We start from the raw sequence: 53,676 nt of genomic DNA, 5'->3' as shown, positions 1-53,676 counted from the left end.
TTGAGCCGGGCGTCGTAGAGGTCGCGCAGGCAGGCGGCGTCGGGCCCGCAGGCGCGGCGCTCCTTTAGCCACGCCTCCTGGTCCTCCTGCATCTTGGTGCGCCCGCCCATCGGCAGCACCTCCTTCAGGATCTCGAAGCGCGTCGCCATCTCGACGTCGCGGTCGTTGAGCGGGAGGGTCTTGCAGATCGCCGTCTCGTCGGGCGTCTCGGCCTTGTCGCAAGGAAAGCTCGCGGCGGCGGCCGGGAGGGGACTCGCCAGCAAGGCGAGGAGCGGCAGGGTGCGGATCAGGTTGGACATGCGCGACAACGGGGAGGGCGCACGAAGGCTCCCGCCCCCCGCGGACAGATTTAGCGAGGCCCGGATCCCCCGATCACAGGATCCGGGCCGTTCTCATACCCTCACGACGCGATGAACTTCAGCCGGTGGTCGCGGTAGAGGTCGAGGATCGCGGCGGCCGTCTCCTCGATGGAGCGGCGGGTGACGTCGATGGTCGGCCAGCGGTTGCGGGTGAAGAGCCGGCGCGAGGCCGTGATCTCGTCGGCCACCGAGACCCGGTCCACGTAGGTGGTCGACTCGTCCGCCTGCAGGCTGAGGATCCGGTTCTGGCGGATCTGCACGATGCGCTCGGGGCTCGCGAACAGGCCGACGATCAGGGGGCGCTTCACCCGCTCCAGCTCCGGTGGCAGGGGCACGCCGGGGACGAGGGGCAGGTTCGTGGTCTTCAGGCCGCGGTTGGCGAGGTAGATCGAGGTCGGCGTCTTCGAGGTGCGGCTGACCCCGAGCAGGATCACGTCCGCCTCCTCGAGATCGTGCGGCAGGTTGCCGTCGTCGTGCGCCAGCGTGAAGTTCATCGCGTCGATGCGCTTGAAGTACTCCGCGTTCAGCATGTGCTGGGCGCCCGGCCGCGCGGCCACCGGCGCGCCGAGATAGGATTGCAGCAGCGCGTGCACCGGCTGCAGCACCGAGAGGCAGGGGGAGCCGCTCTCGCGGCAGGCGCCCTCCAGGCGCTCGCCGAGGTCGCCGCCGACCAGGGTGTAGAGCACGAGGCCCGGCGCCGCCTTGATCTCCGAGATCACCCGCTCGAGCTGCGAGCCGGAGCGCACCAGCGGGTAGACGTGCTCGATCGCCGAGACGCCCTCGTACTGGGCGGCGGCCGCCCGGCCGACGTTGATCAGGGTCTCGCCGGTGGAATCCGAGACGAGGTGGAGATGGAAGTAGCTGCGGCTCATCCGGTCGCCTCAGGGCCCGGCTGGGAGCTTCTCACGGAACGCCCGGCCGGCGGGGGTGCTATGAGAGGCTCTTATCCACCGGGAGCCGTCAGGGGAGTCGATAGATGTGGATAGGATGCCCCGGCGGCCGGGTCCAGCGCCGACCCTGTCCCGGCCATCGACTCCGCGCTCAACAGGCGTGCCGGCCGGCGGCCCGGAATCCGGGCGCGTGGGAGAATCCGGGACGCGGGCGCGCCTCTCGGGCGGTCGTCGCGTGCAAGGCCTTCTGGGGCCGAGCCTATCCCGGACATTAGAGCGAACCTGTTAAAGCCCTCTTAACGCCGTGGCGGCGGGGACGGCCTGTGGACACGGTTGCGGTCCCGCCATCCAGCCTCCAATAGAAAAAACAGAGTCCTAGAATCTCTCTTCTCTTAGATAGGGCCGGGATGGGGACGGAGCCGTCGCGCCCTTCCGGCAGACGGCCCGAGGGCCTTCGAGAGACGCCGCCCCTCGGGGAGCGAGAAGTTTTCGGAAAGACGGCGCCGGTTCGGGCGCCACGATCGGGGAGCGGAATGGCAGAGGCTCAAGGGACGAACCGCAAGCTCATGCGGGTGCTGTCGGGCGAGGCAGTCTCGCCCCCGCCCGCCTGGATGATGCGGCAGGCCGGGCGCTACCTGCCGGAGTACCGGGCGACGCGCGCCGAGGCCGGCTCCTTCCTCGACCTCTGCTACAGCCCCGATTTCGCCGTCGAGGTGACGCTGCAGCCGATCCGCCGCTTCGGCTTCGACGCGGCGATCCTGTTCTCGGACATCCTCGTGGTGCCGCACGCGCTCGGCCAGGACGTGCGCTTCGTGGAGGGGGAGGGCCCCCGCCTCGACCCGATGACCGGCCGGGCCGCGTTCGAGCGCCTGAAGCGGGCCGACGACCCTGCGGTGCTCGCCCATCTGGCGCCGGTCTTCGAGACGGTCGGGCGCCTGCGGGCGGAACTGCCGGCCGAGACCACGCTGCTGGGCTTCTGCGGCGCGCCCTGGACGGTGGCGAGCTACATGATCGGCGGGCGCGGCACGCCGGACCTCGCCCCGGCCCGGGCGCTCGCCGAGGGCGACACGGCGCTGGTCGACGCGCTGATCGACCGGCTGGTCGCGGTGCAGACCGCCTATCTCATCCGCCAGCTCCGGGCCGGCGCCGACGCGGTGCAGATCTTCGAGTCGCATGCCGGCACCCTGCCGCGGGCTCTACCGCGTCCCGGCGACGCGACCGATCCGGTCGAGCCGGTCGGCGACGTCACCGAGAGCGCGCTGCCCGCGGAGGCATCCGAGGACGCCCCCGAGGACGCGCTGACGCGCTGGTCGCTCCGCCCGATCGCCCGGATGATCGCGGGCGTCCGCGCCGAGGTGCCGGACGCGCGCATCATCGTCTTCGCCCGCGGCTCGGGGCTCGACGGCCATGCCCGCGTGGTGCCGGAGACGGGCGCCGACGCGGTGGGCGTCGATTGGGGCGTCGATCTCGCGGCCTTGCGCGCCCGCGTGCCGGCCTCGACCGTGACCCAGGGCAACCTGCATCCCGAGACGCTGATCGCGGGCGGCGACGCGCTGGACGCGGAGGTGGACGCGATCCTGCGGGCGACGGTGGCTGTGCCCCACATCTTCAACCTCGGCCACGGCATCACCCCGCAGACGCCGGTGGCGCATGTGGAGCGGATGCTGGCGCGGCTCAGGGGCTGATCCCGGTGCTCTACGACTGGATCAAGGCGCTCCACGTCATCGCGCTGATCGCCTGGATGGCGGCGATGCTCTACCTGCCGCGGCTCTTCGTCTACCACGCCGCCCTGCCGCCGGGCTCGGAGGCGCAGTCGGCGACCTTCAAGGTGATGGAGCGGCGCCTGCTCAAGGCGATCATGACGCCCGCCATGATCGCCACCTGGGTCTTCGGCCTGACGCTGGCCTGGATGAGCGGCTACTACGCGAGCCTCTGGCTCCAGCTGAAGTTCGTGCTGGTTCTGGCGATGAGCGGCGCGCACGGCTTCCTCGCCCGCGCGGTGAAGGACTTCGCCGCCGACCGGAACACGCGGGGACACAAATTCTACCGGGTGATCAACGAGGTGCCGACGCTCCTGATGATCGGCATCGTCATCCTGGCGGTGGTGAAGCCGGGGTTCTGAGCTCGGGCCGTTCGGCGCGCGGCACTCCCTCCCCCGCAGAGCAGGGCGATCGCATATGGCGGGGGTCGTCTCCTCGATCGCCACTGGAACCGCGCCGCGCCCCCTCTCCCATAGGGAGAGGGTTGGGGTGAGGGGTATGACCTTTCAGATCTGAGCACGCCATCGACGCGCGTTCAGCACCGCGTTTATCCGGAAGCCTCATACCCCTCACCCTGTCCCTCTCCCTATGGGAGAGGGGACTCGCGCCTGACCGGGGCTAGGTTCGCTCGGCATATGCGATCGCCCTGCCCGCAGAGGGGGAGGGGGAGCGCGCGGGTGTCCCGCATCCCTTGGGACGACCTCCATCCACCCCCGTTGACCTTTGGCTAACCCCGTCCTGGCACCTTCGCCTCGGGGGCCACGTCGCGTACCGGCTCCCCGTCAGCCTCGCCGCCCCCTCCCTCCTCGGGGCGGCGGGGTTCGCGGGGCGCATGCGCCCCCGCCGCTTGCGGTGCACCCGCGAACCGTGACACTGGGCCGATGACCCAGCCCTCGCCCTGGCTCGGCCCCGGGCCGCTCCTCCTCGCCTCCACGAGCCAGACCCGCCGCGCCCTGCTGGAGGGCGCGGGGCTGCCCGTCGAGACCGAGGCACCGGAGGTGGACGAGCGCGCGGTCGAGGCCGCGAGCGCCGGCCTGCCGCCCGCCGACCTCGCCCGCAGGCTCGCCGAGGCCAAAGTGCTGGCGGTGGCCCGCCGCCGTCCGGACCGGCTCGTGCTCGGCGCCGACCAGGTTCTGGCCCTGGACGGGACCGTCTTCCACAAGCCCGCCGACGCGGCGGCCGCCCGCGACCAGATCGCCCGGCTCGCGGGCCGGACCCACCAACTCCACGCCGCCTTCGCGCTGGCGCACGGGGGCGCGCTCGTTGCAGCCGGCGTCGAGACGGCGAGCCTCACGGTCCGCCCCCTCGATGAGCGCCAGATCGCGGCCTATGTGGCCTGTGCCGGCGAGGCCCGGGTGTGCGCGAGCGTCGGCGGCTACCAGCTCGAAGGGCTCGGCATCCACCTGTTCGAGGCGGTGGCGGGCGAGCACAGCACGATCCTCGGCCTGCCGCTGCTGCCGCTGCTGGCGCATCTGCGCGCCGACGGCTGGCTGCGCTTCTGAGGAGCGGCCCGCTTGCACGATCACCACGATCACGGCGCGCACGACCACGCGGATCACGGCGCCGGCCACGAGGCGCCCGCCCGCCGGCACAGCCATGGTCATGGACACGGGCATGGGCACAGCCACGGCGGCGCAGGGCAGGGGCATGGGCATGGGCATGGACACGTCCACGCCCCGGCGAGCTTCGGCACCGCCTTCGCGCTCGGCATCGGGCTGAACACCGCCTTCGTGCTGATCGAGGCCGGCTACGGCTGGGCCAGCAATTCCATGTCGCTCGTGGCCGATGCCGGCCACAACCTCTCGGACGTGCTCGGCCTCGCGGTCGCCTGGACGGCCTCGGTGCTGGTGCGGCGGCGCCCGAGCGCGCGCTTCACCTACGGCCTGCGCGGCTCCTCGATCCTGGCCGCCCTGTTCAACGGGGTGTTCCTGCTGGTCGCGGTCGGGGCCATCCTCTGGGAGGCGGCTTGGCGCCTCGTCCATCCCGAGCCCGTGGCCGGCGTGACCGTGATGGTGGTGGCGGGCATCGGCATCCTGATCAACGGCTTCACCGCCTGGCTCTTCGCGGCGGGCGCGAAGGGCGACATCAACATCCGCGGCGCCTTCCTGCACATGGCGGCCGACGCCGCGGTCTCGGCCGGCGTCGTGCTGGCGGGCCTCGCGATCTGGCTCACGGGCCGGACCTGGATCGACCCCGCCGTCAGCCTCGTCATCGGCGGGCTGATCGTCTGGGCGAGCTGGGGCCTGCTGCGCGACAGCGTGACCATGTCGCTCGCCGCGGTGCCGCCCGGCATCGACCCGGAGGCGGTCGAGGGCTGGCTGCGCGCGCGGCCGGGGGTCGCCGCCCTGCACGACCTCCACATCTGGCCGATGAGCACCACCGAGACGGCGCTGACCGCCCATCTGGTGATGGCGGGCGGGCATCCGGGCAACGCCTTCCTGGTCGAGGCGGCCGAGTCCCTGCGCACCCGCTTCGGCATCCACCACGCCACCCTGCAGATCGAGGAGGCCGGCGGCCCCGCCTGCCGGCTTGATGCGGGCTGCCACCCCTGACCGGATTCTTCCGATGAAACGCGCCTTCGTCGTCGGCCACCCGATCGCCCACTCGCGCTCGCCGCTGATCCACGGGCACTGGCTCGCCCTCCACGGCCTCGCGGGCCGCTACGAGCGCGTGGACGTGGCGCCCGAGGCCTTCGCGGGTTTCGTGCGCGGCCTGGCCGCCGCGGGCTATGCCGGCGGCAACGTGACGATCCCGCACAAGGAGGCCGCGCACGCGCTCAGCGACGCGCTGACGCCGCGGGCCGAGCGGATCGGGGCCGTCAACACGCTGGTCGTGCGGCCGGACGGCAGCGTCCTCGGCGACAACACCGACGCGCCGGGCTTCGTCGCCCATCTCGACCAGAGCCTCGGGCCCGACTGGCCGGCGCGCACCGGGAACACCGCCCTCGTGCTCGGCGCGGGCGGGGCGGCCCGCGCGATCGTGGTCGGTCTCGCCGAGCGCGGGCTGGCGCGCATCCGCGTCGCCAACCGCAGCCCGGAGCGGGCCGAGGCGGTGGCCGCGCTCGCCCCCGGCATCGCCGAGGCGCTGCCCTGGGCCGGGATCCCGGCGGCGCTCGGCGGGACGGGTCTCCTCGTGAACACCACCGCGCTCGGCATGGCGGGGCAGCCGCCCCTCGACATCGACCTCGCGCCGCTCCCGCCGCGGGCGGCGGTGGCCGACATCGTCTACGCGCCGCTGGAGACCCCGCTGCTCGAAGCCGCCCGCGCCCGCGGCCTCGCGGCGGTCGACGGGCTCGGCATGCTGCTGCACCAGGCGGTGCCGGGCTTCGAGGCCTGGTTCGGGCTCCGGCCCGCCGTGACGCCGGCGCTCCGCGCCGCGATCGTGGCGGATCTCGCGGCCCGATGAGCGCGGCGAAGCGCCCCTTCGTGCTCGGGCTGACCGGCTCGATCGGCATGGGCAAGTCGGCGACCGCCGCGATGTTCGCCGCGCGCGGCGTGCCGGTCCACGACGCGGACGCCGCCGTGCACCGCCTCTACGGGCCGGGCGGGGCGGCCGCCGCGGCCATCGGGCAGGCCTTCCCCGGCACCCTGGCGCCGGACGGGTCCGTGGACCGGGGCGCCCTGCGCGCGGCCGTGCTCGACGATCCCGGGCGCCTGGCCGCGCTGGAGCGCATCGTGCATCCCCTGGTCGGTGAGGTGGCGCAGGCCTTCCTCGCCCGCCACGCCGCGGCGCCCCTGGTGCTCCTCGACATCCCGCTCCTCTACGAGACCGGCGGCGCGGGCCGCTGCGACGCGGTGCTCGTCGTCACCGCGCCCCCGGCGGTCCAGCGCGCCCGGGTGCTCGCCCGCCCCGGCATGAGCGAGGCCGCCCTCGACGCAATCCTCGCCAAGCAGTTGCCGGACGCCGAGAAGCGCGCCCGGGCCGATTTCGTGATCGACACGAGCCGGGGCTTCGCCGCGGCCGAGGCCGAGGTGGACCGGGTGATCGCCGCGGTCGGCGGCGCGGCATCCTCGTCACAGGCCTGAACCGCGACGTCCTCCCTCCCCCCTCCGCGGGGGAGGGGAGCGGGGTGGGTCTCCGCAGGCGTTGTGTGAATCTGGTAGCCCTGCAGGCAGAGCGATGGCCTATGCCGAGCGAGCCCCAACACGGATCGGGCGCGGGTCCCCTCTCCCGTGCGGGAGAGGTCTGCTTTCGCAGAAAGCCGGGTGAGGGTCCCGGAGCTTTACGGACGAGGCTCAGCGGTTCCGCGGCGATGGCCAGCCCCTTCCGTAGCGTTCTCATCCCTCACCCCAACCCTCTCCCGCACGGGAGAGGGGGCGCGGTGCGGTTCAGGCGCGAGCCGAGGCAGGGTGTCTCGCCATATGCGATCACCCTGCCCTGAAGGAGTGGGGACCCGCGCTTCGTCGTGAGACGTTGCGTCAGACCGAACTCTTCGACCAGAATCGATATGAGAGCCGTCCCGTGAGCGAACGCGTCTACCCGGTCGTGATCGCCCCCCTCACCGTCGAGGACGGCGGCGGCTTCGCGGCCACGGTGCCGGACCTGCCCGGATGCAGGTCCGACGGCGCGAGCCCGCAGGAGGCGCTCCGCAACGTGCAGGACGCGATCGAGGCCTGGATCGCGCTGGCCCACGACCTCGGACACGCGGTCCCCCCGCCCTCGCGCCATCCCGAGCGCGCACTCGGTTAACCCCGCCCGGTCTATCGGTTAGGCTCGGCCGGGCCACGGGTGCTGGATGATGCTGCGCGAGATCGTTCTCGATACCGAGACCACCGGCACGGACGCCAAGAACGGCGACCGCCTGATCGAGGTCGGCTGCGTCGAGCTCGTCAACCACGTGCAGACCGGGCGCACCTTCCACCGCTACGTCAACCCGCAGCGGGCGGTGCATCCCGACGCCTTCGCGGTGCACGGGCTGTCCGACGCCTTCCTCGCCGACAAGCCGCTCTTTGCCGACATCGTGGCCGACTTCGTGGCCTTCTGCGGGGACGCCCCGCTGGTGATCCACAACGCGCCCTTCGACGTCGGCTTCCTCAACATGGAGTACGGGCGGCTCGGGGCCGGTGCCCCGCCCGCGATCCGGCTAGAGGACGTGGTCGACACGCTGATCCTCGCCCGAAAGAAGCACCCGGGCGCCGGCAACAGCCTCGACATGCTGTGCAACCGCTACGGCATCGACCGCAGCCGCCGCACCAAGCACGGCGCGCTCCTCGACGCGCAGATCCTGGCCGAGGTCTATATCGAGCTGCTCGGCGGCAAGCAGACCGGCCTCGCCCTCGGAGGGGCGGTGGAGGCGCGGGCGGTGGAGACGGCGGCGGGCGAGGCCCGGCCGGTCGATCGCGGGCCCCGCCCGCTGCGCCAGCGCCTCACCGCGGAGGAGCGCGCCCGGCACGACGCCTTCCGGGCGAGCCTGGGCGCCGGCGCGATCTGGGCCGAGTATATCGGGGCCGACGAGCCGGCCTGACCGCGCCGGTTTGCTGCGTCGCGTCATCGGCTATTGCGCTGCACAACGAACATCCCATATCCATCCCCGTGGATGGTGTGGAGATGGTTCGATGCTCGACCTGCAGCCCGACAGGACGGTCAGCCCATCCGGGCCGCGTCCGCCGGCCCGGCCCGGCGACAGCGAGAAGATCACGATCAATCTCGGCCCGATCGATCTCGGCCACCTCGACCTGCTGGTCGCCGAGGGGGTCTACGCCAACCGCAGCGATTTCATCCGCACGGCGATCCGCAACCAGATCGAGCGCCACGCCGAGGTGACGCGCCAGTCCGTGGCGCGGCGCAGCGTCGAGCTCGGCCTGCGCCGGATCGACCGCGCCGACCTCGAGGCGGCGCTCGCCGAGGGCCGCCGCCTCGACATCCGCGTGCTGGGCCTTGCCAGCATCGCGCCCGACGTCGGCCCCGACCTCGCCCGCGCGGCGATCGCGTCCCTGGAGGTGCTGGGCAGCCTGCAGGCGAGCCCGGCGGTCCGGGCGGCGCTGGCCGACCGGCTGCGCTGAGATCCGCGCCGTCCGATCCCTTCCCCCGAGCCGTGAGGCACCCATGACCGATTCCGACGACCGGAGGCATGCTCCTCTCGATGCCATGTTCGAGGCGACCCGCCTGACGGGCCTCGGCCGCCTGGAGGAATCGACGGCGCTGATCCAGCGCACGCTGTTCGGCCGCGGCGCCCACCCGTCGCGCGCGCCCGCACCGGCCGGCACCCCCGCCCTGCCGCCCCCATCGCCGCAGGGCGACGCGCCGTCCGAGAGGACGACCGCCGAACCGCTCCAGTCCGTGCTGTCGCCGGAGCGGGTGCGCGCGGCCGTCGAGGGCGTCGTGCGGGGTCTCGGGCGCGGCGTGGCGCCGGTGCTGAAGGGGATGGAGGGCTTCGGCCTCGACAGCCTGGCCGGCGGCCGCGCCCGCGGGCCGGCCGGGATGCCGGGCGAGGTCCCGGGCCAAGTCCCCGGCGAATCCCCCGGCGAATCCTCTGGCGGCAGCTTCACGGACGGGCACTTCGCCTGCGCGGCGGGCGGGCGCGACTACAAGCTCTTCGTCCCGAGCCGGCCGCGCGCGCCCGCGCCGCTCGTGGTGATGCTGCACGGCTGCACCCAGACGCCGGAGGACTTCGCCGCCGGCACCGCGATGAACGCGCTGGCCGAGCGGGACGGGCTCTACGTCGTCTATCCGGGCCAGTCGCGCCGCGCCAACGGGCAGCGCTGCTGGAACTGGTTCGAGCCGCGCGACCAGGGCCGCGAGGCCGGCGAGTCCGCGATCATCGCCGACATGACCCGCGCGCTCGTGGCCGAGCACGGGCTCGACCCAGCCCGGGTCTACATCGCGGGCCTCTCGGCGGGGGGCGCGGCGGCCGTGAACGTCGCCCGGGCCTATCCGGACCTCTACGCGGCGGTCGGCATCCATTCGGGCCTCGCGGCCGGCTGCGCCTGGGACCTCACCTCGGCCCTGATGGCGATGCGCGCGGGCGCGGGGGGGGCGGAGATCGCGGGCCCGGGCTCGTCCGGGGCCGTGCGCGTGCCCACCATCGTGTTCCACGGCGACGAGGACGGCACCGTGAGCGCCCGCAACGCCGACCTCGTGCTGGCCCAGGCCGGCGCGGCCGAGCTCGACGCCGCGCCCGAGCGCTTCGCGGGGGAGGGCCATCCCTACACCCGCACCCGCTACCGCGACCGGAGCGGGCGGGTGCTGGTGGAGGATTGGCGCGTGCGCGGCGCCGGCCACGCCTGGTCCGGCGGCAGCCCGCGCGGCAGCTACACCGATCCGCGCGGGCCCGACGCCTCCCGGGCGATGCTGGACTTCTTCGCCCTGCACCGGATTCCGCGGACCTGATCCGCGGGCTCGCTCAGAACATCCCGTTCGGGTTGGCCGACGTCTCCGGCAGAACCTGCAGCACGTCCCAGTGCTCGACGATCTTCCCGTCGGCGTCGAGCCGGAAGATGTCGATGGCGGCGTAGTCGTGGTCGCCCGGCCAGTGCTGGAGGCAGTGCAGGACGACGAGATCGCCCTCGGCGATCGCCCGCTTGACCTCGACCCGCTTACCCGGCCAGTCGCGGGCCATGCGCTCGAAATAGGCGACGAAGCCGTCCCGGCCGGTCGCCACGTGCGGGTTGTGCTGGATGTACTCGGCGCCGGCGTAGCGCGCGAGGGCCTCGCGCGGCCGGCAGGCGTTGAACATCAGCTCGTAGAAGGCGATCACGTTGGCCTTGTTCCGCGCAAGGTCGGTCATGCCGTCTCCCTCCCGGGGGCCCGTCCGCGTCGCGAGGGCCCGGACGATCTCAGGTCCGGCCGCGTCCCAGCGCGTAGAATTCCGGGTTGGCGCGCAGGCTCGTGAAGTTCGCCAGGCGGTTCGACAGGCCGAAGAAGGCCGCGATCGCCGCGATGTCCCAGATGTCGTCGTCGTCGAAGCCGTGCTCGCGCAGCACCGCGCTGTCCGCCTCGCCGACCTCCTGGGCCCGTTGGGCGATCGCCAGGGCGAAATCGAGCATCGCCCGCTGGCGCGGCGTGATGTCGGCCTTGCGGTAGTTCGCCGCCACCTGGTCGGCGATCAGCGGGTCCTTGGCCCGGATGCGCAGGATCGCGCCGTGGGCGACGACGCAGTACTGGCACTGGTTGGCCGCCGAGGTCGCCACCACGATCATCTCGCGCTCGGCCTGGGTCAGCCCGCCCGGCTTGTCCATCAGCGCATCGTGGTAGGCCATGAAGGCGCGGAACTCGTCCGGCCGGTAGGCCAGCATCAGGAAGACGTTGGGGATGAACCCGGACTTCTCCTGCACCCGCAGGATGCGCGCGCGGATGTCCTCCGGCATCGCGTCGAGCGCGGGGACCGGGTAGCGGCTGACCGGGACGTCCGTGGTGTCGGGCATGGAACGATCTCCGGGAGCGGCCGCTAGACCGGCAGGTTGTCGATGAGGCGCGTCCGGCCGAGATAGGCCGCCGCCAGCACCCGGGCCGGGCCCGCGACGCGGGCGACCGGCGCCAGCGTGTCGGCGTCGCAGACGGCCAGATACTGCACCCGGAAGCCCGCCCGCTCCAGGTCGCCGGTGCCGGCCTCGCAGGCGCCGGCCGTCTCGGCGCCCGCGCGCGCGGCCTCGGCGACCCGGGCGAGCACCGCGTGCAACCGGGGCGCGGCGGCCCGCTCCTCCGGCGTGAGGTAGCGGTTGCGCGAGGACAGGGCGAGGCCGTCCGCCTCGCGGATCGTGGGCACGCCGCGGACCTCCACGCCTAGGTCGAGGTCGGCCGCCGCGCGGCGGATCACCTGCAGCTGCTGGAAATCCTTCTCGCCGAACAGGGCGATGTCGGGCCGCACCTGGTTGAGGAGCTTCGTCACCACCGTGGCGACGCCCGAGAAGTGGCCGGGCCGGAAGGCCCCGCACAGCCCCTCCGTCAGCCCCGCGACCTCGATGCGGGTGGCAAATCCCGGCGGGTACATGGTGGCGACCTCAGGGGTCCAGGCGGCGTCCGCACCCGCTTCGGCGAGGCGGGCCAGGTCGGCCTCCACGTCCCGCGGATAGCGCGAGAAATCCTCGCTCGGGCCGAACTGGGTCGGGTTCACGAAGATGCTGACGACCGCCCGGCCCGCGCGCCTGGCCTCGGCCACCAGCGCGAGGTGGCCGACATGCAGCGCGCCCATGGTCGGCACCAGCACGACCCGCTCGCCGGCCGCACGCCAGGCTGCGACCTGCGCCCGCAGGGCGGCAAGGTCGGAGAAGCGCTGCGGCGGCAGGTGGAGGCTCGACACGGGACAGGGCTCCGGCTCGGACGGTGACGGTGACTTAATCCGCGCGCCCGCGCCGCACCAGCCCGCTGCCCCGTGGGGGCACCCCGTCAGGGGCACCCCGTCAGGGGCAGTAGGGCAGCACTGCCCGGTCGAACGGGTCGTCCCAGCCGAGCGGGGGGGTGAAGCCGTAGTAGCTCGGCTTGCCCAGCCCGTAGGCCGAGCCGGCATAGCTCGGGTCGTCGGGCGCGTCCGTCGGCACGGGCGCGCGCCGCGGCACGCAGCCGGCCGGCACCGGCACGGGGGCGACGCAGCGCGACACGGTCTCCTCGCCGTCGCCGCGGGGAAAGTAGCGCGGGGCGCAGCGCGGACCGGCTCCGGGCGGCGGAGGCGGCCGGTCGAGCAGGTCGGCCGCGCCGAGGGCGGCGGTTCCGAGCAGCAGGATCCCGAGGGCCAGGCTCGCGCGCATCCTCACCCGCACCCTGCTCCTCCGGCCTCGCTCGCGCCGACCGTGCGGCGGCCAGGGTAAACGAGCGGTTAAACCCTCAGGTCAGCGTCGCCGTCCGCGCGCCGAGCGCCCGCAGGAGGTCGTCCGGCCGGATCCGGATCTGCAGCCCACGCCCGCCGCCGTTCACGTGAATCTCCGCGTCCGTGGCCAGGGAGCCGGCATCGATCGCCGTCGGCACGGCCCGCTTCTGCCCGAGCGGGCTGATGCCGCCGACGTGGTAGCCGGTCAGCCGCTCGGCGTCGGGCACCTTCAGCATCGCGGCGGCCTTGCCGCCGAAGGCCGCCGCGACCCGCTTCATGCTGACCTCCTTGTCGGAGGCGACGAGCAGGCAGACAGGCTTCCCGTCGACAGCGGCCATCAGGGTCTTGAGCACCCGGTCCGGGCCGACGCCCAGCGCCTCGGCCGCCTGGAGGCCGATGCGGGGCGCCTCCGGGTCGTACGCGTAGGCGTGCAGGCTATAGGGGATGCCCATCCTGTCGAGCGCGCGGGTGGCGGGGGTGGCCTTGGCCATCGGGTCAGGATCCTGCGACGCGCGCCGCGACGATGCGGCCGACCTCGGCATGGGGGGCGTCGCGCGCCTCGGCCGGCCCCGCCGTCCCGGTGATGTAGACCGCCGCGACGAGCGGCGCACGCCCGGGCGGGCGCAGCAGGGCGACGGTGTTGGCGGTGCCGTTGTCGCCCGTGCCGGTGCGGTCGCCGACCACCCAGTCGGCGGGCAGGCCGGCGCGCAGGCGCTTCAGCCCGGTCCGGCAGCCGACCATCCAGCCCTCCAGCCGCGCCCGGGAGGCCGGGGCGAGGGCGGGGCCCAGCAGCAGCCGGTCGAGGGTCGCGGCCATCGCGGCGGGGGTGGTGGTGTCGCGTGGGTCGCCTGGCAGCGCGCTGTTGAGTTCCGGCTCCCGGCGATCGAGCCGGGTGGTCGCGTCGCCCTGCGCCCGCAGGAAGGCGGTGAGCGCCTCCGGGCCGCCGAGCGCGTCGAGCAGGAGGTTCGCGGCCGTGTTGTCGCTCCAGACCAGCGCCGCCGCGCAGGCCTCCTCCAGGCTCATCGTGGTCCCGGCCCCCGCCGCCTCGACCTTCGCGCGGGCGACGGGGGCGTAGCTCTGCAGGTCGTCGGGCCCGAGCGGCAGCGCGCGCTCCAGGCGCTCGGCGCCCCGCTCCACCCGTGCCAGGATCGCGGCGGCGGCGAGCACCTTGAAGGTGCTGCAGAGCGGGAAGCGCTCCTGCGCGCCGAGCGCCAGCAGGGTCTCGCCGCCGCTCTCGCGCAGCACGACGCCGACGCGGCCGCCGACCCGCGCGGCGAGCGCCGCCAGCCGCGCGGCCGGCGCCTCCCCACCCGTCGCCTCTCCGTCTGCCGCCTCTCCGCCCGCCGCCCGGAGCGGCCCGGCGGCCAGCACGAGGCCCGCGCCGAGCCAGCCCGCGACCCCGCGGCGCGTGGGCGCCGAGCCTGCCTGGATCATGATCCGTCCTCCCTGTCGCGGCCGCCGCGACGGCGCGTCATCCTGCACCGGCCCGGCGCCGCGACGGTGCCGGCGCGCACGCCGCGGGGCCGGGTGTGATAGAGCGCGCACCGGATCTCGGCGCAACGGCGCGGACGGCCAGGGGACCATGGACGACCAGAGCACCATCTTCGCGCCGGCGAGCGGCTTCGGGCGGGCGGCCGTCGCGGTGATCCGGCTCAGCGGGCCGGCCTGCGCGGCCGTGCTCGCGGCCTTCGGCGGGACGCCGCCGCCGCCGCGCCGCCTCGCCCTGCGCACCCTGCGCGACCCGCGGGACGGCGCCGTCCTCGACCGGGCGCTGGTCTGCTGGATGCCGGGGCCCGACACCTTCAGCGGCGAGGACATGGCCGAGCTGCACCTGCACGGCGGCGCGGCGGTGCGCGCCGGGGTGATCCGGGCGCTCACGGACTTCCCCGGCTGCCGCCCGGCCGAGGCCGGCGCCTTCACCCGGCGCGCGGTCCTCAACGGGCGCATGGACCTCACGGAGGCGGAAGGCGTCGCCGACCTGATCGAGGCCGAGACCGCGGCCCAGGCCCGGCAGGCCCTGCGCCAGCTCGACGGCGCGCTCGGGCGGCAGGTCGAGGCGTGGCGGGAGGAGATCCTCACCTGCCTCGCGGGCGCCGAGGCCGCCCTCGACTTCTCCGACGAGGGCGACGTGGACGAGGCGGGCCTCGACCGCGCCCTGACCGGCCGGGCGACGGCCGTGCGCGACGCGGTCGCGGCGGCGCTGGCGGACGGGCGCCGGGGCGAGCGCCTGCGCGAGGGCTACACGGTCGTGCTCGCCGGGGCCCCGAACGCCGGCAAGTCGACCCTGCTCAACGCCCTGAGCCGGCGCGACGCGGCCATCGTCTCCGACCGGCCCGGCACCACGCGCGACGTGATCGAGGTGCGGCTCGACCTCGGCGGACTTCCCGTGCTGCTCGTCGACACCGCGGGCCTGCGGGCGACCGAGGACGCGCTGGAGGCGGAGGGCATCGCCCGCACCCGGCGCCGGATCGCCCAGGCCGACCTCGTGCTGCTGCTCGACGCCGAGGGCGCCGCGGAGGCGCTGCCGGAGGCGGCCGACCTCCTGCGCGTGCGGACCAAGGCGGATCTCGGCGGCGCGGCGGGCGAGGCCGGCGGCCTCGCGGTCTCGGCGCTGACGGGTGCGGGGATGGAGGCCCTGCTCGCGGCGGTCCGCGCCCGCGCCGAGGCGGCGCTCGGCGCGGGCGAGGGGATCGTCACCCGGGAGCGGCACCGGGAGGCCCTCGCGCGCTGCGCCGCCCATCTCGACCGGGTCGCGCGGGCCGGCGCGGAGGCGCCGCCGGAACTCGTGGCCGAGGATCTCCGCCTCGCCGCGCGGGCGCTCGGTGAGGTGAGCGGCCGGGTCGGCGTCGAGGCGGTGCTCGACCGCCTGTTCTCCAGCTTCTGCATCGGCAAGTGAGAGGGCCCCGGCCGCCCTACGGCAGGGGACCCAGCGGAACAGGCTTAACCGTTCGTTTCACGTGAAACGGCCGCGCCTCCCGCGAGGCCCCCGGTCAGTACGGCGCCGTCAGCTTCAGCACGAGCAGCGCCACGAGGCTGAGCACCGCGATCGGGATCTGCAGCGGCCGCAGGCGCGCGAAGAACAGGGGCGCCTCGCCCCGGCGCGCCGCGATGGGGTCGAGGATCGCGATCGCGACGAAGCCCGCGATGAGCAGGTCGAGCGCGATCACCCGGTTGCCGAGGATCACCACCGTGAGCAGGGCCCCGAGACCGAGGCAGAACAGGCCGAACATCGTGGCGATCTGCACGACGGTCGGGCCGCCCTCGGTCCGGAAGCTGACCCCGCGGCGGACGCCGGAGAGGAAGAGCAGGATCGCAGCGCCGTACAGGATTGTGGCGAGCAGGATCAGCTCGTCCCACATCCCACGCTGCCACCACGCGGCGGCGGCGCCGGCCACGAAGGGCAGCATCGGTCCGTAGCCGAGGACGACGCTGAGCCAGGGCGTCTCGCGCGGCTCCTCTGTGACCAGCGTGCGGCCGGTGGCGTTCTCGAGCATCGGGGCCTCGGGACTCGGGCTGGCGCGCTCCCAGCCGACGCGGACGCCGGTTCGGCACGGTAGAGCGCGGCGAAACAAGGACCCGGCGGCGCCGGGCGGACATCTCGGGCGCAACAGGCCCCGTCCTCCGGGGTTCCGCACCTCGACGTTTCGTGAGGCCGGATCAGGCCGGCTGGGGCGCCGCGCGGGCCTGCCGACGGCGGGCGCGCCGGCCGGGCTCGGGCGTCGCGTCGAGCCAGATCACCAGGGCGAGCGCCACCAGGGCGGGGGCGCCGAGCGCCAGGAACGCGCCGGTCCAGCCCAGGAACTGCTGGGCGAGCCCGCCGTACCAGGCCGAGAGCGCGCCGCCGATGCCCTGCACGGCGTTGAGGGAGCCCAGCGCCGTCTGGGTCCGGCCCGAGCCCCAGGTCAGGTCGGCCACCACGATCGGCACCGCCACCCCGACGATGCCGGAGGCTACGCCGTCGAGGATCTCGGGGAGGATCAGCCAGTACGGGTCGTCGATGAAGGCGGAGAGCGCCGCGCGCACCGGCAGCACCGCGATGGCGAGCAGCAGGAGCTTGCGGCGGCCGCTGCGGTCGGCGAGCGAGCCGGCGAAGAGCGCCACCGGCACCATCACGAGCTGGGCCACCATCACGTAGCGCGCCGTCCAGCTGGTGGCGTCGGCGGCGGTCGCGACGAGCTTCTGGCCGAGCAGCGAGAGCATGCCGCCGTTGCCGAGGTTGAACAGGGTCAGCGCCACCGCCAGCACCAGGAGCTTGCGGTTGCCCACCACGCTCTTCAGGCCGGCCCGCTGCGGCTGGTCGTCCGCATCCTCCTTCCAGCCCACGGCCCGGCGCTCGTTGTAGCAGTGGCCGGGCGTCGTCGCGGTGGCGACGATCGCCAGCACCGCCATGGCGCCGAGGACCCAGAAGGCCACCGCCGGCCCGAACCAGCCGGTGCCCAGGCTGATCAGACCCGCCGCCAGCAGGATGCCGAGATGGTTGAAGGCCTGGTTGCGGCCCTGCTGCTTCGGGAAGCGTTCCTTGCCCACGATGCCGAGCGTCAGCGCGGTGACGGCGGGCAGCAGCAGGGTGCCGCCGGCCGCCGCCAGCATCTGCGCGGCGAACACCCCCGGCACGTTGCGCGCGGGCAGCAGCAGCAGGGTGCCGCCGAGGATCGCCGCGCAGGCGAGGCCGATCAGGAGGCGCGGGCGGCCCAGGCGGTCGACCAGAGCGCCGAAGGGTCCGCTGAGCAGCAGCGCGCCGACGCCGACGAGGGTGGTGACGAAGCCGACCCGCGCCGGGCTCCACTGGGCCGCCTCCGCGAGCCAGGTGCCGAGGAACGGCCCGAGCCCGCCCTGGATGTCGCCGGTGAAGACGTTGATCAGGGCGAGGTGGTGGGTGGCGAGCATGCGATCCTAGGGTTCCGGAATTCCGGGGCGGGACCTGTACCGCCAAGCCGTGCGGTCAAGCCCGGCTGCGGCCAAGAGGCGCCGTCCCCGCGGGCGAAGGGCTGGCGGCCCGGCCGAAGCGGGGCCGCCCGGCTCAGAAACCCCGGACGGGCCGAAATGGACCCATGAAAAGGATTCATGAAAAAACCCCGGCCGCGCGTGCGGCCGGGGTCGGCAATCCTCGACGGCGCCCGCGCGGCGGGTCAGGAGGCGAGCGGGCCGCCGGCCTGCTGCTGGGCCTCGAAGGCGCGCTGGCGGTAGAGGCCGACGAAGTCGATCGGGTCGATGTAGAGCGGCGGGAAGCCGCCGTTGCGCACCGCCTCGGCGACGATCTGGCGCGCGAAGGGGAAGAGCAGGCGCGGGCACTCGATCATCACCGCCGGGTGGATCTGATCCTGCGGGATGTTGAGCATCCGGAAGATGCCGGCGTACTTCAGGTCGAAGGCGAACAGGACCTCGTTGTTCACCTTGGCGTCGCCCTCGAGCGCCAGCACCACCTCGAAGTCGGTCTCCGAGAGCTGCTGGGCGTTGACGTTGACCTGGATGTTGATCTGCGGGCCCTGGCCTTCCTGGGGCTGGAGCGAGCGGGGCGCGTTCGGGTTCTCGAACGAGAGGTCCTTGGCGTACTGCGCCAGCGCGTTGATCGTGGGCTGAGCCTCGCCCTGCGGCGCGCCGCCGTTGCCGTTCGGAGCCGGAGAGTCGGCCATGGCGGTTATCCTCCTCAAAGTGTCGCGCCGGCGCCGGGTCCGGACACCGTCCTGCGCGGCGCGCCGGGTATTCGGGGCCGCGCGGGAAGCGATTCAGGCGGGCAGGCCGCTAACATGCCCGTCCCAGCGGAACAAGCGAGCGGGCCGGCCGAGCGCCGACCTGATGTCATCCCGCCCATCCCGCCGCCGCGGACGGGCGAGGTGCCGGGGCGCACCGGAGCGGGACCGGGCGCAGCGAAGCGGGCCGGGGCGGCTGGAACCGGCCGGCCCCCTGTCCCATATGGCGGAGATCGTCCGGGCGGCTCGCCCGGCGAATCCGGCTCGCACCTCGCGCGGCGGTCGGGTAAGAGCAGTGTCGTGCGACGTCTGCCCGGTCCACCGGTGCGGCGTTCCGCGGGGGACTCTCACGGGGCGCCGCGGGATAGGTTCTCAAGGATCCCCGCGCGGAATTCTCTGGACGCCGGCTCGCCGCAGCCGGCACTCGGATCGGTGATGCAGGATACCTTCGACCTCACGACCATCATCTTCCTGGCGCTCGCGGTCTTCGTGATCTGGCGCCTGCGCTCGGTGCTCGGCCAGAAGACGGGGGCCGAGCGCTCGCCGTTCAAGCCGGTGGAACGGGGGCGCGCGGAGCCGCAGGCCCGGGGCGAGGGCGACAACGTGGTCCGCCTGCCCGGCGCCGACCGGGCGGCGCCCGAGCGCGTCCAGGGCACGCCCGCCCGCGACTGGCGCGGCATCGCCGAGCCGGGCTCGGCCGTCGCCCGCGGCCTGGAGGCGGCGGTGCAGGCTGAGCCGAGCTTCGACCCGCGCGCGTTCCTGGAGGGCGCCAAGGGCGCCTACGAGGCGATCATGATCGCCTTCGCCAAGGGCGACCGGAAGACCCTGCGCAGCCTCCTCTCCAAGGAGGTCGGCGAGGCCTTCGAGGGCGCGATCGCCGAGCGCGAGCGCAACCGCCAGACGCTCGAGACCACCTTCGTGTCGATCGACAAGGCCGAGATCGTTGCGGTGGAGGTGCGCAACCGCGTCGCCCAGGTCACCGTGCGCTTCCTCTCGAACCTGATCACCGCGACCCGCGACGCCAACGGCGCGGTCATCGACGGCAGCGCCGAGACGGTGGTCGAGGTGCCCGACGTCTGGACCTTCGCCCGGACCCTCGGCTCGCGCGACCCGAACTGGCAGCTCGTCGCGACCGAGGCGGGCGCCTGAACCCCGTGTGACGCGGCCATGCCACGCTCGTCGAGACAGGGAGGGCGCGCGCTCGCCGTCGCCCTCCTGACCGGAACGCTCCTCGCCGGCCCGGCCGCCCACGCGGCCGGGCCGCTTCGCGTCGGCGGCGCGGTGCTCGAGCCGGTGGCGGTCTCCGCCCTGCCGGGCTTTCCCGGGGCCGACCCGGCCGCCGCCCTCGACGCCTTCCGGCGGGTCTGCGCGGCCCCCGCGCCGGCCGTGCCGGCCCCGCCGACGGTGGCCGGCTCGGCCCCGGATCTCGCCGCCGCCTGCGCGGCCGCCGCCGGGACGCCGCCGGAGCGGGCCGGGGCCTTCTTCGCCGAGCGCTTCGACGCCTACCGGGTGGTGCGCCCGGCCGAGGGACAGGACCCTGAGCGCCGCACGGGCTTCCTCACCGGCTATTTCGAGCCGGAGCTGGAGGGGTCCCTCACGCCCACGCCGGGCTACGCCGCGCCGGTGCTCGCCCGGCCGGACGACCTCGTCAGCCTCGCCCCCGGCGAGGTGCGACCGGGCCTGGACCCGAGCCTCAGGGCGGCCCGCGCGGTCGGCGACCGTCTGGAACCCTATCCCGACCGGGCCGCGATCGAGGACGGGGCGCTGGGCCCCCGCGCCCGCCCGCTGCTCTGGCTGCGCGACCGCGTCGATCTCCTGGTGCTGCAGGTCCAGGGCTCCGGCCGGGTGCGGCTGCCGGACGGGAGCGGCGTGCGCGTGCTCTACGACGGGCGCAACGGCCGGCCCTACACGGCGGTGGCCAAGCTGATCGTGCAGGAGGGCCACCTGCCGCTCGATGGGCTGACGCTCGCCCGCTGGACCGCCTGGATGCGGCAGAACCCCGAGACCGCCCGCCGGCTGATCCGCGCCAACGCCTCCTACATCTTCTTTCGCCTCGCGCCCGTGGCCGACCCGGCGCTGGGCCCCCAGGGCGCGGCCGGCGCGCCGCTCAGCCCCGGCCGCAGCCTCGCGGTCGATGCCAACCTCTGGCGCTACGGCCTGCCGTTCTGGCTGGAGGGACGCCTGCCCGGCGGCACGCCGCCCGAGGCCGGCCGGCTGGTGGTCGCCGCCGACACGGGCTCGGCCATCGTCGGGCCGGCCCGGGGCGACCTCTACCTCGGCACGGGCGCGGAGGCCGGGATCGCCGCCGGCAACCTGCGCGACGCCGTCGGCTTCGTGGTGCTGCTGCCCAAACCCGCCTCCGGGACGGGGGCGGACCCGGCCGCCGGGCCGGGGCGCTGAGGAAGCCGCCATGCGCCGCCCGCGCCGCCCCCGCACGCTCTCCGGCGACGAGGCCCGCCTCTGGGCCGAGATCGCCAAGCTGATCACGCCCCTGCGCGCCCGCGCCCGGCCGCGGGCCGAGCCGGCCGCCAAGGCGGAGCCGGCCAAGTCCTCCCCGGCCAAGTCTTCCCCGGCCAACTCCCCGGCCAAGTCTTCCCCGGGCGCCTCCCCGGGCGCGGGCGGGACGAGCCCGGCCCGGATGCCGGCCCGGCCGGCGCCGGCCATTCCGTCCCGGTCCCTCGCCGACGAGTTCGCGCAGGCGCTGGCGGCGGCCGCGCCCGCGAAGCGTCCGGGCAAGCCCGGTCCCGCCAAGGTCCCGAAGGTCGCCTTGGCCCCTGCGCCGGCCGGGCCGGGACTCGCCAAGCCCGCGCCGGCGAAGGCCGCGCCGGCCAAGCCCGCGCTCGCCAAGTCCGCGCCGGCCAAGCCCGTGGTCCCGATGCCGACCGCCGCGCCCTACCGGGCGCCGCCGCAGGTGCCGCGCCCGCCCGCCGGCCTGGAGCGGCAGGCCCGCCTCGCCCTGCGCCGCGGCACGCTCGCGGTCGAGGCCCGCATCGACCTGCACGGCATGATCCAGAGCGAGGCGCACGCCGCGCTCACCGGCTTCCTGATGCGCGCCCGCGCGGCCGGCCACGCCCACGTCCTCGTGGTGACGGGCAAGGGCGACTCGGGCGGGGGCGACTTCGCCGGCCCGTTCTCGGAGCGCGGCGTCCTGCGCCGCAGCGTGCCGCACTGGCTGCGCGGGCCGGAGCTGCGCGGCCTCGTGCTGGGCTTCGAGGAGGCGGCCCGCCACCACGGCGGCGGCGGCGCCCTCTACGTCCGGCTCCGGCGGCGCTGAGCGCTCACCAGCGCATGGTGCGGCGGCGGCAGGTTCGGCCGTTGTCTTGGAAGCCGGCCGGGCAGCGGCGCACGCAGGCCCCGGCCGCGAATTTCAGCGGCGGCCGGCAGGCGGCGCCGAGCTGGCGTCCGTACTGGTAGGCCTTGGCCGGACTCTCGGCGGAGGCCGGCGCGGCCGGCAGGACGGCGAGGCCCGAGAGGACCAGGCCCGCGAGGAGGGCGGGGGCCGGGCGGCGGGCGGAGCGTGACGGCATCGGACATCCGGGTTCGCGTAAAAGCCTTGCTCAACGCGCCCCGCGACCGCGGGTTCGGGGCTCCGCCACGGACTGAATCCGGGACTTGAGCCGGCGGCGGAAACGCGGTATGCGTCAGGCGCCCTCCCAAAAAGATCGAGCGCCGCACCGCATCCGTGAGCCCAGGCGGCTCCGTTCCACCGATGCCACGGGTCCCGTCGCGACGCGCGAGCCCGATGCCCGGTGCCTCATCCCGAGGCCCGCGCGGACTGACCCTCGAGTTGTCAGGCCCGGATCTTCCATCCCCGAACGTCCCTCGTCCCTCCCTCCCACGTCCCACGTCGGTTCAAGACACTCCATGACTGCACATCCCGACGCCTTCACCGACGACGCCGCCGCGGGCGAGGACCTGCCCGAGGCGACCCCCGTCCCGGCGGTGCTCGCCGGCGTCAAGGAGGTCAAGCTCCAGGACCTCAAGGCGAAGACGCCGACCGACCTGATCGCCTTCGCGGAGGAGGTCGAGGTCGAGAACGCCTCGACCATGCGCAAGCAGGAGCTGATGTTCGCCATCCTGAAGCAGCTCGCTGCCAAGGAGATCGAGATCATCGGCTCGGGCACGGTCGAGGTGCTGCAGGACGGCTTCGGCTTCCTGCGCTCCTCCGACTCGAACTACCTGCCGGGTCCGGACGACATCTACATCTCGCCCACCCAGATCCGCCGCTTCGGCCTGCGCACGGGCGACACCGTCGAGGGCCCGATCCGGGGCCCGAAGGACGGCGAGCGCTACTTCGCGCTCCTCAAGGTCAACACGATCAATTTCGAGTCGCCTGAGAAGATCAAGCACAAGGTCCACTTCGACAACCTGACGCCGCTCTTCCCGACGCGACGGTTCAAGCTGGAGCTGGAGAACCCGACCAAGAAGGACTTCAGCCCCCGCATCATCGACATCGTGGCGCCGATCGGAAAGGGCCAGCGCGCGCTGATCGTGGCGCCGCCCCGCACGGGCAAGACCGTGCTGATGCAGAACATCGCCCAGTCGATCACCCTGAACCACCCCGAGTGCTACCTCATCGTGCTGCTCATCGACGAGCGCCCCGAGGAGGTGACCGACATGCAGCGCTCGGTGAAGGGCGAGGTCATCGCCTCGACCTTCGACGAGCCGGCCACCCGCCACGTGCAGGTCGCCGAGATGGTGATCGAGAAGGCCAAGCGCCTGGTTGAGCACGGCCGCGACGTGGTGATCCTGCTCGATTCGATCACGCGCCTGGGCCGGGCCTACAACACGGTCGTGCCGTCCTCCGGCAAGGTGCTGACCGGCGGTGTCGATGCCAACGCGCTCCAGCGCCCGAAGCGCTTCTTCGGCGCGGCCCGCAACATCGAGGAGGGCGGCTCGCTCTCGATCATCGCCACCGCGCTCATCGACACCGGCTCGCGCATGGACGAGGTGATCTTCGAGGAGTTCAAGGGTACCGGCAATTCCGAGATCATCCTCGACCGCAAGGTCTCGGACAAGCGCATCTTCCCGGCGATCGACATCACCCGCTCCGGCACCCGCAAGGAGGAGCTCTTGGTCCCGCCGGACGCGCTCAAGAAGACCTACGTGCTGCGCCGCATCCTCAACCCGATGGGCGTCACCGACGCGATCGAGTTCCTCATGGACAAGCTGCGCCAGACCAAGAGCAACGGCGATTTCTTCGACTCGATGAACACCTGAGCGGCATCGCATCGCCGGTGACTTCGCGGCGTCGGACCCTCGGGTCCGGCGCCGTTCCGTTTCAGGCGGGCCCGTCGAGGGGCTTGAGACGGTCCGATCCGGCGCTCGCGGCGCGGGGCGGGCGCTCGGACCGGCCGAGCAGGCGGGCGAGGCCGGCGAGGTCGGGCGTCTCGCGGCCGGCGGGCGCGTAGACCGCCCGGTCGAGGGCCGCCAGACCCGCGACGATGGCGGGCCGCCCGCGCCAGAGCGCCGCCAGTTCCGGTTCCGCCTGCATCGCCCCCGCGACCGCCGCCCGGAAGGCCACCGGGTCGTTCGCGGCCGCGGCGCGTTTCAGGGCGCGGCGATGCGGGCCGGTCAGGCGCAGGCGGGCGCCGCCGGGGCCGAAGCCGAGGAGCAGCAGGCCGAGCCCGAAGGCCGCGAGCCCCGCCGCCGCCGCGACGAGCGGCGCGGTGGCGGCCGGGGCCGGGGCCGCGTCCGCGCCGTCCACGAGCCCGCCGCCGATCTGGCGCGCCGGGATCTCGGCCTCCCGCATGGTGCGCGAGACCGTGTCGAACCACGGGATGCTGATCGCGTCGAGCGGGATCACCTCCGGGACGCCCGGCCGCACGTCCCACTGGTAGGTGGCGCGCGCCACCGGCCCCGTGGGCGTGAGGATGGTCTCGCGGGTCACCGGGCCCGCGAAGGTGATGATGCCGCGGGTGCGCATCACCGGGCGGGGCGGCAGGCCCTCGGCCACCATGCCCTGCGCCTCCACCGTCACGATCCGCCGCCCGGTCTCGCCCATCTTCAGCGTCTCGGGGTCGGGGCTCCAGGAATCGGTGACGCTGACGTCCCGGGCGGGCAGCCACCAGGGTTCCTTCACCTCGGGGCCGCCCGAACCTTGCGTCCAGGCGGCGACGGGGAGCGGGATCGGGTTCGAACGGACGTCGACGACCCGGCGGGTGCCGAGGTCGTTGACGGTGAGCCGGTGCACGAACGGGTCGATGGTGAAGTCGCCCGCGTGGTGCGGGAAGATCGCCACCGTGCGGTCGAAGGCGAGCCCGACCTGTCCGTCGGGCAGGCGCTCGCGCCGCCAGGTGTCGCGCCCGAGCTGGGTCCAGCTGAAGTTCGCGAGCGTCGGCTGCACCACCTCCTCCAGCAGGATCTGCTGGCGGTAGAGCCCGCGGATGCGCAGCAGCACCATCTCGCGGGCATAGGGCGCCGCGTTGCCGGCGCGCTCCGCCGTCACCGTGAGCGTGAGGTCGCCGGCCTCGATCTCGGCACGGGCCGGGGCGGCGAGGAGGAGGGGGAGGAGGGCGAGGCAGAATCGCGCCATCCCTTCCCCCGCAAAGCGGATAGGGAGAGGCGCGCGGCCGGGTCCGAAGAGAATCACCACGGGTTGCTCCCGGCGGGCATGTTGGTGCCGGCCTCGACGCGGCGGGTCTGCTCGGCCTTGAGGCGCAGCTTCAGGTAGCGGCCGGGATCGTCCGGCAGGGTCTGGAGCCAGAGCCGGTCGGGGCGGATCTCGTGGGCCTCGAAGCTCTTCGTCACGCGCCGCACCTCGCGCTCGGGGGCGGCCGCCACCATGGCCGAGCCGCTGCCGGTGCGCCCGCGCCCGGCCGCGTCGCTCGCCGAGCCGCGGGCCTCGCCGCGGCCGGAATCGACCGCCTGCTGCTCGGCCCGGCCGCGGCGGGCCACCTTGCTGTTGCCGGGCAGCGAGGCGCTCGACCCGGCCTCCTTGTTGCCGGCCAGCCCCTCGCCGCTCGAGGTGGCCTTGATGTCGTCGCTCTGGTCGTGGTTCCGGGTGTTGTTGTAGCGCGCGCCGTACTGCGCCGTGCCGTTGGCGATGCCCCCGCCCGGACCGCGGTCGATCGCCTCCTCCATGAGACGGGCGATGAGCGCGCGGTTGGCCTGCGCGTCGGCGTCGCGCGGGTTGTACTGCAGCGCCTGATTGTAGGCCGCAACGGCGCCGGCGAGATCGCCGGCACGCGCCAGCGCGTTTCCGAGGTTGTAGGCGTTGCGCCGCCCGCCGTTGCGGAAGATCGCGGCCGCTTGGCCATAGTCGCCGGCCGCGTAGAGGGCGGGCCCGCGCCAGGCCGGGTCGGCGATGATGCCGGAGGCCAGCCCCGGCAGGCCGACGCCCATCAGCAGCCGCCCGAGGCCGGTGCGCGGCTCCGTGAGGGCGCAGAGGGCGACGAGGCCGGCGCCCGCCAGCGCCAGACCGGCGCCGCGCGCGTGGCGGCGCCAGCGGCGCGGCAGCGCCAGGGCGGCGGGAAGCGGAAGGGAGACGGGGCCACGCATCAGGCGCTCCGGCGGAAGAGCAGCAGGGCGGGGAGGGCGGCGAGCAGGAGCAGCCAGCGCCCGAGGTCGGCGAACGCCAGCACCGTGTAGCCGCCGGCCGCGAGGTGCTGGGCCGTGCTGGCGCCGACCGCCTCGAGCACGGCGCCCGGGGCGTCGAGGTCGGCCACGACGCCGCCGCCCGCCCGCACCACCGCGTCGAGCGCGCCCCGGTCGGGTCGCGGCACGCCGGGCGGGAGCGGGCGGGTCGCGGGCACGAACACGCCCTGCAGGCGCCAGCCGCGCTCGGCGATGGCGCGCGCCTCGCGCCGCGCCGCGTCGCCGAGCCCGTCGCCGTCGGTGATCAGCACGACGTCGGCGGCGACCACGTCGGCCTCGGCCAGCGTGCGCCGGGCCAGCGCGAGGCCGCGCTCGGGGTGGCTGCCGCGGTCCGGCACCGTGTCGGCGTCGAGGGCGAACAGGGTGGTGCCGAGGCTGTCGCGGTCGGTCGTCGGCGACATGGCGAGGTAGGCGTCGCCCGCGTAGACCACGAGGGCGACCGAGCGGGTGCCCGCGGCCTCCGCCACCGCCTGTGCGGTCTGGCGGACCTCCTTCAGGCTGCCGCCCTCCGTCACCGAGCGGGAGAGGTCGAGGACGATCACGGTGGCGTCGAGGTTGCGGAAGGTCGCCGCGTCCCGGCGCTCGACCGCCGGACCGGTCAACGCCAGCGCGATCAGCCCGGCCGCCAGCGCCGCCGCGAGGTTGGCCTGCCGACGCCCGCCGAGCACGGCGCCGCGGCGCTCCATCAGCCGCATCAGGGCGGGGTCCACCGCCCGGCGCCAATCCCCGAGCGGTGCCGCGCGCCACGTCGCCCGCAGGACGAGCAGCGCGAGCGGCAGGAGCGCGAGGAGCCACCAGGGCCGCAGCAGGGCGAGGCTCGCGACGCTCATGCCCGCCTCCGGCTCGCGAGGAGCGCGGCGGCGCAGACGAGCGCCAGCGCGGCCGGCCAGGGCCAGAGGTCGCGCCGCAGCGGCACCGGCGGCGCCTTGGCGCGACCGCCCTCGATGGCGTCGATGCTGGCGGCCACCGCGACCAGATCCTCGGTGGTCTTCACCCGGAAGGCCCGGCCGCCGCTGACCTCGGCCATCTCCCGCAGGGTCTCGGTATCGACCACGTCCTGCTCGCCGTCGGCGTTGGCCATGTCGCGGGGGCCGAGCGCGATGGTGTGGACCCGGATGCCGAGGTCGCGCGCGAGCGCCGCCACGTCCCGCGGCGCCGTCTGGCCGGCATTGTTGGCGCCGTCCGAGAGCAGCACCACGACCTTGGAACTCGTCGGCGCGGGCTGGCCGGCCTCCGCTCCGGCATCGCGCGGGTCGAGGCGGCGCAGCGCCAGCCCGAGCCCGTCGCCGATGCCGGTCGAGCGGCCGACGAGGCCGATGCCGGCCTCCTCCAGGGCGCGCGCGACGCTCTGGGTGTCGAAGGTCGGACTGGCCGCAACGTAGGCCTGGTCGGCGAAGATCACGAGGCCGATCCGGTCGCCGGCCCGGCGGCGGATGAAGTCGGCGCCGACGCGCTTGACGGCCTGGAGCCGGCTCACCGTCTCGCCGTCGAGGGCGAAGTCGCGCCGCTCCATCGAGCCGGAGAGGTCCATCGCCAGCATGATCTCGCGGCCCGAAGCCGGCAAAGCGATGCCGGGCAGGACGAGGCGGGGCCCCGCGACCGCGACGACCAGGGCGGTCCACAAGGTCCAGATGAGCCAAGTCCGGCGCCGGCCGCGCGACGCGATGGCGCCGGCCGCGCCCGCTTCGGGCACCAGCGAGGCCGGCACGCGCAGCGCGCCGCTCGACCCTTCCGCCTCCGCCGGCAGGAGCCGCGCGGCGAGCCAGGGCAGGGGCAGCAGCAGGAGCGCCGCGGGGCTCGCGAGATCGAGGGCGGTGAGGAAGGCGCTGGCCGAGGCCGGGAGGATTGCCATGGCGTCAGGCCCGCATCCGGCCGATCAGGCGGCCGAGTTCCGAGTCGAGGGCTGCGGCGTCGGGCGGGGCGTGGCGGCGATAGAGGCCGTCCACCAGCACGCGGCCGGCACCCGCGCTGAACAGGTCGGTGGAAAACAGCCGGTCGAGGCGGGCCGCCCAGTCGGCGCCTTGCGCGGCGGCGGCCTCCTCGCCGAGGCGGGTGCGGGCGATCCGGCGCAGCAGGCGCGCCTGCGCCACCAGCCGGGCCTCGGGCGGCAGGTCGCGCGTCGCGGCGAGTTCGCTGAGCGCCGCCCGGCGGAGGGTGGCGCCGGCGCGGGCGCGCAGGAGGCGGACCAGCCCGACCCCGAGCGCGGCCGCGAAGCCGAGCGCGGCGGCGGCCACGACCTCGCCCTGCAGCGCACCGGCGGCGTTGCCGGGCAGGTGCAGGCCGCGGAGCTGGTCGAGGGCGGCGAGAGTTTCGGGGTTCATGGGAGGAAGCACCCGCGTTCTCCCTCCCCCCTCTGCGGGGGAGGGTACCCTGCGCAGCAGGGGGGGAGAGGGGAGCGACGCTGTAGGATTGGGCTTAGCTCTGCATGAAGGCCGCGCTCCCTCCGGCAGCCGGGCTCCCCTCTCTGCGGGACTACGTCCCGACCGACCCTCGCTGACGCGAGGGCCACCCTCCCCCGCAGAGGGGGGAGGGAGCGCGCGCGTGTCGTGCGCCGCTGCCTGTGCGAGATCGCCTCACAGCACCGCATCGAGCCGCTCCATCAGCGGGGCGTAGGCCTCCGGGCCCGCCTCGACATCGAGGCGCAGGCCCGCGATGCCGCGGCGGGCGTAGTCGGCCAGGCGCTCCTCGGCGCTCGGGTTCGGCCGTGCGCGGCGGCCCCCATCGAGCAGGCCGCGGCGCCCGTCCGGCAGGGCGAAGGGGTAGAGGCCGGCGGGCCGCGCCCGCTCGAAGGCGTCGCTGACGAGGATCAACCGGATGGCGATCCGCTCGGCCGCCAGCGTCAGCAGGGGCTCGAAGTCCGGGCCCGGCGCGTCGAGCGCGCTCGCGATGACGAGATGGCCGCCCGAGGGCAGCAGGCTCGCCGCCACGGTGACGAGATCCGCCAGCGGCGGGTCCGCCGTGTCGGGGGCTGCGAGCGCCTGCGCGTGCGCGAGGGCGAGCGCCCCCGTCACCGCGGTCATCGCGCGCTCGCCGCCGGCCGGGCGGAGCGCGGTGGGCTCGCCCGCGCGCCCCGCCACGAGGCCGACGCGGCCGCCGTCGCCGACCACGCGCCAGCCGAGCAGGGCCAGCGCCTCGGCGGCCGCGACCGAGCGCAGGGTGCGGCGGGTGCCGAACAGCATCGAGGGCCGGAAGTCGGCGAGCAGCACCACGGCGCGGTCGCGCTCGTCGTGGTGGGTGCGCGTGTGGAGTTGGCCCGTGCGGGCGGTGGCGTTGCGGTCGATGTGGCGCATGTCGTCGCCCTCGGACCAGAGCCGCACGTCGTCGGGCTCGGAACCGCGCCCGCGCCGCCGGGTGACGATGCCGCCGGGCAGGCCCGCCAGCGTGCGGGTGACGGGCGCCGAACCCCGGCGCGCGAGGTGGCGCAGGCCCATCAGCGCCTCGCCCGACAGGTGGATGCCGGGATCCTCCGGAGCGTCCGCCCTGCTGTCCGTCCTCTGCGCCACCCCTAGAGCGCCCGCACCCGCTGCAGGAGGCCGGCGACGATGCTGCGCGTCGTGCGGCCCTCGGCGGCGGCCCGCCAGGTCAGGCCGATGCGGTGGGAGAGGGCGTCGGCGGCGAGTTCCGCGATGTCCTCGGGCACGACGTGGTCGCGCCCGTGCAGGTAGGCGCGCGCCTTGCCCGCGAGCATCAGCGCGAGCGTCCCGCGGGGCGAGGCCGGGTGCTCGATCGCCGCGCGCAGGTCCGGCGCCGCCGCGTCGGTGCGCGTCGCCGCGACGAGCCGGACCAGGTAGTCCTTCAGCGCGGGCGAGACGTAGGTGGCGAGCGCGGCGTCCCGCGCGGCGCGCACGTCGTCGAGGCTGAGCTTGGCCGGCATCGCCTCGGCGTGGTGGGTCAATTCGCCCTCGACGAGGTCGAGGATGCGCCGCTCGGCGGCCTCGTCGGGCATCTCGACCACGACGTGGAGCAGGAAGCGGTCGAGTTGCGCCTCCGGCAGCGGGAAGGTGCCCGCGTGCTCGATCGGGTTCTGGGTCGCCACCACCATGAAGGGATCGGGCAGTCGATGGGTGTGGCCCGCCACCGTGATCTGGCCCTCGGCCATGGCCTCGAGCAGCGCCGACTGCACCTTGGGCGGGGCGCGGTTGACCTCGTCCACGAGGATCAGCGCGTGGAACAGGGGGCCGGCCAGGAACTCGAAGGTGCCCGCGTCCTGGCGCCAGACCGTGGTGCCGGTGAGGTCGGCGGGCATCAGGTCCGGCGTGCACTGCACCCGGGCGAAGGAGCCGTCGAGCCCGTCCGAGAGGCGCTTGACCGCCCGCGTCTTGGCCAGCCCCGGCGCGCCCTCGATCAGCAGGTGGCCGCCGGTGAGCAGCCCGATCAGCAGGCGCTCGACGAGGCGGTCCGCGCCGATCAGCCCGTGGAGGAGCCCGTCGCGCAAGGCCAGGATGCGGGCGCGCAGCGCCTCGTCCGCGGCGGGACGCTCGGCGGGTTGCGAGAGGCGGGCGGCGAGACCGGTGCCGCTCATGCGCAGGGGGCTCCCGCCGGCGCGACCGGGCGATGCGTCATCGGACGATGCGTCATTCTTGGCCGTCTCCTCGCTGCGCCGCTCGGCGGGCGCCGGACTCTTAGTCGGTCCATAGGAAGCCGGTGTGCCCGCCGGACCGGGGAAGCGTCAATCCCGACAACCCTGGATCGTGCCCGGATCGTGCCGACGCGGGCAATTTGCCCTAGAGGCGACCGTCACGGTTCCGTCATCGGCCCCTGTCTAGGACGCCCCATGATCGCGCTCACGCCCCTTCCCGAGACCGTCAACTCCGCCATCAGCCTCGTCACGGCCTTCGGGCTGGGCACGCTGATCGGCGCGGAGCGGCAGTATCGGCAGCGCAACGCGGGGCTGCGCACCACGGTACTGGTGGCGCTGGGGGCGGCCGCCTTCGTCGATCTCGGCATGCGGCTGACCGGGGGCGAGGGCGCGACGCGCACCGTGGCCTACGTGATCTCCGGCATCGGCTTCCTGGGCGCGGGCGTAATCATGAAGGAGGGCATGAACGTGCGCGGCCTCAACACGGCCGCGACGCTCTGGTGCTCGGCCTCCGTCGGCGCCTTCGCGGGGGCGGACCTGCCGCTGGAGGCCTGCTTCGTCACCGCGGCCGTGCTCGCCTGCAACACGCTGCTGCGCCCGCTCGTCAACGCCATCAACCGGGCCCCGATCCGCGAGGACCAGACCGAGGCGACCTACGAGGTGCAGGTGACGACCGCGACCGGGGCGGCGGGGCCTGCCCGCGACCTCTTGGTCGAGCGGCTGGAGGCGGCGAGCTATCCGGTGCGCGGTGTCGAGGTGGTGGAGCGTGGCGAGGACGCCGTGGACGTGGTGGCGACGCTGCTCGCCGACGCGGTCGAGGGTGGGGAACTCGACGCCGTCACGGACGACCTCGCCCGCGACCCGCGCATCCGCCACGCCACGTGGTCGGTGCGGGCGGCGGATTGAGGCCGACGATCGGCCTCCGATTCATCCGCGCCGTTTTCCCGGACGCCCGGAGCGTCAGCGGAGGGTGATCCGGGATCCAGCACAGGAAGTCGCGAAGTGTCCGCTCTTTGCGACGTTCCAGAAGGTAGAGCCGCTTCGCGGCACTGGGCTCGCTGGATCCCGGATCACCTTCCACTGCGTTCCAGGCGTCCGGGAAAGGGACGGCGCTTTATCGTTATGGTCGGCTGAGGGGCTACCGATCACAGCCGGCTGGCCCCCTTAATCCCCCGCTCAGCGTGCGCGGGCACACGCGCCGCGCGGACGAGGCCTTCACCGGTTCCCCTCCGTGACCGACCTCGCCCCTGAAAGCGGGCCGCCGGGCGCCCGCCGGAGAACCTCCATGAGCGACACCTCATCCAAGCGCGCCCTGATCGTCGGAGCCTCGCGCGGGCTCGGCCTCGGCCTCGCCGAGACCCTGCTGCAGCGGGGCTGGGCCGTCACCGCCACGCAGCGGAAGGCCGGCTCCGACCTGGAGAGGCTGAAGGCCGACCGCCTCACCGTCGAGACGGTCGACATCGACGACGACGCGGGCGTGGCCGCCCTGCACGAGCGGCTCGGGCCGCAAGCCTACGACCTGATCTTCGTGGTGGCGGGCGTGGCCACACAGGCGCACGATCCGGCCCACGCCGTGCCCCGGGACGTGGCCGCCCAGGTCTACCTGACGAACGCGATCAGCCCGATCCGCTTCGCGGAAGCCTTTCGCGACCGACTCGCGCCGGGCGGCAGCCTCGCGCTGATGAGTTCGGTGCTGGGCAGCGTCGGGCTCAACGAGTCGGGCGGCTGGGAGACCTACCGGGCCAGCAAGGCGGCGCTGAACACCCTGGCGCGCAGCTTCGAGATCCGCCACCGGGAGAGCGGGATCAGCGTGTTCCTGGTCCATCCGGGCTGGGTCCGCACCGACATGGGCGGCGCGGAGGCCGACATCGACGTGGCGACCAGCGTCGCCGGCATGGCGGACGCGATCGAGGCCCGGCTGGGCGAGCTGGGCGTGGCCTATTTCGACTACCGGGGCGAGACGCTCGCCTGGTAGGGCCGGTCAGCGGCGCGGGTCGAGGGGACGGCCGCGCCGCTCCACCACCACGGGCGCCCGGGTGCGGCGCTCGACGATCACGGTGCGGGGCGCGCGGCTCGGGCTGCCGGGGCTCATGATCCGCTCCGGAACCCGCTCGGGCTTCCGGCGTGAGGCGGCGACCACGTGCGGGCGCACCTCGTCGGCCGGCAGGCCGATCAGCCCGCAGGCGATCTCCACCTGCTGCTCGAGATCGTCCGCCAGATCCTGGGCGGCGGCGACCGCCTCGGCGACGGTCGGCGGCTCGCGACGGACCCGGATCGGTGGCAGGTCAGCGAAGCTCTTCGGCGATTTCTTCACGGCACGGCTCGCATGGTTCATGGGCCGAACATAGGATGCTGCGCCGGATTGTGCACCGCATCAAAGTGGAAGGAAAGACGTTTTCGCATGCATGGCGCTTGGCTCGGCTCTTGCCCCTCGGCAGGGCAGCGTCGCGACCGGCCCGGAGTTAACTTATGTTGCGGGGGTGCCGAATGTCTCGGCCTGTGCGCCGCCGCATCGCCCCGGGACGACGCTCCCGCGTCGGCTGGTCCCGGTAACGGGTCAACAACCCCGCCGAGGGATCGTTCATCGCCCGCGCCACCGAACCGCCCCGAATCGAGCGAATCACGTTCGTTCCCGCTCCCGGAAGATCCCATGCCGCTCGATCCGCGCCTCACCCCCGCCCGCCCGGACCTCGCCGACCTCGCGCTCCGCGGCCGGGTCGAGGCCGCGCGCTACGTCGCCGGCGAGCCGCGCCGCGTCGTCGCGCCCTCGGCGCCCCTGCGCCGGGCCCCGTCCGCGGAATCCGGCATCGATACCGAGGCGGTGCTGGGCGACGCCGTGACGCTCTACGAGGCGCGCGACGGCTTCGCCTGGGTCCAGCTCGTCCACGACGGCTACGTGGGCTACCTGGCGGCCGACAGCCTCGGCCCGGCCGACCCGGCGCCGACCCACCGCGTCGCGGCGCTGCGGACCTTCCTCTACCCTGCCCCGGACCTGAAGCGTCCGGCCCGCGCCCATCTCGGGCTCGGCTCCGCGCTCGTCGTCACGGGCGAGGCGGGGGATTACCTGGAGGTGCCGGGCGGCTACGTCTTCGCCGGCCATTGCCGTCCGGTCGATGCGGTCGAGCCGGATTTCGCCGGCACGGCCGAGCGCCTCGTCGGGACGCCCTATCTCTGGGGTGGCCGCACGACGCTCGGCCTGGACTGCTCGGGGCTGGTCCAGCTCTGCCTGGAAGCCGCCGGCCTGACCTGCCCGCGCGACGCCGACCAGCAGGAGCGGGCGCTGGGCGACGCCTTGCCGGACGACGCCTCGTCGGACGATCTCGCGGACCTGCGCCGGGGCGACCTCGTGTTCTGGCGCGGCCATGTCGGGATGATGCTCGACGCGAGCCGCCTGATCCACGCCAACGGCCACCACATGGCGGTGGCGGTCGAGCCGCTGCGAACGGCCGTCGCGCGCATCCGCGAGAAGAGCTACGGGCCGATGACGTCCGTGCGGCGGATCACGCCTTCAACCGGCTCTTGATCCGCCGCACCAGCCCGTCGCGCACGTCGCGGTAGGCGTCGAGCCGCTGCTCGCGCGAGACGTCGTAGAAGTTGGTGGGGTCGGGCGTCGGCCAGTATTCCACGTCCGCCGCGAGGGTGCGGGTCAGTTCCAGCGCCGCGTGGTGCGCTTCGGGGGCGAGGGTGACGATGAGGTCGAAGTTCAGCCCCTCCCACTCCTCCAGCTGCTCGACCGTGCGGGGGCGGTGCTTCTTCGCGTCGATGCCGATCTCGTCGAGGACGCTCACCATGAAGGGATCGACCGGCTCGCCCTCGCGCACGCCCGCCGACTGCACGTAGATCGACTTGCCGAAATAGTGGCGCGCGATCGCCTCCGCTGCGGGCGAGCGCACGGCGTTGAAGTTGCACATGAACAGGACCGACTGGACCCGTTTCTTCCGTGGGCCGAGGCCCGGCGCGGTCTCGTCCATCGGAGCCTAGCCCCGCCCCACGCCGTCAGCCCTTCCAGTGCAGGGCGAAGATCAGGGTGAAGAGCCGCCGCGCGGTGTCGTGGTCGAGGTCGACCTTGCCGTCGAGGCGCTGCTTCAGGGTCTCGGACGCCTCGTTGTGCAGGCCCCGCCGGCCCATGTCGATCGCCTCGATCTGCGTCGGCGAGGCGGTGCGGATCGCGTTGTAGTAGCTCTCGCAGATCATCTCGTAGTCGCGGATCACCCGCCGGAAGGGGGTGAGCGAGAGGAGATGCGTCATCACCGGCTCGCGGGCCTCGTTGCCGATCGCGAAGGAGAGCTTGTTCTCGACGAGGCCGAGATGGAGCCGGTACGGCCCCTCGTCCCGGCCCGGAATGACGAACTGGTTGTCCTCCAGGATGTCGAAGATCGCGATGGCGCGCTCGTGCTCCTGGTCCGGGTTGCCGCGGCCGATCGAATCCTCGTCGAGCGTCACCGCGACGAGACGGTGCGGCGAGCGCTCCTTCCTGGCCTCCGACATCGTTAAGCCTGCCTCACAGGTTCAGCCGGATCGCGACGGAGCGGGCATGGCCCTCCAGGCCCTCCGACCGGCCGAGGTTTATCGCCGCCGGGCCGAGCGCCCGCAAGCTCTCCGGCGTGCAGGCGAGGATGGTGGTGCGCTTCATGAAATCGAGCACGCCGAGGCCGGAGGAGAAGCGGGCCGAGCGGGCGGTCGGCAGCACGTGGTTCGGGCCGCCCACGTAGTCGCCGATCGCTTCCGGCGTGTGCGAGCCGAGGAAGATCGCGCCGGCGTTGCGCACCTTCGCGGCGAGCGCTTCCGCGTCCTGCGTCTCGATCTCCAGGTGCTCGGGGGCGAGGCGGTCGGTGAGCGGCACCGCCTCGTCGAAGTCGCGCACCCGGATGATCGCGCCGTAGTCGCGCCAGCTCGCCCGCGCGATCTCCTGGCGGGGCAGGGTGGTGAGCGCCCGCTCGACCGCCACCTCGACGGCCTCGGCCAGCGCCGCGCTGTCGGTGATCAGGATGGCCTGCGCCGCCGTGTCGTGCTCGGCCTGGGCCAGCAGGTCGGCGGCGATCCAGTCCGGGTTGGCGTGGTCGTCGGCCAGGATCAGCACCTCCGAGGGACCGGCGATCATGTCGATGCCGACCTGCCCGAAGACCCGCCGCTTGGCCGCCGCCACCCAGGCGTTGCCGGGGCCGACGACCTTGGCAACCGGCGCGATGGTCCGGGTGCCGTAGGCGAGCGCCGCGACGGCCTGGGCGCCGCCGACGCGGTAGACCTCGTGCACGCCCGAGAGGTGGGCGGCGGCCAGCACCAGCGGGTTCATCCGTCCTTCCGGCGCGGGCGCCACCATGACGATGCGCGGAACGCCCGCCACGCGCGCCGGCACCGCGTTCATCAGCACGGAGGAGGGGTAGCTCGCGGTGCCGCCCGGCACGTAGAGGCCGACCGATTCGAGCGCCGTCCAGCGCCAGCCCGCGGTGACGCCGAGCGCGTCGGTCTCGCGGTGGTCGGCGGGTACCTGGGCCCGGTGGAAATGCTCGATCCGCTCCGCGGCGAGGGTCAGCGCCTCGATCTGGTCGGCCGGGCAGGCCGCGACGGCTTCAGCGATCTCCGCGTCCGTGACGCGCAGGCTACCCTCGGTGAAATCCTCGCCGAGTCGGTCGAAGCGGCGGGTGTAGTCGACGAGCGCGGCATCGCCCCCCGCCACCACGCCCGCGATGATGCCGCGCACGACCTCGTCCACATCCTCGGCGATCTCGCGCTTCACGGTGAGCAGGCGCGCGAAATCATCGGCGAAGGTCGGGGCGGAGCTGTCGAGACGAACCATGGACCCGTGTCGTTTCGTGTTGGGGAAGCCGGTGATGAGGATCAGGCCGCGTCGTCGTGGCCGGGCCGGCTCTCGGCCTCCCAGACCGGGCCGAGATCCTTCATCTGCACCTCGACGCACTCCACGTCGAGCCGGATCGCGGCGTTCCCTGAGAAGATCAGCGTCACGGTGCCGGAGGGCGGCTCGGTCGGCGCGAAGGTGACGGCGAGGAGGTTCAGCGCCGTGTCGGCGTTGCCGCCCGGCGCGATGCCGCGGGTGCGCACGCCGAGCACCCGCTCGAAATGCACGCCCGTGAGGCGGCGCCGCTCCGGCTCGCCTGGGCCGACCGACCAGTCGAAGCGCCGCGCCACGAGCACGAAGCGGTGCTCGGCCGCCAGATAGGTCAGGTCGCCGGCCCGCAGGACCGCGTCCTGCAGGTGGGCCGAGATCACCGTGAGATCCTCGGCGTCGAGGGCGGCGAGCTTCAACAGCTCCATGCGGGCACCTTGGCTGGATGGCGGATCCGGCCGGATCGGGTGATCGGCCGGATGGTAAATTTCACGTGAAACGCTGCGGGGTAGGTAGCGACCGGGAGGGTGATCGACAACGGGCAGGCGTGCGGAGCGCCCCGCCCACGGCGGACGTGGCCGAAAAGTCCGCCCGTAGGATCAGGTACCGTTCAGGCGGCGCTCTATATGCCCGGCCCACGGACACGAAGGTTCGAGGAGACCAGACCGGTGACGCGCATCACGCTCGCGGCTCTCGCCGCCCTGACGCTGGGAACGACGCTCGCCGCCGCGCCGGCGCGCGCGCAGTACTACGACGACGGCCCGCGCCGCTACGACCGGGGCTACGAGGACCGTTACGACCGCTACGAGCGCCGCCGCCGGGACGACTATTACGAGGACCGCTACGAGCGCCGCCGGGATTTCGGCCGGCGCGGGGGCAGCATCTGCGTGACCTCGCGCGGCAACTGCCCGACCCGCCCCGCGCCGTTCAACGCGCCTTGCGGCTGCGAGATTCCGGGCTTCGGCTTCAAGCGCGGCGCGATCGGCGGCTGAGGATCGGCACAAGGCACGAACGCGGGAAGGCACCCGAACCGGTCGGGTGCCTTCTTCGTGCTCAGGCCCGCACGCGCTCGATCCGCGCGCCGCAGCGGCCGAGCTTGGCCTCCAGCGCCTCGAAGCCGCGGTCGAGGTGGTAGACCCGGTTGATCTGGGTCTCGCCCTCGGCGGCGAGCCCGGCGATCACCAGCGAGACCGAGGCGCGCAGGTCCGTGGCCATCACGGGCGCGCCCTTCAGGCGCTCGACGCCCTCTACGATCGCGGCGTCGCCGTCGAGGCGGATCTTGGCGCCGAGGCGGGCGAGTTCCTGCACGTGCATGAAGCGGTTCTCGAAGATCGTCTCGCGGATGCGGGAACTCCCCTTGGCCAGCGTCATCAGCGCCATGAACTGCGCCTGCAGGTCGGTGGGGAAGCCCGGGAAGGGATCGGTGGTCACGTCCACCGCCGCGATGCCGGCGCCGTTGCGGCGCACCCGGATCCCGTCCGGCACCTGCGTGACCTCGGCGCCGGTGGTGGCCAGCACGTCGAGGGCCGCGTGCAGCAGGTCGGAGCGGGTGTTCTCCAGCACCACGTCGCCGCCCGTCATCGCCACCGCCATGGCGTAGGTGCCGGTCTCGATCCGGTCGGGCAGCACCTCGTGGCGGGCGCCGTTCAGGCGGGCCACGCCCTCGATCTCGATGCGCGGCGTGCCCGCGCCCTTGATGCGCGCGCCCATCTTGGTCAGGCACTCGGCGAGATCGACGACCTCGGGCTCGCGGGCGGCGTTCTCGATCACGGTGGTGCCGTAGGCGAGCGCCGCCGCCATCAGGGCGACGTGTGTTCCGCCGACCGTGACCTTCGGGAAGCTGATCTCGGCGCCGCGCAGGCCGTTCTTGGTCTTGGCCACCACGTAGCCGCCGTCGATGTCGATCTGCGCGCCGAGCCGCTCCAGCGCCATGATCAGCAGGTCCACGGGCCGCGTGCCGATGGCGCAGCCACCCGGCAGCGAGACCTTGGCCTCGCCGAACCGGGCGAGCAGCGGCGCCACCACCCAGAAGCTCGCCCGCATGGTCGAGACCAGCTCGTAGGGCGCGGTCGTGTCGATGACGTTCGAGGCGGTGAGCCGGACGGTCTGGCCGGTCTCGGTGGTCTGGCCCGGGCGCTTGCCGACCACCGTCTGATCGACGCCGTGGTTGCCGAGGATGCGGGTCAGCGCGTTGATGTCGGCGAGGCGCGGCACGTTGACGAGTTCGAGCGTCTCGCCGGTGAGCAGGCTCGCGATCATCAGCGGCAGCGCCGCGTTCTTGGCGCCCGAGATCGGGATGGTACCGTGCAGCTCGGTGCCACCGGTGATGTGGATGCGGTCCATGCTCGTTCCCTGGGCCGCCCCGCGGGTTCGCGCGGCGCCTATCGTTCCGTCGGGCGCGACCGTGCGCCCAGGCTTGGCCGCAGGCTATAGTCCAGTTTTGTCGGAATCGGGACCGCTCCCGGACGCATCGGCGCCCGGCGAATCATCCAGGGTCCGCGGGCCGGCCGCGCCGGTCGCCCCGCTCCGCTCCTTGCCCTGCTCCTTGCCGCGCTCCTGCGCCTTGCGCCGCCGCAGGTTGTCGCGCAGCGCCGCCTTCAACCGTTCCGCGCGGCTCTCGCCTGTATCCGCCATCGTCATCCCGCCCTTGCGTGCCCGGAACGAGGTTCGCGCGCGGCGCATCGTCACCCTGGAGCCGCTCTTCCGCCCTGCACAGGGCAGGAATGTTAGAACTCACCTTGAACCCATTCCAGATCCGCCTGTATCTTCCGCCCCGACAGCGCCCGAAGACGCTGCCGCGAGAACGCTCAAGGAAACCGCCAGCCCGCGTCCGGAACCGTCTCCAGGGTTCAGCGGACGTCAATCCAAACGTCCGATGCTCGCCGGAGGCCCGAACGGGTCTCGCGTGCCGAACGATCCCGCGCATCGACGGCCCGTCCGTCCGTGCCAGCCACCCGAAGGATCCTCATGCCCGTGACCCGGATGCCCGCTGCCCCGAAGACCGCATCGTCCGGACCCGGCATCAGGACCGATTTCGAGGGCTACTTCCGCGCCGCGCTGGACAAGCTGCACGGCGAGCGCCGCTACCGCGTCTTCGCCGACATCGAGCGCGTGGCCGGCCGCTTCCCGCAGGCGAACTGGCGCCGCCCGGACGGCTCGACCCGCGAGATCACCGTGTGGTGCTCGAACGACTATCTCGGCATGGGCCAGCACCCCGAGGTGGTGGGCGCCATGACCGAGACGGCCCGGCGCTGCGGCGTCGGCGCGGGCGGCACCCGCAACATCGCGGGCAACAACTCGCCGCTGGTCGATCTCGAGCGCGAGCTCGCCGATCTCCACGGCAAGGAGGCGGGCCTCGTCTTCACCTCGGGCTACGTCTCGAACCAGGCCGGCATCTCGACGATCGCGAAGCTGATCCCGAACTGCCTGATCCTGTCGGACGCCTTCAACCACAACTCGATGATCGAGGGCGTGCGGCACTCGGGGTGCGAGAAGCGCATCTTCCGCCACAACGACCTCGCGCATCTCGAGGAACTGCTGGTCGAGGCCGGCGACCGGCCCAAGCTCATCGTGTTCGAGTCCGTCTACTCGATGGACGGCGACGTGGCGCCGATCGGCAAGATCTGCGACCTCGCCGACCGCTACGGCGCGATGACCTACCTGGACGAGGTCCACGCGGTCGGCCTCTACGGCGAGCGCGGCGCCGGGATCGCCGAGCGCGACGGCGTGATGCACCGGGTCGACGTGATCGAGGGCACGCTCGCCAAGGGCTTCGGCTGCGTCGGCGGCTACATCACGGGCTCGGCGGCCGTGCTCGACGCGGTGCGTTCCTTCGCGGCCGGCTTCATCTTCACCACGGCGCTGCCGCCGGCTGTGGCGGCGGCCGCCCGCGCCTCGGTGCGCTACCTCAAGCGCTCGCAGGTCGAGCGCGAGGCGCACCAGCGCCAGGCGGCGCAGACCAAGGCGGCGCTCGAGGCGGCGGGCCTGCCGGTGCTGCACACAGAGACCCACATCGTGCCCGTGATGGTGGGCGACGCCGAGCTGTGCAAGGCGGCCGCCGACCACCTGCTGGAGTGCCACGGCATCTACATCCAGCCGATCAACTACCCGACCGTGCCGCGTGGGACCGAGCGCCTGCGCATCACGCCCTCGCCGTTCCACGACGCGGCGCAGATCGAGAAGCTCACCGCGGCGCTGGCCGAGACCTGGGACGCGCTCGACCTGCCGCGCGCCGGCACGGTCTTCGTCGAGGCGGCGGAGTAGGGCGCGGGTCGTCCCGCCCCCCCCGCAGAGGGGGGAGGGCGGAAGACGCGATCAGAGCTCCAGCACCAGCCCGTCCTCGGCCGCAATGTAGCCGTCGGCCGGGTGCGCGATCATCTCGGGGCTCATATGCGTGAGCATGAGCCGCCTCGGGGCGATCTCGGGCAGGTTGCGGTTGAGCGTCGCCCAGTCGAGGTGGAACCTGACCGGGCGCGCCACCGTGTAGCCCTCGGCGATCATCAGGTCGGCGCCGCGCCCGGCCGGGATCAGGGCGTCCACCCACTGCGTGTCGCCCGTATAGGTCAGCACCCGGCCCGCATGGGCGAGCCGCAGGGCGTGGGCGGGCGCGCCGGAGGGATGCTCGACCGCGAAGGCTTCCACCCCCACCCCGCCGACCGTCGCCGGCTCGCCGGCCGCGATCTCCCGCACCTCCACCGCGAAGGCCCGCTCGGCCGTGCTGGAGCCCGGGAACAGCACCTCCATGGCGGCCGGAAGCCGCTCCCGGATCCCGGGCGGCCCAACGATCGTCAGGGGCGCCGTGCGCCGGCTGACCAGCTGCCCGTCGAGGATCAGCCAGGGCAGGCCGCCGAAATGGTCGCCGTGCAGATGGCTGAGGAACACCGTGTCGATCCCGTTGGGATCGACGCCGAAGCGGCGCATGGCGATCAGCGCCGAGGCGCCGCAATCGATGAGGAAGCCGGTGCCGTCCCCCGCGACGTGGAAGCAGGTGTGGAGGCGCCCGCCCGAGCCGAAGGCGTCGCCGCAGCCGAGAACCGTGAGTCGCATCGCCGAGCACCTCCCCGTCCGTCACCAACGCGGCGATGCAGGCCCGCGCTCCCGCGGCTCCCCCTCGGCTGTTGCACCGCGGCACGCGATGCGCTGTAGCTCCCCCGCTCACGAATCAGGGGGGATGGTGCATGTCGGGCGGTCACGGGGCGATCGAGGGTTCGAACAAGCGGGTGGCGCTGCTGATCTCGGTGCTGGCGCTGTTCCTGGCCTTCAGCGAGACGCTGGGCAAGGCGGCCCAGACCGAGGCGATCGGCGCCAACATCGAGGCCGCCAACCAATGGGCCTTCTTCCAAGCGCGCACCATCCGCAGCACGGTGCTGAAGACCGCCGACGAGATGGTCGCGCTCGCCCCCCCGGGGCCGAACCAGGACGCGGTGCAGGCCAAGCGCGCCGAGTGGGCCAGGACCATGGCGCGCTGGGACTCGGAGCCGGCCACCGGCGAGGGCCGCAAGGAACTCGCCGAGAAGGCCAAGCTGAACCAGGAGAAGCGCGACCTCTCGCTCCACCGCTACCACCACTACGAGCTGGCCTCGGCGGCCTTCCAGATCGGCATCGTGCTGGCCTCGGCCCAGGTGATCACCGGGATCGTGGCGCTCGCCGTCGCGGGCGGCCTGCTCGGCGCGGCCGGCGCGGTGATGCTGGGATTCGGCTTCCTGGCGCCGCACGCGCTGCACCTGTTCTGAGGGCGCCCACCCACAGCAACCGGGGGTGGTCTTAACGGAGCCTTCACGGGCCTCGGGCCGCATGGTCGGATGACCCGAACCGCATCCGGACACCGTCTCGTGCGCAGGTGTCTCGCCCCGGCCCTGCTCCTCCTCGGCTGCGCCTCCGCCGCCGCGGCGCAGGCCTCCCCGTTCCGCGACGCCCTCGCGGCGGCCGGCGGCTGCGGCCGGCACCGCGCGCTCGCCGCCGACCGGCTCGGACCGCTCGGCGGCGGTCCGACCGCCGGCCCGCGCTCCGGCGAGGGGGGGGACGTCGATCTGTTCGGCAAGGCCGCGGAGGCGTGGAGCGAGGCCGAGATCCGCGACGCCCGCGCGGCCTACGCGGCCTGCGAGGCGCGGGCGACCGGCACCCGTGCCGATCCCGAGCTGATGCGGCGGTTCGAGTCCGCCCTGCGCCGGGCGGTGATCATCGCCCGCGCCCGCGGGCCGGCGGAGGAGGTCTCCGAGGCCCCCTCGCAGCGGGCGGCCGACGGGAGCGCCCGGACGGCGCCGGGCCGGGCGGGAGACGGCCTGCGCCGGAGCCCCGCCTTCGTTCCCGCCAGGGCCGGGGCGTCCCCGCCCGATCCGGGCCGGCAGGCCGCGGAGGTCTTTCGCGATGCGGAGCGGCTCGAAGGGACCGGGAGCCCGGTCGCCGCGTCCGGGATGCCGACCGCCGCGGCGGAGGCCGTGGGGGCCGGGCCGAGTCCGGAGCGCGGTGCGCGCCTCGCCCTCTCGGCGGCCTTCGGGGCGCCGCGGAGCGCGGCCCTCGCGTCCGACGCGGGCGAGCCGAAGTCCGGGGGTGGGCCGAACTGCGCCGTCAGCCGGCGCAGCTTCGAGTTGCTCCAGGCGGACATGCGGATGCCGGAGGTCGAGAGCCTGCTCGGCTGCCGCGGCGCGAGCGAGGGCAGCGCGACCATCCCGGGGCTCGGCGCCTTCGAGACCTACGGCTGGAGCGACCGCGGCGGGACCTTCTCGGTCACGCTGGTCTTCCAGGGCGGGCGCCTGAGATCGAAGGTCCAGCGCGGGCTCGCCAACTGATCAGCCGCCCCGCGGCTTGCCCTCGGCCGCGCGGCGCAGGGCGTCGGCCAGCGCGCCCGCGCGCTCGGACCTCGGCGCCTGCGGGCGCCCGGAATCGTGCGGGCGCCCGGGAGCGGGCGGGCGGGGCGCCGGCCGGCCCGTGGCCTGCGACGGACCCTCGCGGCGCGCGGGGCGCTCCGCCTCGTCCGAGCGCATGCTGAGGGCGATGCGCTTGCGGGCGGCATCGACCTCCAGCACCCGCACCTGCACCACGTCGCCGGGCTTCACCACCTCGCGCGGGTCCTTCACGAAGCGGTCGGCCAGCATCGAGATGTGCACCAGCCCGTCCTGGTGGACGCCGACATCCACGAAGGCCCCGAAGGCCGCGACGTTCGTCACCACGCCCTCCAGACGCATCCCGGGGCGCAGGTCGCCGATCTTCTCGACGCCGTCCGCGAAGGCCGCGGTGCGGAAGCTCGGGCGCGGGTCGCGGCCGGGCTTCTCCAACTCGGCGATGATGTCGGTGACCGTCGGCAGGCCGAAGCTCTGGTCCACGAAGGCGCTCGGTGCGAGGCCGCGCAGCGTGGCGCCGTCGCCGACGAGCGCCGCGACCGGTTTGCCGGTCGCCGCCAGGATCTTCTTGACGACCGGGTAGGCTTCCGGGTGCACGCCGGACGCGTCGAGCGGATCCTCGCCGCCGCGGATGCGCAGGAAGCCCGCCGCGAGCTCGTAGGCCTTCGGCCCGAGCCCCGGCACCTTGCGCAAAGCGGCCCGCTTGGCGAACGGCCCGTTGGCGTCGCGGTGGACGACGATGTTCGCGGCGACCCGCTCGGAGAGGCCGGAGACGCGGGCGAGGAGCGGCGCCGAGGCGCTGTTCACATCGACGCCGACGCGGTTCACGCAATCCTCCACCACGGCGTCGAGGGAGCGGGCGAGCTTCCCCTCCGCCAGATCGTGCTGGTACTGCCCGACGCCGATCGCCTTCGGCTCGATCTTCACCAGTTCGGCCAACGGATCCTGCAGCCGCCGGGCGATCGAGACGGCGCCGCGCAGGGTCACGTCGAGGTTCGGCAGCTCGGCCGAGGCGTAGGCGGAGGCCGAGTAGACCGAGGCGCCGGCCTCGGACACCAGGACCTTGGTGAGCTTGGCGTCGGGCAGCTTGGCGACGAGTTCGGCCGCGAGCCGGTCCGTCTCGCGGGACGCCGTGCCATTGCCGATCGCGATCAGCTCGATCCTGTGGGCGAGCACCAGCTTGGCCAGCGCGGCCAGCGCCCCGTTCCAGTCGCGCCGCGGCTCGTGCGGGTAGATCGTGTCGGTCGCCACGACCTTGCCGGTCGCGTCCACCGCCGCGACCTTCACGCCCGTGCGGTAGCCGGGGTCGAGCCCGAGGGTGGGCCGGGCGCCCGCCGGGGCGGCGAGCAGCAGATCGCGCAGGTTGCGGGCGAAGACCGTGACGGCGCCCTCCTCGGCGACCGCCCAGAGGCGGGCGCGCAGATCCGTGTCGGTGGCGGGTTTCAGGCGCTTGCGCCAGCACTGTCGCACGGTGTCGAGGAGGAAGCGGTCGCCCGGCCGGCCCCGGTCCGCGACGCCGAGCGCCTGCGCGATGCGGGCCTCCTGCCAGCCAAGGGCGCCGGGCCGAGGCTCCTCGGCGTCGGCGATGTCGAGGTCCAGCACCTCCTCCTTCTCGCCCCGGAACAGGGCGAGGATACGGTGCGAGGGGAGCTTGGTCAGGGGCTCGGAAAAGTCGAAATAGTCGGCAAACTTCTCGCCGGCCTCGCGCTTGCCCTTGCGCACGGCCGCGGTCATGCGGCCCCTCTGCCAGCCGGACTCGCGCAGCGCTCCAACGAGTTCGGCTCTCTCGCAAGCGCGCTCGATCAGGATCGCACGCGCGCCCTCCAGCGCAGCCTCGGGGTCCAGAACTTCCTCGTTGCCGGCAAACTTTTTGGCCTGCGCGGCCGGGTCCAGGTCCGGCCGGGCGAGCAGGGCCTCGGCCAGGGGCTCCAGCCCGGCCTCGCGGGCGGCAAGCGCCTTGTTGCGGCGCTTGGGCCGGAACGGCAGGTAGAGGTCCTCGAGCCGGGCCTTGGTGTCGGCCCGGGCGATCCGGGCGGCCAGCTCCGCGTCGAGCTTGCCCTGCTGGCGGATGCTGTCGAGGATCGCGGCCCGGCGCCCTTCGAGGTCGCGCAGGTAGGCGAGGCGCTCCTCGAGCGTGCGCAGTTGCGCGTCGTCGAGCGCGCCCGTCGCCTCCTTGCGGTAGCGGGCGATGAACGGCACCGTGGCCCCGCCGTCGAGGAGATCGACCGCCGCCCTCACCTGGGCCTCGGCCACGCCGAGTTCCGCCGCGATGCGCCCGTTGATGCCGCTCATGGTCCCTCCCTGGATTCCGGGCGGGTGTGGCGCCGGCCTCGGGGAGGCGTCAACCCGGCCTCAGTTGAGGCGCAGGATCGCGGCGTTGAGCAGGCTCGCGAAGGCAACCCAGCCGGCATAGGGAACGAGGAGCCACGCCGCGACCCGGTCGAAGCGCCAGCTCAGCCGGATGGTCCAGAGCACCATCACGAGGAGGGCCACCACGACAACGAGGGCAACCCCGATCGCGTGCGCGCTGAAGAAGACCGGCGTCCAGGCGGCGTTCAGCGCGAGCTGGACCGCGAAGGCCAGGACGGCGAGCCACCAGCCCTGCCGCGCGGGCCCGGTGCGCGGCCTCGCGCCGAGGAGCCGCCAGGCCGAGACGGCGATCATCGTGTAGAGGATGGTCCAGGCGACGGGGAAGACCCAGTTCGGCGGGTTGAAGCCCGGCTTGTTCAGGCCGGCGTACCAGCCGGGGATCTCCGCCTGCGTCGAGGCGGAACCGAGCGCGGCGGTGGCGGCGACCGGCAGGATCGCGGCGGCGAGCCGCAGCCAGGGGCGCAGGGCCGGCTCTTCGGGCAGGTGGAGGGCGGTGGTCATGGTGGTGCCGCTCGCGAAAAGGCGTCTCGAAGGCCGTCCGGAAGACCGTCCGCCGACGGTCGCCCGCCTTGCGGTTCCGACCCGGATCGTGTCAGGCGCCGTCCCTGCCACCACCTAGCGCGCCGACCGGCGCTCGGGCAGGGGCCAGGAGCGACGGGAGACCGCCATGTCACGGACCAACGCGCCGGCCGGCCCCGAGGATGCGGGCGAGCCGATCGCGGCCTTCTCCCGCCGCAGCCGCGCCGCGCAGGCTATGGGGCGGATCGATCCGGTCACTCGGGGCGTGGTGCCCCCGCTCCACGTCGCCACCACCTTCATCCGCGATCCCGACAACGCCTACTCGTCGGGCTTCTCCTACGCCCGGCCGGACAACGCCACGGTGCGGGAGGCCGAGGCCGTGCTGGCGATGCTGGAGGAGGCAGGCGCCGGCGCGCTGCTGTTCGGCTCCGGCATGGCGGCGGCGACCGCCGTCTTCGGCGCGCTGGAGCCCGGCGACCACGTGGTGGCGCCGAACGTGATGTACTGGGCCCTGAAGCGCTGGCTGCGCGAGGAGGGGCCGCGCCGCGGCCTCGCGGTCGATTTCACGGACGCCGAGGATCCCGGGCGCCTGCGCGCCGCCGTGCAGCCGGGGCGCACGAAGCTCGTCTGGATCGAGACGCCCGGCAACCCGCTCTGGACCGTCACCGACATCGCGGGGGCGGCCGAGATCGCGCACGCGGCGGGCGCCCGGCTCGCGGTCGATTCCACCGCCGCCTCGCCGGTCCACACCCGGCCGCTCGCGCTCGGCGCCGACATCGTGATGCACTCCGGCACCAAGATCCTGAACGGGCACTCGGACGTGGTGGCCGGCGTGCTCGCCGCGCGCGAGGCCGACGCCTTCTGGGCGCGGGTCGGCGCGATCCGGGCGAGCGGGGGCGCGATCCTCGGACCGTTCGAGGCCTACCTGCTGATGCGCTCGCTGCGCACCCTGCACCTGCGCGCGGAGCGGCAGGCCGCGGGTGCGCTGGCGCTCGCGACCCGGCTCGGCGCCCACCCGCACGTCGCCCGCGTGCTCTATCCGGGCCTGCCCGACGATCCCGGCCACGCGGTCGCCGCCCGGCAGATGGAGGGCGGGTTCGGCTACATGCTGTCGATCCGGGTGCGGGGCGGGGAGGGGGCGGCGATCGCGACCGCCGTCCGGGTCGCGCTGTGGAAGCGGGCGACCTCGCTCGGCGGCGTCGAGAGCCTGATCGAGCACCGCGCCTCGGTCGAGGGGCCGGGCACGCCCTGCCCGCCCGACCTCCTGCGCCTCTCCACCGGCATCGAGGATCCGGACGACCTCTTCGCCGATCTCGACGCGGCGCTGCGGGCGGCCCACGGCTGAACAGAAGTGGGTGACGAGGTCTCGAACATCACCACCCTTTTCCCGGACGCCCGGAGCGATAGCGGAGGGTGATCCGGGACCCGGCACGGGAAGGCGCGAAGCGTCCGCCTGCGACACCGGTGTCGGAGATCGAGCCGCTTCGCGGCGCTTCTTTTCTGGATCCCGGATCACCGTCCACTTCGTTCCAGGCGTCGGGGAAAAGGTGAGTGGTTCATCCGCGTGGATCGGCGAAGTCCTATGGACCCGGCTCCTCAGCGCCGCTCCACCCGCCGCCGCCCCTCCGAGCGCCCGTGCGCCTCGGTGGCGAAGAGCGTCGCGCCGGCCACCGCGCCGAGCGCGGCGGCGAGGCCGAGCTTGAGCCAGCGCGGGCTCGCGGCCACGACCGTGTCGCGCGAGCGCGCGTCGAAGCGGCCGTGCGCGCCGGGATCGGTGTCGACCGGCTCGTAGAGGTTGTCGGGGCGGTCCCTGTCGGCACGCATGTCGGTCATCTCCCCGTGATAGCCGTTCCGGGCGAGGTAGTGGTCGATCCAGCCCGGGATCAGCATATTGCCGAGGATCGCCTTCCAGGCCGAGGCGCCGATCCAGAGCTCGCGCGGCGCCTCGTGCGCCGCCCGGTAGACGTGCCGGGCGATCGCCTCGGGCTGGTAGATCGGCGGCACCGGTTCGAGCTTGCGCGGCAGGCGGGAGCGCGCCCAGTCGAATTGCGGCGTGTTGACCGCGGGCAACTGCACCATGGTGAGCCGAACCCGGCTGCCGTCGTGCAGCAACTCGCTGCGCAGCGAGTCCACGAAGCCGCGCACGGCAGCCTTGGCGGCGCAGTAGCTCGCCTGGAGCGGGATCGAGCGGTAGGCGAGCGCCGAACCGATCTGCACGATGGTGCCCCGGTCGCGCGGCACCATGTGCTTCAAGGCGGCCAGCGTGCCGTGCACCTGCCCCAGATAGGTCACCGCCGTGACGTGCCGGAACTCCTCGGGCGGGGTCTCGCGCACGGGCGCGTAGACCGTCACCATCGCGTTGTTCACCCAGACGTCGATGCCGCCGAAGAACGCGGCGATCTCGTCGGCCGCCCGCTCGACCTGATCCGCCTCGGCGACGTCGACCGCGAAGGCGAGCGGCGTGCCGCCGGCCCGCCGCACCTCGTCGGCCGCCCCGCGCAGGCCCGCCTCGCCGCGGGCGATCAGGCCGACGTTCCAGCCGTGGCGCGCGAATTCCCGGGCGATGGCGCGGCCCACGCCCGCGCTCGCTCCCGTGACCACGACGGTGCGTCCCCTGTCTCGTCCGGGCATCGCTCTCCCCGCATCCCCCCGCGGCCCCCCGGGCCGCTCCGGAGCGGGAACGCCCGACATCCCCGATCTTTCCCCCACGCCGATCTCGGACGGGGAGGGGGCCCGCGTTGCCTCTGCGCGGAGCACCGGCCTATAACCGGCCGATTCGCACCCGTGCGGCGTCGAGGGCCCGGGATCCGGTCTCTCCGCCGCGGCAGACAGCCCGAAGAGACATGGCCGGCCATTCCCAGTTCAAGAACATCATGCACCGCAAGGGCCGCGTCGATGCGGTCCGCTCGAAGGTGTTCGGCAAGCTCGCCCGCGAGATCACGGTGGCGGCCAAGCTCGGCACGCCGGACCCGGCGATGAACCCGCGCCTGCGGGCGGCCATCCTGGCCGCCCGCGCCGAGAACATGCCCAAGGACAACATCGAGCGCGCCATCAAGAAGGCGGCGGGCGCCGAGGGCGAGAACTACGAGGAGATCCGCTACGAGGGCTACGGCCCGGGCGGCGCCGCGCTGATCGTCGAGGCGCAGACCGACAACCGCAACCGCACGGCCTCCGACGTGCGCTCGGCCTTCACCAAGTCCGGCGGCAGCCTCGCGGAGACGGGCGCGGTGGCCTTCATGTTCGACCGGGTCGGCGTCATCGCCTTTCCGGCCTCGGTCGCCGACGCCGACACGATGCTGGAGGCGGCGATCGAGGCGGGCGCTGACGACGTGCGCTCGGACGAGAACGGCCACGAGGTGACCTGCGCGCAGGACGCCTACGGCGAGGTCGGCAAGGCGCTGGAAGCCCGCTTCGGCGAGCCCGCCCGCACGGGCCTCGTCTGGAAGGCCCAGAACACGATCGATGTCGACGACGAGACCGGCGAGAAGCTGGTCCGCCTCGTCGAGGTGATCGAGGACCAGGACGACGTGCAGAACGTCTACGTCAACTTCGCGCTCTCCGAGGCGCTGATGGCCAAGCTCGAGGCCTGAGCGGCCGGGACCGCCTCTCCCCGCGCGCCGGGAGAGGCGGTTGTCTCGTACGGGATCCGAAGGACCGGACGCTTCGACCGGATCCCGGAAACCAGAGCCCTCAGCCCGCCGCCCGGTGCGCCACGGCCGGTGCGGCCTCGAGGCTGTCCGCGTAGCGGTCGAGCGCCTCGAGCGTGGCCGCGAAGATCGCCGAGACGCGCTCCGCCGTCCCGGCCGGGGGCAGGTCGCCCGCCTCGCGCGCCGCGTGCTCGATCCCGCCGAGGTCGGCCGCGAGCGCCGCCGCGCCGATGTTGGCGCTCATCGACTTGAGCCCGTGCGCGGCGCTGGCCACCGCCCGCGGATCGCCCGCGGCGAGAGCCTGCGCCAGCGCCTCCAGCGCCGCCGGACCCTGGCGCGTGTAGAGGCCGAGCACCCGCCCGAAGAAGGCGCCGTCGCCCATCTCGCGCAGGCCCTGCAGGACCTGCGCGTCGAGGAGCTGTGCGTCGAGGGGCGTGTCGGGCGCGGCCGAGGCCGCGGCGCCGTCGCGGGCGGCCCGCGCGGGCGCGCCCTGCGTGCCGGGCGCCAGGATGCCGCCGAGCAGCGCGGCGAGCTGGGCCAGGGTGAAGGGCTTGGCGAGCGCCCCGTCCATGCCGGCCTCGCGCCAGGCCACGGCGCCGTCGCCGACGACGTGGGCGGTGAGCGCCACGATCGCCACGCGCGGGAGGCCCTCCGCGGCCTCGCGCGCGCGGATGGCGCGGGAGGCCGCGAAGCCGTCGAGCACCGGCATGTTGCCGTCCATCAGGATCAGGTCGAAGGGCGTCTCGGCCTGGGCGAGCACCGCCGCCGCGCCGTCCTCGACGCCGACGACCGCGGTGACGCCGCAGCGCGCCAGCGCCTCGACCGCGACCTCGCGGTTGACCGCGCTGTCGTCGGCGACGAGCACCCGCGCGCCCGGGAATTGCGGCAGCGCCTGCGCGGCCTGCGCGGCTCCCACTGCCGCGGCTCCCTGCGCGAAGGGCTCGCCCGTCGCGAGCGCGGCGAGGGTGGCGCGCCACTCGCTCTGCACCACGGGCCAGCGCAGGAGCTCGTCCGCGAGCCCGGCCCGCAGGGCCTCGGCACCGGCCGGCTCGCCCATCGGGCAGAGCGCGACCACCCGGCCGGCCCCGCCCGGCCGCATCCCGGCGCGCAGCAGCGCCGCGGCGTCGGCGATCCGCGCCGGCGCGTCGGCGGGCCCGGGCGCGAAGCCCGCCGCGGCGAGGCTCGCGGCGAGCGCCGCCTCGGTCGCCGAGCCGAGGCCGACGAGGGCGATCGCGGCGGGCACGGCCGCGCCCCGCCGGATCGCGGGCGCCGCCTCCGCCTCCGAGACCGGGATCCGCGCCCAGAAGGTCGAGCCCACCCCGACCCGGCTCTCGACGCCGACCGCCCCGCCCATCGCCTCGACGAGCCGCTGGGCGATCGAGAGGCCGAGGCCGGTGCCGCCGAAGCGGCGGGTCGTCGACTGGTCGGCCTGGGAGAAGGCCGCGAAGATCGTCGGCAGCGTGTCGGCCGGGATGCCGATGCCGGTATCCTCGACGCGGATCAGCAGGGTGCGGCCCGCATCCTCCATGCCCATCCGCACCAGCACGTGGCCGCTTTCCGTGAACTTCAGGGCGTTCGACACGAAGTTGCCGAGCACCTGCCCGAGCCGCACGGGATCGCCCGGCATGCGGCGCGGCACATCGGGTTCCACGCTCGCCGCGAGGTCGAGCCCCGCGCCGCGCGCCCGCTCGCCGAACAGGGTCACGACGGTGTCGGCGACCTCGCCCGGATCGACCGGGATCCGCTCCAGTTCCAGCTTGCCCGCCTCGACCTTCGCGAAGTCGAGGATGTCGTTGATGATGGCGAGCAGGGACTGCCCGGAGCGGGCGATGACCTCGGCGTAGCGGCGCTGGCGCGGGGGCAGGTCGGTGCCGGCGAGGAGTTCCGCCATCACGAGCAGGCCGTTCATCGGCGTGCGGATCTCGTGGCTCATCGTGGCCAGGAAGGTCGATTTGGCGGCGTTGGCGGACTCGGCCGCCAGCATCGCCTCGCTGAGGTCGAGGGTGCGGACGCGGACCTCCTCCTCGAGCTTCGCGCCGTGCTCGGCCAACTGCCTGTCGCGCTCGTTCACGGCGCCGAGCAGCGCGTTGAAGGTGCCGGCCAGCGCCCCGACCTCGTCGTCGCCCGCGATCGCGGCGCGCCGCGTGTAGTCGTGCTGGAGCCGCACCGCGTCCATGGTGGTGGCGAGTTCCGCCAGCGGGCGCGTCACCGAGCGCTGCAGCCGGGCCGAGACGGCGAGGCCCACCACCAGCGCGAGCAGGCCCGCGAGCCCCGCGCTCAGGGCCACGCCGCCCACGCGCTCGGCGAGGTCGCCCGTCTGCGCCACGAGGACGACGCGGCCGATATCCCGGGCGTTCTCCTGCACGGGCGCGCTCAGGCGCAGCGTCCGGGTGAAGAGCAGGTCCCAGAGCCCGAGCTCGGCCTGCCCGTCGAGGTCGATGTCGCGGGCCAGCCGCAGGCCGACGCCGTGCTCGGCCATCACCGAGCCGTCCGGGCGCTCGATCGCCGCGTAGACGATCCTGTCGTCGCGGGCGATCGCCAGCAGCGCCGTCTCCGCCCCGGTCTCGTCCCCCGCCGCGACGGCCTGGACGCTGGCGGCGGCCGACACCCGGGCGAGCGCACCCAGATAGGCCCGCTTCTCGGCGGCGTAGCGATCGACCTCGCGCCAGACGGAGAGCGCCGTGGCGACGACGAGCGCCACCGCGACCGCGCCGATCACCGCCCAGGCGAGCCGCCCGGCGAGCGAGCGGCGCGGATCGAGCGAGCCGAGACGCATGATGGGGTTCCCTCTCCGTTGGGCGGATCGTCAGGCCGCGACCGGGCAGGCGACGGCGGGCGGCTCGCAATCGGGCAGGCGCTTCAGCGCCTGCCGCGCCGCGAGGTCGTCCGTCTTCGAATCGTCGGGGATCAGCGCGCGCATCGAGGGTCCCGGAAGAGCGCTACTGGCTCAGCATCAGCCGGCCCGAGAGCGGCCCGACGCCCTTGGGCACCGGCACGCTCGTCTGGTCGTAGTTGGCGTTCAAGTAGAGGTTCGGTCCCTCGTAGAGGTTGACCTGCCGGGCCACCACGACGGTGTAGGCGGACCGGTCCGCCACGGGCTTGTCGGCGTCGATCACCACCCGGCCGGCGGGCAGGTAGATGGTGCCCAGCATGGTGCGGGCGTTGTCGCTGATGATGCGGTAGGTCCGCATCGGCTGGGCGGCACCGAGGAGCGGCGGCGTCGGCGTCGGCGGCAACTCCTCGTCGGTCACCAGACCAGTGGCGAGGCCGGTCACCCCGCCGACGACGTTGCCCACGACGCCGAGCAGGGTCGCCACGGGATCGACCGGGTTGTTGACGCCGCGCTCCTCCATCATCAGCAGCCCGGCCATCACGCCGCTGGCGGGGGCCGCAAGGCTCACCGTGCTGCCCTTGCTGAACAGCAGCCCGGCCCTGTCCCCGGTGAAGTAGAACGCCACGCCGTCGCCGGAGACCGAGGCCTTCTGATCGACGACCAGGGGGCCGTCCTTCATCACGTAGATCCCGGGCCGCAGCGTCACGGTGGCCTTCTTGGTGATGCGCAGGCCGCCGCAATAGGTGCCGGGCTCGAGCGCGACGCTCTGATCGACCTCGTTCCTGCTGGTGTCGCCCCGCTTGTTGGCGGATGTCGGAATGGAGAGACAGGAGCCGATCGGCGGCGCGGGCCGGTCCTTGAGCGGATCCTCGATCACCGGGCATCCGGTCTGGGGTGGGGGGGCGAAGTTGGCCCGCAGGCCGAGATAGCCGCCGGCCGAGCAGATCGTGTCGGCGCGCGCCATCGCGTTGTCGCCGCCCACCATCCCGGAGACGTTGGCCGAGTTC

55 protein-coding genes and 1 pseudogene (1 of these 56 only partly in view) are annotated in these 53,676 nt (G+C 74.0%); 24 read left to right on the top strand and 32 right to left on the bottom strand.

Annotated elements, in window-relative coordinates:
• Both MFF56_RS11255 and MFF56_RS11250 read right to left on the bottom strand, forming a co-directional pair.
• A protein-coding gene (locus MFF56_RS11255; RefSeq protein ID WP_066922764.1) for a lysozyme inhibitor LprI family protein crosses the window boundary here: on the bottom strand, nt 1–299 show its 5' portion. The gene continues 46 nt to the left of window position 1, outside the view; the window shows 299 of its 345 coding nt (coding positions 1–299); its start codon is at nt 297–299; the stop codon falls past the left edge of the window.
• 101 nt (nt 300–400) lie between these two features.
• Complete coding sequence (locus MFF56_RS11250) at nt 401–1,231, bottom strand: pyruvate, water dikinase regulatory protein (RefSeq protein WP_066922766.1); 831 nt, start codon at nt 1,229–1,231, stop codon at nt 401–403.
• Between the two features lie 551 nt (nt 1,232–1,782).
• On the opposite strand from MFF56_RS11250, the gene MFF56_RS11245 reads away from it, so the two are divergent.
• The 10 genes from MFF56_RS11245 to MFF56_RS11200 all read left to right on the top strand — a co-directional run bounded on the left by MFF56_RS11245 (nt 1,783) and on the right by MFF56_RS11200 (nt 10,338).
• Nucleotides 1,783–2,934, top strand: coding sequence for a uroporphyrinogen decarboxylase (locus MFF56_RS11245; protein WP_238230025.1), 1,152 nt, complete (start codon nt 1,783–1,785; stop codon nt 2,932–2,934).
• A gap of 5 nt (nt 2,935–2,939) precedes the next feature.
• A complete protein-coding gene (gene hemJ, locus MFF56_RS11240; RefSeq protein ID WP_066921650.1) occupies nt 2,940–3,371 on the top strand; it encodes a protoporphyrinogen oxidase HemJ in 432 nt (143 codons plus the stop codon).
• Between the two features lie 519 nt (nt 3,372–3,890).
• On the top strand, nt 3,891–4,511 hold the full coding sequence (locus MFF56_RS11235) for a Maf family protein (protein WP_066922075.1): 621 nt from the start codon (nt 3,891–3,893) through the stop codon (nt 4,509–4,511).
• 12 nt (nt 4,512–4,523) lie between these two features.
• Nucleotides 4,524–5,561: a cation diffusion facilitator family transporter gene (locus tag MFF56_RS11230; RefSeq protein ID WP_238230024.1), complete on the top strand. Its 1,038-nt coding sequence runs from the start codon at nt 4,524–4,526 to the stop codon at nt 5,559–5,561.
• A 13-nt stretch (nt 5,562–5,574) separates the two neighbouring features.
• Nucleotides 5,575–6,414 (top strand): shikimate dehydrogenase, encoded by an 840-nt coding sequence (locus tag MFF56_RS11225; protein ID WP_238230023.1) that lies wholly within the window; start codon nt 5,575–5,577, stop codon nt 6,412–6,414.
• A complete protein-coding gene (gene coaE / locus MFF56_RS11220) occupies nt 6,411–7,034 on the top strand; it encodes a dephospho-CoA kinase (protein WP_066922542.1) in 624 nt (207 codons plus the stop codon). The genes MFF56_RS11225 and coaE overlap by 4 nt, the downstream gene beginning before the upstream one ends.
• A 436-nt stretch (nt 7,035–7,470) precedes the next feature.
• On the top strand, nt 7,471–7,698 hold the full coding sequence (locus tag MFF56_RS11215) for a type II toxin-antitoxin system HicB family antitoxin (RefSeq protein WP_066924010.1): 228 nt from the start codon (nt 7,471–7,473) through the stop codon (nt 7,696–7,698).
• A gap of 49 nt (nt 7,699–7,747) precedes the next feature.
• A complete protein-coding gene (gene dnaQ, locus MFF56_RS11210) occupies nt 7,748–8,473 on the top strand; it encodes a DNA polymerase III subunit epsilon (protein ID WP_066924012.1) in 726 nt (241 codons plus the stop codon).
• A gap of 91 nt (nt 8,474–8,564) precedes the next feature.
• Nucleotides 8,565–9,011, top strand: coding sequence for a ribbon-helix-helix domain-containing protein (locus MFF56_RS11205; RefSeq protein ID WP_066924014.1), 447 nt, complete (start codon nt 8,565–8,567; stop codon nt 9,009–9,011).
• Nucleotides 9,012–9,054: 43 nt separating this feature from the next.
• Nucleotides 9,055–10,338, top strand: coding sequence for an extracellular catalytic domain type 1 short-chain-length polyhydroxyalkanoate depolymerase (locus MFF56_RS11200; RefSeq protein ID WP_238230022.1), 1,284 nt, complete (start codon nt 9,055–9,057; stop codon nt 10,336–10,338).
• 13 nt (nt 10,339–10,351) lie between these two features.
• Here MFF56_RS11200 and MFF56_RS11195 read toward each other — a convergent pair whose 3' ends face one another.
• The 6 genes from MFF56_RS11195 to bla form a co-directional block, all read right to left on the bottom strand.
• On the bottom strand, nt 10,352–10,735 hold the full coding sequence (locus MFF56_RS11195) for a nuclear transport factor 2 family protein (RefSeq protein ID WP_066925687.1): 384 nt from the start codon (nt 10,733–10,735) through the stop codon (nt 10,352–10,354).
• A 49-nt stretch (nt 10,736–10,784) separates the two neighbouring features.
• On the bottom strand, nt 10,785–11,372 hold the full coding sequence (locus tag MFF56_RS11190; RefSeq protein WP_066925690.1) for a peroxidase-related enzyme: 588 nt from the start codon (nt 11,370–11,372) through the stop codon (nt 10,785–10,787).
• A gap of 23 nt (nt 11,373–11,395) precedes the next feature.
• Nucleotides 11,396–12,247 (bottom strand): pantoate--beta-alanine ligase, encoded by an 852-nt coding sequence (gene panC, locus MFF56_RS11185; RefSeq protein WP_066925693.1) that lies wholly within the window; start codon nt 12,245–12,247, stop codon nt 11,396–11,398.
• A gap of 100 nt (nt 12,248–12,347) precedes the next feature.
• Nucleotides 12,348–12,692, bottom strand: a complete 345-nt coding sequence (locus tag MFF56_RS11180) for a hypothetical protein (RefSeq protein WP_066925697.1) — start codon at nt 12,690–12,692, stop codon at nt 12,348–12,350.
• Between the two features lie 76 nt (nt 12,693–12,768).
• Nucleotides 12,769–13,242 (bottom strand): Cys-tRNA(Pro) deacylase, encoded by a 474-nt coding sequence (gene ybaK, locus MFF56_RS11175; protein ID WP_066925699.1) that lies wholly within the window; start codon nt 13,240–13,242, stop codon nt 12,769–12,771.
• 4 nt (nt 13,243–13,246) lie between these two features.
• Nucleotides 13,247–14,185: a class A beta-lactamase gene (gene bla / locus MFF56_RS11170; RefSeq protein ID WP_066925702.1), complete on the bottom strand. Its 939-nt coding sequence runs from the start codon at nt 14,183–14,185 to the stop codon at nt 13,247–13,249.
• A 148-nt stretch (nt 14,186–14,333) separates the two neighbouring features.
• On the opposite strand from bla, the gene mnmE reads away from it, so the two are divergent.
• Entirely contained in the window at nt 14,334–15,647 is a 1,314-nt protein-coding gene (mnmE, locus tag MFF56_RS11165; RefSeq protein ID WP_066925705.1) for a tRNA uridine-5-carboxymethylaminomethyl(34) synthesis GTPase MnmE, read from the top strand.
• 94 nt (nt 15,648–15,741) lie between these two features.
• Here mnmE and MFF56_RS11160 read toward each other — a convergent pair whose 3' ends face one another.
• The 3 genes from MFF56_RS11160 to secB form a co-directional block, all read right to left on the bottom strand.
• A complete protein-coding gene (locus MFF56_RS11160) occupies nt 15,742–16,245 on the bottom strand; it encodes a DUF3429 domain-containing protein (RefSeq protein WP_066925708.1) in 504 nt (167 codons plus the stop codon).
• 163 nt (nt 16,246–16,408) lie between these two features.
• Nucleotides 16,409–17,638: an MFS transporter gene (locus MFF56_RS11155; RefSeq protein ID WP_066925711.1), complete on the bottom strand. Its 1,230-nt coding sequence runs from the start codon at nt 17,636–17,638 to the stop codon at nt 16,409–16,411.
• Between the two features lie 242 nt (nt 17,639–17,880).
• Nucleotides 17,881–18,384: a protein-export chaperone SecB gene (gene secB, locus MFF56_RS11150; RefSeq protein WP_066925714.1), complete on the bottom strand. Its 504-nt coding sequence runs from the start codon at nt 18,382–18,384 to the stop codon at nt 17,881–17,883.
• A 492-nt stretch (nt 18,385–18,876) separates the two neighbouring features.
• Between secB and MFF56_RS11145 the strand changes: the two genes are divergently transcribed.
• Genes MFF56_RS11145 through MFF56_RS11135 form a run of 3 tightly spaced genes read left to right on the top strand, consistent with a single transcriptional unit; the run spans nt 18,877 to nt 21,715 of the window.
• Nucleotides 18,877–19,590: a Tim44/TimA family putative adaptor protein gene (locus MFF56_RS11145; protein ID WP_066925717.1), complete on the top strand. Its 714-nt coding sequence runs from the start codon at nt 18,877–18,879 to the stop codon at nt 19,588–19,590.
• A gap of 18 nt (nt 19,591–19,608) precedes the next feature.
• Nucleotides 19,609–20,841, top strand: a complete 1,233-nt coding sequence (gene mltA, locus MFF56_RS11140) for a murein transglycosylase A (protein ID WP_082773267.1) — start codon at nt 19,609–19,611, stop codon at nt 20,839–20,841.
• A gap of 10 nt (nt 20,842–20,851) precedes the next feature.
• A complete protein-coding gene (locus MFF56_RS11135) occupies nt 20,852–21,715 on the top strand; it encodes a Smr/MutS family protein (RefSeq protein WP_066925720.1) in 864 nt (287 codons plus the stop codon).
• 4 nt (nt 21,716–21,719) lie between these two features.
• Here the strand turns inward: MFF56_RS11135 and MFF56_RS11130 are convergent, their stop codons facing one another.
• Complete coding sequence (locus tag MFF56_RS11130; protein WP_238230021.1) at nt 21,720–21,968, bottom strand: hypothetical protein; 249 nt, start codon at nt 21,966–21,968, stop codon at nt 21,720–21,722.
• 337 nt (nt 21,969–22,305) lie between these two features.
• Here MFF56_RS11130 and rho point away from each other — a divergent pair, with 337 nt between their 5' ends.
• Nucleotides 22,306–23,661: a transcription termination factor Rho gene (gene rho, locus MFF56_RS11125; protein WP_066925722.1), complete on the top strand. Its 1,356-nt coding sequence runs from the start codon at nt 22,306–22,308 to the stop codon at nt 23,659–23,661.
• Nucleotides 23,662–23,722: 61 nt separating this feature from the next.
• Here the strand turns inward: rho and MFF56_RS11120 are convergent, their stop codons facing one another.
• The 7 genes from MFF56_RS11120 to MFF56_RS11090 all read right to left on the bottom strand — a co-directional run bounded on the left by MFF56_RS11120 (nt 23,723) and on the right by MFF56_RS11090 (nt 30,559).
• On the bottom strand, nt 23,723–24,976 hold the full coding sequence (locus MFF56_RS11120) for a hypothetical protein (RefSeq protein ID WP_238230020.1): 1,254 nt from the start codon (nt 24,974–24,976) through the stop codon (nt 23,723–23,725).
• Nucleotides 24,977–25,029: 53 nt separating this feature from the next.
• Nucleotides 25,030–25,941: a tetratricopeptide repeat protein gene (locus tag MFF56_RS11115; protein WP_066921258.1), complete on the bottom strand. Its 912-nt coding sequence runs from the start codon at nt 25,939–25,941 to the stop codon at nt 25,030–25,032.
• Nucleotides 25,941–26,867, bottom strand: coding sequence for a VWA domain-containing protein (locus MFF56_RS11110; RefSeq protein WP_238230019.1), 927 nt, complete (start codon nt 26,865–26,867; stop codon nt 25,941–25,943). The genes MFF56_RS11115 and MFF56_RS11110 overlap by 1 nt, the downstream gene beginning before the upstream one ends.
• Complete coding sequence (locus MFF56_RS11105) at nt 26,864–27,889, bottom strand: VWA domain-containing protein (protein ID WP_238230018.1); 1,026 nt, start codon at nt 27,887–27,889, stop codon at nt 26,864–26,866. The genes MFF56_RS11110 and MFF56_RS11105 overlap by 4 nt, the downstream gene beginning before the upstream one ends.
• A gap of 4 nt (nt 27,890–27,893) precedes the next feature.
• On the bottom strand, nt 27,894–28,358 hold the full coding sequence (locus MFF56_RS11100) for a DUF4381 family protein (protein WP_066920648.1): 465 nt from the start codon (nt 28,356–28,358) through the stop codon (nt 27,894–27,896).
• A gap of 252 nt (nt 28,359–28,610) precedes the next feature.
• Nucleotides 28,611–29,468: a DUF58 domain-containing protein gene (locus tag MFF56_RS11095; RefSeq protein ID WP_238230056.1), complete on the bottom strand. Its 858-nt coding sequence runs from the start codon at nt 29,466–29,468 to the stop codon at nt 28,611–28,613.
• A gap of 74 nt (nt 29,469–29,542) precedes the next feature.
• A complete protein-coding gene (locus MFF56_RS11090; RefSeq protein WP_066925354.1) occupies nt 29,543–30,559 on the bottom strand; it encodes an AAA family ATPase in 1,017 nt (338 codons plus the stop codon).
• Between the two features lie 252 nt (nt 30,560–30,811).
• On the opposite strand from MFF56_RS11090, the gene MFF56_RS11085 reads away from it, so the two are divergent.
• Nucleotides 30,812–31,522 carry an MgtC/SapB family protein gene (locus MFF56_RS11085; RefSeq protein WP_066925351.1) on the top strand — a complete coding sequence of 237 codons (711 nt, stop codon included), beginning with the start codon at nt 30,812–30,814 and terminating at the stop codon, nt 31,520–31,522.
• A 379-nt stretch (nt 31,523–31,901) separates the two neighbouring features.
• Nucleotides 31,902–32,591: an SDR family NAD(P)-dependent oxidoreductase gene (locus MFF56_RS11080; protein ID WP_066925348.1), complete on the top strand. Its 690-nt coding sequence runs from the start codon at nt 31,902–31,904 to the stop codon at nt 32,589–32,591.
• A gap of 6 nt (nt 32,592–32,597) precedes the next feature.
• Here the strand turns inward: MFF56_RS11080 and MFF56_RS11075 are convergent, their stop codons facing one another.
• Complete coding sequence (locus MFF56_RS11075) at nt 32,598–32,930, bottom strand: hypothetical protein (RefSeq protein WP_373324049.1); 333 nt, start codon at nt 32,928–32,930, stop codon at nt 32,598–32,600.
• A 336-nt stretch (nt 32,931–33,266) separates the two neighbouring features.
• Between MFF56_RS11075 and MFF56_RS11070 the strand changes: the two genes are divergently transcribed.
• Complete coding sequence (locus MFF56_RS11070) at nt 33,267–34,139, top strand: C40 family peptidase (protein ID WP_066925342.1); 873 nt, start codon at nt 33,267–33,269, stop codon at nt 34,137–34,139.
• Here the strand turns inward: MFF56_RS11070 and MFF56_RS11065 are convergent.
• Genes MFF56_RS11065 through MFF56_RS11050 form a run of 4 tightly spaced genes read right to left on the bottom strand, consistent with a single transcriptional unit; the run spans nt 34,117 to nt 36,889 of the window.
• On the bottom strand, nt 34,117–34,587 hold the full coding sequence (locus MFF56_RS11065) for an arsenate-mycothiol transferase ArsC (RefSeq protein WP_066925339.1): 471 nt from the start codon (nt 34,585–34,587) through the stop codon (nt 34,117–34,119). The genes MFF56_RS11070 and MFF56_RS11065 overlap by 23 nt on opposite strands.
• A 25-nt stretch (nt 34,588–34,612) precedes the next feature.
• Nucleotides 34,613–35,104: a UPF0262 family protein gene (locus MFF56_RS11060; RefSeq protein WP_066925336.1), complete on the bottom strand. Its 492-nt coding sequence runs from the start codon at nt 35,102–35,104 to the stop codon at nt 34,613–34,615.
• Between the two features lie 13 nt (nt 35,105–35,117).
• Entirely contained in the window at nt 35,118–36,413 is a 1,296-nt protein-coding gene (gene hisD, locus MFF56_RS11055) for a histidinol dehydrogenase (protein WP_066925334.1), read from the bottom strand.
• A gap of 41 nt (nt 36,414–36,454) precedes the next feature.
• Nucleotides 36,455–36,889: a DUF2948 family protein gene (locus tag MFF56_RS11050; RefSeq protein ID WP_066925329.1), complete on the bottom strand. Its 435-nt coding sequence runs from the start codon at nt 36,887–36,889 to the stop codon at nt 36,455–36,457.
• A 249-nt stretch (nt 36,890–37,138) separates the two neighbouring features.
• On the opposite strand from MFF56_RS11050, the gene MFF56_RS11045 reads away from it, so the two are divergent.
• On the top strand, nt 37,139–37,453 hold the full coding sequence (locus MFF56_RS11045; RefSeq protein WP_066925360.1) for a hypothetical protein: 315 nt from the start codon (nt 37,139–37,141) through the stop codon (nt 37,451–37,453).
• 61 nt (nt 37,454–37,514) lie between these two features.
• Here MFF56_RS11045 and murA read toward each other — a convergent pair whose 3' ends face one another.
• Together murA and MFF56_RS11035 are read right to left on the bottom strand one after the other, a co-directional pair.
• On the bottom strand, nt 37,515–38,804 hold the full coding sequence (gene murA, locus MFF56_RS11040) for a UDP-N-acetylglucosamine 1-carboxyvinyltransferase (RefSeq protein WP_066925326.1): 1,290 nt from the start codon (nt 38,802–38,804) through the stop codon (nt 37,515–37,517).
• Nucleotides 38,805–38,888: 84 nt separating this feature from the next.
• Nucleotides 38,889–39,095: a hypothetical protein gene (locus MFF56_RS11035; RefSeq protein ID WP_066925357.1), complete on the bottom strand. Its 207-nt coding sequence runs from the start codon at nt 39,093–39,095 to the stop codon at nt 38,889–38,891.
• 333 nt (nt 39,096–39,428) lie between these two features.
• On the opposite strand from MFF56_RS11035, the gene hemA reads away from it, so the two are divergent.
• Nucleotides 39,429–40,724 carry a 5-aminolevulinate synthase gene (gene hemA / locus MFF56_RS11030; protein ID WP_066925323.1) on the top strand — a complete coding sequence of 432 codons (1,296 nt, stop codon included), beginning with the start codon at nt 39,429–39,431 and terminating at the stop codon, nt 40,722–40,724.
• 51 nt (nt 40,725–40,775) lie between these two features.
• Here the strand turns inward: hemA and MFF56_RS11025 are convergent, their stop codons facing one another.
• The gene (locus MFF56_RS11025) at nt 40,776–41,507 is read right to left on the bottom strand and encodes an MBL fold metallo-hydrolase (RefSeq protein ID WP_066925321.1); all 732 of its coding nucleotides are present in this window, start codon (nt 41,505–41,507) and stop codon (nt 40,776–40,778) included.
• A gap of 131 nt (nt 41,508–41,638) precedes the next feature.
• Between MFF56_RS11025 and MFF56_RS11020 the strand changes: the two genes are divergently transcribed.
• Together MFF56_RS11020 and MFF56_RS11015 are read left to right on the top strand one after the other, a co-directional pair.
• Nucleotides 41,639–42,193, top strand: a complete 555-nt coding sequence (locus MFF56_RS11020) for a DUF4337 domain-containing protein (protein WP_066925318.1) — start codon at nt 41,639–41,641, stop codon at nt 42,191–42,193.
• 99 nt (nt 42,194–42,292) lie between these two features.
• Nucleotides 42,293–43,249, top strand: coding sequence for a hypothetical protein (locus MFF56_RS11015; RefSeq protein ID WP_066925315.1), 957 nt, complete (start codon nt 42,293–42,295; stop codon nt 43,247–43,249).
• Here MFF56_RS11015 and MFF56_RS11010 read toward each other — a convergent pair whose 3' ends face one another.
• Both MFF56_RS11010 and MFF56_RS11005 read right to left on the bottom strand, forming a co-directional pair.
• Nucleotides 43,250–45,592: a Tex family protein gene (locus MFF56_RS11010; protein ID WP_238230017.1), complete on the bottom strand. Its 2,343-nt coding sequence runs from the start codon at nt 45,590–45,592 to the stop codon at nt 43,250–43,252.
• Between the two features lie 60 nt (nt 45,593–45,652).
• Nucleotides 45,653–46,171 (bottom strand): TspO/MBR family protein, encoded by a 519-nt coding sequence (locus MFF56_RS11005; protein ID WP_066921135.1) that lies wholly within the window; start codon nt 46,169–46,171, stop codon nt 45,653–45,655.
• A 166-nt stretch (nt 46,172–46,337) separates the two neighbouring features.
• On the opposite strand from MFF56_RS11005, the gene MFF56_RS11000 reads away from it, so the two are divergent.
• A complete protein-coding gene (locus MFF56_RS11000; protein WP_238230016.1) occupies nt 46,338–47,534 on the top strand; it encodes a trans-sulfuration enzyme family protein in 1,197 nt (398 codons plus the stop codon).
• Nucleotides 47,535–47,785: 251 nt separating this feature from the next.
• Here MFF56_RS11000 and MFF56_RS10995 read toward each other — a convergent pair whose 3' ends face one another.
• Entirely contained in the window at nt 47,786–48,820 is a 1,035-nt protein-coding gene (locus MFF56_RS10995; RefSeq protein WP_238230015.1) for an SDR family oxidoreductase, read from the bottom strand.
• A 212-nt stretch (nt 48,821–49,032) separates the two neighbouring features.
• Between MFF56_RS10995 and MFF56_RS10990 the strand changes: the two genes are divergently transcribed.
• The gene (locus MFF56_RS10990; RefSeq protein ID WP_066926293.1) at nt 49,033–49,779 is read left to right on the top strand and encodes a YebC/PmpR family DNA-binding transcriptional regulator; all 747 of its coding nucleotides are present in this window, start codon (nt 49,033–49,035) and stop codon (nt 49,777–49,779) included.
• A gap of 100 nt (nt 49,780–49,879) precedes the next feature.
• Here MFF56_RS10990 and MFF56_RS10985 read toward each other — a convergent pair whose 3' ends face one another.
• Together MFF56_RS10985 and MFF56_RS10980 are read right to left on the bottom strand one after the other, a co-directional pair.
• Nucleotides 49,880–52,612, bottom strand: a complete 2,733-nt coding sequence (locus tag MFF56_RS10985; RefSeq protein ID WP_238230014.1) for an ATP-binding protein — start codon at nt 52,610–52,612, stop codon at nt 49,880–49,882.
• A 163-nt stretch (nt 52,613–52,775) separates the two neighbouring features.
• Nucleotides 52,776–53,676 (bottom strand): annotated as a pseudogene (locus MFF56_RS10980) (hypothetical protein); the annotation flags it as partial.

Source organism: Methylobacterium hispanicum (assembly GCF_022179285.1).
GTDB classification, from domain to species: Bacteria; Pseudomonadota; Alphaproteobacteria; order Rhizobiales; family Beijerinckiaceae; genus Methylobacterium; species Methylobacterium hispanicum.
The sequence above is the reverse complement of the archived record's forward strand: the minus strand, read 5'-3'. Positions and strand labels throughout refer to the sequence as shown.

Excerpts from the sequence above, each read along its gene's own strand:
- MFF56_RS11250 (WP_066922766.1), bottom strand. The coding sequence starts at position 1,231 with ATGAGCCGCAGCTACTTCCATCTCCACCTCGTCTCGGATTCCACCGGC.
- MFF56_RS11245 (WP_238230025.1), top strand. The coding sequence starts at position 1,783 with ATGGCAGAGGCTCAAGGGACGAACCGCAAGCTCATGCGGGTGCTGTCG.
- MFF56_RS11235 (WP_066922075.1), top strand. The coding sequence starts at position 3,891 with ATGACCCAGCCCTCGCCCTGGCTCGGCCCCGGGCCGCTCCTCCTCGCC.
- MFF56_RS11225 (WP_238230023.1), top strand. The coding sequence starts at position 5,575 with ATGAAACGCGCCTTCGTCGTCGGCCACCCGATCGCCCACTCGCGCTCG.
- coaE (WP_066922542.1), top strand. The coding sequence starts at position 6,411 with ATGAGCGCGGCGAAGCGCCCCTTCGTGCTCGGGCTGACCGGCTCGATC.
- dnaQ (WP_066924012.1), top strand. The coding sequence starts at position 7,748 with ATGCTGCGCGAGATCGTTCTCGATACCGAGACCACCGGCACGGACGCC.
- MFF56_RS11205 (WP_066924014.1), top strand. The coding sequence starts at position 8,565 with ATGCTCGACCTGCAGCCCGACAGGACGGTCAGCCCATCCGGGCCGCGT.
- MFF56_RS11200 (WP_238230022.1), top strand. The coding sequence starts at position 9,055 with ATGACCGATTCCGACGACCGGAGGCATGCTCCTCTCGATGCCATGTTC.
- MFF56_RS11195 (WP_066925687.1), bottom strand. The coding sequence starts at position 10,735 with ATGACCGACCTTGCGCGGAACAAGGCCAACGTGATCGCCTTCTACGAG.
- MFF56_RS11190 (WP_066925690.1), bottom strand. The coding sequence starts at position 11,372 with ATGCCCGACACCACGGACGTCCCGGTCAGCCGCTACCCGGTCCCCGCG.
- MFF56_RS11180 (WP_066925697.1), bottom strand. The coding sequence starts at position 12,692 with ATGCGCGCGAGCCTGGCCCTCGGGATCCTGCTGCTCGGAACCGCCGCC.
- ybaK (WP_066925699.1), bottom strand. The coding sequence starts at position 13,242 with ATGGCCAAGGCCACCCCCGCCACCCGCGCGCTCGACAGGATGGGCATC.
- bla (WP_066925702.1), bottom strand. The coding sequence starts at position 14,185 with ATGATCCAGGCAGGCTCGGCGCCCACGCGCCGCGGGGTCGCGGGCTGG.
- mnmE (WP_066925705.1), top strand. The coding sequence starts at position 14,334 with ATGGACGACCAGAGCACCATCTTCGCGCCGGCGAGCGGCTTCGGGCGG.
- MFF56_RS11160 (WP_066925708.1), bottom strand. The coding sequence starts at position 16,245 with ATGCTCGAGAACGCCACCGGCCGCACGCTGGTCACAGAGGAGCCGCGC.
- MFF56_RS11155 (WP_066925711.1), bottom strand. The coding sequence starts at position 17,638 with ATGCTCGCCACCCACCACCTCGCCCTGATCAACGTCTTCACCGGCGAC.
- secB (WP_066925714.1), bottom strand. The coding sequence starts at position 18,384 with ATGGCCGACTCTCCGGCTCCGAACGGCAACGGCGGCGCGCCGCAGGGC.
- MFF56_RS11145 (WP_066925717.1), top strand. The coding sequence starts at position 18,877 with ATGCAGGATACCTTCGACCTCACGACCATCATCTTCCTGGCGCTCGCG.
- mltA (WP_082773267.1), top strand. The coding sequence starts at position 19,609 with ATGCCACGCTCGTCGAGACAGGGAGGGCGCGCGCTCGCCGTCGCCCTC.
- MFF56_RS11135 (WP_066925720.1), top strand. The coding sequence starts at position 20,852 with ATGCGCCGCCCGCGCCGCCCCCGCACGCTCTCCGGCGACGAGGCCCGC.
- MFF56_RS11130 (WP_238230021.1), bottom strand. The coding sequence starts at position 21,968 with ATGCCGTCACGCTCCGCCCGCCGCCCGGCCCCCGCCCTCCTCGCGGGC.
- rho (WP_066925722.1), top strand. The coding sequence starts at position 22,306 with ATGACTGCACATCCCGACGCCTTCACCGACGACGCCGCCGCGGGCGAG.
- MFF56_RS11120 (WP_238230020.1), bottom strand. The coding sequence starts at position 24,976 with ATGGCGCGATTCTGCCTCGCCCTCCTCCCCCTCCTCCTCGCCGCCCCG.
- MFF56_RS11115 (WP_066921258.1), bottom strand. The coding sequence starts at position 25,941 with ATGCGTGGCCCCGTCTCCCTTCCGCTTCCCGCCGCCCTGGCGCTGCCG.
- MFF56_RS11110 (WP_238230019.1), bottom strand. The coding sequence starts at position 26,867 with ATGAGCGTCGCGAGCCTCGCCCTGCTGCGGCCCTGGTGGCTCCTCGCG.
- MFF56_RS11105 (WP_238230018.1), bottom strand. The coding sequence starts at position 27,889 with ATGGCAATCCTCCCGGCCTCGGCCAGCGCCTTCCTCACCGCCCTCGAT.
- MFF56_RS11100 (WP_066920648.1), bottom strand. The coding sequence starts at position 28,358 with ATGAACCCCGAAACTCTCGCCGCCCTCGACCAGCTCCGCGGCCTGCAC.
- MFF56_RS11095 (WP_238230056.1), bottom strand. The coding sequence starts at position 29,468 with ATGGGCCTGCGCCACCTCGCGCGCCGGGGTTCGGCGCCCGTCACCCGC.
- MFF56_RS11090 (WP_066925354.1), bottom strand. The coding sequence starts at position 30,559 with ATGAGCGGCACCGGTCTCGCCGCCCGCCTCTCGCAACCCGCCGAGCGT.
- MFF56_RS11085 (WP_066925351.1), top strand. The coding sequence starts at position 30,812 with ATGATCGCGCTCACGCCCCTTCCCGAGACCGTCAACTCCGCCATCAGC.
- MFF56_RS11080 (WP_066925348.1), top strand. The coding sequence starts at position 31,902 with ATGAGCGACACCTCATCCAAGCGCGCCCTGATCGTCGGAGCCTCGCGC.
- MFF56_RS11070 (WP_066925342.1), top strand. The coding sequence starts at position 33,267 with ATGCCGCTCGATCCGCGCCTCACCCCCGCCCGCCCGGACCTCGCCGAC.
- MFF56_RS11065 (WP_066925339.1), bottom strand. The coding sequence starts at position 34,587 with ATGGACGAGACCGCGCCGGGCCTCGGCCCACGGAAGAAACGGGTCCAG.
- MFF56_RS11060 (WP_066925336.1), bottom strand. The coding sequence starts at position 35,104 with ATGTCGGAGGCCAGGAAGGAGCGCTCGCCGCACCGTCTCGTCGCGGTG.
- hisD (WP_066925334.1), bottom strand. The coding sequence starts at position 36,413 with ATGGTTCGTCTCGACAGCTCCGCCCCGACCTTCGCCGATGATTTCGCG.
- MFF56_RS11050 (WP_066925329.1), bottom strand. The coding sequence starts at position 36,889 with ATGGAGCTGTTGAAGCTCGCCGCCCTCGACGCCGAGGATCTCACGGTG.
- murA (WP_066925326.1), bottom strand. The coding sequence starts at position 38,804 with ATGGACCGCATCCACATCACCGGTGGCACCGAGCTGCACGGTACCATC.
- MFF56_RS11035 (WP_066925357.1), bottom strand. The coding sequence starts at position 39,095 with ATGGCGGATACAGGCGAGAGCCGCGCGGAACGGTTGAAGGCGGCGCTG.
- hemA (WP_066925323.1), top strand. The coding sequence starts at position 39,429 with ATGCCCGTGACCCGGATGCCCGCTGCCCCGAAGACCGCATCGTCCGGA.
- MFF56_RS11025 (WP_066925321.1), bottom strand. The coding sequence starts at position 41,507 with ATGCGACTCACGGTTCTCGGCTGCGGCGACGCCTTCGGCTCGGGCGGG.
- MFF56_RS11020 (WP_066925318.1), top strand. The coding sequence starts at position 41,639 with ATGTCGGGCGGTCACGGGGCGATCGAGGGTTCGAACAAGCGGGTGGCG.
- MFF56_RS11010 (WP_238230017.1), bottom strand. The coding sequence starts at position 45,592 with ATGAGCGGCATCAACGGGCGCATCGCGGCGGAACTCGGCGTGGCCGAG.
- MFF56_RS11005 (WP_066921135.1), bottom strand. The coding sequence starts at position 46,171 with ATGACCACCGCCCTCCACCTGCCCGAAGAGCCGGCCCTGCGCCCCTGG.
- MFF56_RS11000 (WP_238230016.1), top strand. The coding sequence starts at position 46,338 with ATGTCACGGACCAACGCGCCGGCCGGCCCCGAGGATGCGGGCGAGCCG.
- MFF56_RS10995 (WP_238230015.1), bottom strand. The coding sequence starts at position 48,820 with ATGCCCGGACGAGACAGGGGACGCACCGTCGTGGTCACGGGAGCGAGC.
- MFF56_RS10990 (WP_066926293.1), top strand. The coding sequence starts at position 49,033 with ATGGCCGGCCATTCCCAGTTCAAGAACATCATGCACCGCAAGGGCCGC.
- MFF56_RS10985 (WP_238230014.1), bottom strand. The coding sequence starts at position 52,612 with ATGCGTCTCGGCTCGCTCGATCCGCGCCGCTCGCTCGCCGGGCGGCTC.